Origin of the sequence: Paenibacillus elgii NBRC 100335, assembly GCF_004000865.1 — a bacterium.
In the GTDB taxonomy this organism is placed as follows: domain Bacteria; phylum Bacillota; class Bacilli; order Paenibacillales; family NBRC-103111; genus Paenibacillus_G; species Paenibacillus_G elgii.
In genome coordinates this window covers 112,429-167,334 of record NZ_BIMB01000009.1, presented here as the reverse complement: position 1 = coordinate 167,334, position 54,906 = coordinate 112,429, and the positions used below count along the sequence as shown (strand labels likewise).

Sequence of the window (54,906 nt, the reverse complement as noted above, 5' to 3'; positions counted from 1 at the left end):
TGGTCAATTCGGGGTTAGCGCTGGTCGGACCTTTCGTGCTGCTTACGACAACGACGATCGGACTCGTGGGGATGGCGGATAAGCTGTCGGCGGGCAAAATGCTATGGGTGCTTGTCGGCGTAAGCTGTATTTTTATTGGAATCTTAAAAAAGTAATCGGTCATAGTTCAGTAGATTGCATCATACATATGATTGTAAAAGATGGACAGCTTGGGAGGGATAGCCATGATCCAGTCGCTGCTGCCGTTCTTCTCTGCCGATATGCAGCAGATCCTAGCAACTCTACCAACCCGCATTGCCGCCGAGCTGCAAGAAATCCGGATTCGCGAAGAGAGGCCTCTGGAAGTCGTCTGGGCCTCGGGCTGCGGCTTCGTATCGGACAAGGGCGGCTTATGCGCCGATCCCGGGCAAGCCTACCGGCCGACGCGCCGGGACTGTGCGGAGCTGCTGGAGCAGCTGACGCAGCATTCGATGTACACGTTCGAGGAGGAGCTGAAGCGGGGATTCATTACCGTTTCCGGCGGACACCGGATCGGCCTCGCCGGACGAACCGTCCTGGAGCAGGGAAAAGTAAAGTACATCAAGGATGTCAGCGGCTTCAATGTCCGGCTGGCGCGGGAATGGAAAAATGCCGCCAAGCCGGTCCTTCCCTATCTGCTCGAGCCGGGCGGCGAGCGGGTGTACCGTACGCTGATCGTCTCGCCTCCGCAGCAGGGGAAGACGACGCTGGTCCGCGATCTGGCCCGATTGCTGGGCACGGGAGGAGCGGACAACGGCTTACGCCGGTCCTTCAAGATCGGTATCGTCGACGAACGGTCCGAGATTGCCGCTTGCGTCAAAGGGGTGCCCCGCTTCGATGTCGGGTACCGGACGGACGTGCTGGACGGCTGCCCGAAGGCGGAAGGCATGATGATGATGATCCGCTCCATGTCGCCGGAGGTGCTGATTGCCGATGAGATCGGCCGGGCCGAGGACGCGCTTGCGATTCACGAAGCGCTGCACGCAGGCGTCGGCGTCATCGCTACGGCCCACGGCCGGGACGCCGCGGAGCTCAGGCGCCGTCCGATCCTGCGCGAGCTGCTCGAAGACGGCGTGTTCGACCGCTTTGTTGTACTGGCCAGACCGCCGGGAGCGGGCCCGGAAACGGCCGTCTGTGATAAGCAGGGCAAACGGCTGGACGACAAACTCGCATGGAGAGGGGGGCTGACCTGATGAAACGAACCCGTGAAGAGGATGAGGATGAGGAGCCCGCATGCTGAAGCTGCTTGGCGCCATGCTGATTTTGCTGGCAGGCACGCTGTTTGGCTTTTACCAAGCTTCCCAATTGTCGCGCCGACCGAGGCAAATCGCCGATCTGATCCGCATGCTGCAGCGGCTCGAAACGGAAATCGTCTACGGCTTCACACCGCTGCCGGACGCGCTCCGGCGCGCCGCAAGAGCGGATGACTCCCCGGCGGGCGCTTTGTTTGCGGCCGCAGCGGAGGAACTCGGCAAGCCCGGCGGCCGTTCCGTACAGGCCGTCTGGGAACAGGCGGTAAGCCGGGGATGGAAAACGACATCGATGAAAGCGGCGGAGCGGGACATTTTGCTACAGCTTGGCTCTACACTGGGGCTGACGGACCGCGATGACCAGGTGAAGCACCTGAGGCTCACCGTCAGCAGCTTGCAAGGGGAAGCGGACATTGCGCGGGACGAGCGGGAGCGGTACGAGCGGATGTGGAAAAGCCTCGGCCTGCTGATGGGCGCGTTAGTCGTCATTTTAATGTATTAGAAGCAGAGCCAGGCTTAAGGGTGAGGTGCCGCCAATGAACGTGGACGTAAACGCGATATTCCAGATCGCCGGCATCGGCATCATTATCGCAATGATTCATACCGTGCTGAAGCAGATGGGCAAAGAAGATATGGCGCATTGGGTCACCGTGATCGGCTTCGTCGTCGTGCTGTTTATGGTGGTCCGGCTGCTGGACAGCTTGTTTAAAGAGATCAAGACGATTTTTCTCTTCCAATAAAAGCAGGTGAAGCCCGTGGAAATCATTCAAATCGTAGGGCTCGGGTTGGTGACGACCGTTCTGGTGCTGATCATCAAGGAACAAAAGCCGATGTTCGCCTTCCTGCTGACGGCCTTCACCGGCATTACGATCTTTCTGTTTCTGATCGGCAAAATAACCGCCGTGATCGGAGTGCTGGAGGAGCTGGCCAACAAGGCGAACATCAACCTGATTTTTCTAAAAACGATTCTGAAAATTATCGGCATCGCCTACATTGCCGAATTCGGCGCCCAGATCGTCCGGGATGCCGGCCAGGAAGCGATCGCCTCCAAAATCGAGCTGTCCGGCAAAGTTCTCATTATGGTGATGGCCATTCCGATCGTCTCGGCCATCATCGAAACGGTCGTCAAGCTGCTTCCCGCATAGCTCCGGAGATGGGCAGCTCGGCATGAAAAAGCGGGTGGAGGCGAAGCGATGAGGCGGCGCTGGATGCAAGAGTTACGACATTCGTGCGGGAGATTGGCTGCCTGCACCGCGCTCCGGCTTAGACTGCTGCTAGGCGTGGCGTTCCTCACGGCGCTCCTGCTGGACGGAGGCGCGGGCTGCTGCGGCACCGCATATGCCGCCGTACCGGCGGAAGAGTTGATCCGGGAGCAAGCGCAGCGGCTGCCGCTCGATCAGGTCGAGCAATTCTGGAGCCGGCTGACCCGGCAGTACGGCGGATATTTTCCGGACAGCCGGGCCCCGAGCTTCATGGAGCTGCTGCTCGGAGCCAAGGATTTCGGCCTCGGCTCGGTTTTCTCGGGACTGTTCAAATATTTGTTTCACGAGCTTCTCTATAATGGCAAGCTGCTTGTTTCCATCGTCATTCTTACCGTGTTCAGCATGCTGCTGGAAACGCTGCAAAGCTCCTTCGAGAAAAATAACGTCAGCAAAATCGCCTACGCCATTTCGTTTCTGGTCCTGATGATTATGGCGGTCAACAGCTTCAGCGTCGCGATCGGCTATGCGAAATCGGCGATCACGGATATGATCCACTTCATGATCGCCGTCGTGCCGCTGCTGCTTACGCTGCTCGCCTCCATGGGCAACGTGGTGACGGTCACCGTCATGCACCCGCTGATCGTATTCATGATCCACGCCGTCGGGACGGCAATCTACTTCATCGTATTTCCGCTGCTGTTTTTCTCGGCGGTGCTGCATATTGTCAGCTCGCTGTCGGATAAATACAAGGTGACTCAGCTTGCGAATTTGCTGCGGAATGTCAGTGTCGGGTGCCTTGGAGTTTTCGTCACGGTATTTTTGGGGGTCGTTTCGGTACAAGGCATCGGCAGCGCCGCGGCGGATGGGGTGACGATCCGAACGGCCAAGTACATTGCCGGCAACTTCGTGCCGGTGGTCGGGAGGTTGTTCTCGGACGCCTCGGAGACCGTGATCGGTGCTTCGCTGCTGGTGAAAAATGCGGTAGGGCTGGCGGGGGTTGTCATTCTTCTGGTGCTCTGCGCCTTCCCGGCGCTCAAAATATTGGCGCTTGCCTTCATCTATAATGTGTCGGCTGCGGTGATGCAGCCCTTGGGAGATAACCCGATGATTACGTGCCTGGAAACGATTGGGAAAAGCTTAATTTTCGTATTTGCGGCGCTCGCCGTCGTCGGGTTGATGTTTTTCCTGGCGATCACCATTGTGATTGCCGCCGGCAACGTGTCCGTCATGATGCGCTGAATCGCGCCCCGCGAAGGAGAGGATGACGATTGGACTTCCTGAGCGGGTGGCTCAAGTCGATCGTCATGGTCATCTTGCTCGCCACCTTCGTCGACCTGCTGCTGCCGAACCAGTCGATGCAGCGCTACGTCAAAACCGTGATTGGTCTATTCCTGCTGCTTACGCTGCTGCAGCCGCTTTTCTCGCTGGTTGGCCAACGGTCGCAATTGGATGAGCGGGTCAAGGACGCGCTGTTCAAAAGCGGAGCGGCGAGGCCGGAACGGATGGCGGACGGGGCAAGCGGAGAGGTCGAATCGCTGCCTGTTACCCTGCAGCGGGCCGAAGCGTTGAAAGCCAAGCAGCAGGAGCAATCGCGCAAGCTGGTGGAGGCGCAGGCTGCCGATCTGATGAAGCGAAGCATCGAGCGGAAGGCTGGGGTGAAAGTGCGAAGCATTCAGGTGGAGACGGCATCCGATAGCGAAGGCCAGCTTGTCATCCGCAGCGTCTCCCTCGCCTTGGAACCGCAATCGCCGGCCACGTCCGTTACGGATACGACTTCAAGGCAGGGTACAGGAATCGAGCCGGTCAAACCGGTGGAGCCCGTTGCAGGTGTCGACATCCGCATCGGAGAGCCGCAATCGAGGCCCGTTTCCCGGATAAGCAGCAGGGAATCGGATGAAAATAAGCTATCGCCTGAATGGTTGCAGAAAAAGACGCAAATATTACTGATGTTGGAGCAGGATTGGCAGGTGGGCGAAGAGCAAATCCGGCTGGAACTGGCGGCGGGGAGGTGATGCGGATGGGAGAGATACGGAGAAGGATGCAATCGTGGCTTGGCGGCGGCCCGGGCGGTCCGAAGCGGGCGCAAACGTTTCGATGGGTGCTGCTGCTCGGGCTCGTAGGCGCCGCGCTTATGATTCTGAACTCGTTTATCACCGTGAAGGAGGTGGATCCCATCGGCACGGGACGGGCGTCTCCTCCCGATCAGACCAAGCCGGCCTTCGGTCAGGGAAGCAAAGAGCGAAGCCTATTCAAAGATTATGAGGAAGCGTATGAAACCGAGCTCAGAGACATTTTGACGAAAATTGTTGGAGTTGGCGAAGTGGAAGTGCTGGTGACCATTGAATCGACGGAGGAACTGAACGTCGAGCGCAACACCAAGGAAACGCAGCAAATTACCAATGAGAAAGATCCGCAGGGGGCCACGAGACATATCACCGACGTGACCCGTAACGGCGAAGTTGTGCTTTACGAGATTTCGGGCGGCAAGCAGCCGCTCGTCGTCAAGACGATTAAGCCGAAAATCCGCGGCGTACTCGTCGTCGCCAAGGGCGCGGAAAATCTGACGGTGAAAAAAATGATTACCGAAGCGGTAGAACGCGGGCTGGACGTTCCTGCCCACCGGATATCGATCCAGCCCCGCAAGCAGTAAGCTGTACGGGGCCGGTGCGATACATTCAATTTAAACAAGGATAAACGTTAAGGAGGATATGCAATGAATTCGAAAAGACAAACCATTTGGCTTGTATCCATGCTTAGTTTGATGGTGGTGCTGTCCGCCTACTACTTGTTTACGGAAGACGTGGGCAATGTGGAAGTGACGGGGACGACGCCGAAGGAAATGACGATCAGCGCCGGACAAACGGATGCCAAGCATCCGACAGCGACAGATGCGAACGCCGGTCCGAGAGGCGAGCAAAAGCCTGGGCAAAAACCGGAAGTGAAGCCCGAACAAAAGCCTGAGGTGAAACCGGAGCAAAAACCAGAAATAAAACCAGAGCAAAAGCCGGAGATTAAACCAGAGCAAAAGCCTGAGGTGAAGCCGGAGCAAAAACCGGAAATGAAGCCCGAGCAAAAGCCCGAGATGAAGCCGGAGCAAAAACCGGAAATGAAGCCCGAACAGAAACCTGAGATGAAGCCGGAACAAAAGCCGGAAGGCAAACCGGAGCAAAAGCCAGGCAAGGGCGAAAAACCCAGCAGCACGGGAGCGGAGACGTCGTCGATCGCCGCTCAGCCGGTCTCCAAAAACGAAACAGATGCCAAAGTGCTGCAGCAAGTGCAAGCACAGGCGCAGGCCCAATCGGGGAAAGACTATTTTGTAAACCTCCAGCTCAAGCGCAACGAGGAGATGGCTAAGAAGGCTGAGCAGCTCCTAACGATTATTGCGGACCCGAAACAAACGGCCGAAGCTGCCGTTAAAGCCCAGGAAGAGCTGCGGAAAATCGAAGATATGGAAGCCAAAGTCACGAATCTCGAAGAAAGCTTGACGAAAGATTTCCCGCAGGCTGTTGTAACACAAGATTCCAACAAATGGAAGGTTACCGTCCAAGCAAACAAGCTTGAGAAAAGCCAAGCGCTCAGCATCATCGACAAAACGATCAAAGAATTGAGCGTCGGCCCTGACACCGTATCGGTACAAATGATTCCTTAAGCCGGTTAAGCTTGAAGAGCTTGCTAGTAAGGAGAGTCCGGAAAACCCGGCTCTCCTTTTTTGCGGTATCATTCGACGTTTTTCAACATATTCTTTTCTTATTCGCGGCGGCTTTTTGGGACAGCCGGTGAAGCTGGAATGTTCGCACTATTCCCGAAGCAAGGAAACTCTTTTCTTACCGAAAGATTGTGATATAATAACAACGTCGTTTGTTTTACGGTGTTGACCGCAGCCGTGGGACAAGCCGTCGGTATGCCTGCCGCTTGGCCGGGAGCATGCTGTGGCTTGCGAGCGGCCGTCAACAAGATGCCCAAAGGAGTGAATTCCGTGTTTAAGTTAAGCGAAATTAAAGAATTGATCAAGCTGGTGGATCAAACATCTTTGCAAGAACTTGAGATCGAAAACGAAGGCTCCCGCCTTTTAATCCGTAAACCGAATAAAACCGAGCAAGTCGTCGTCACCGCTGCACAGCCTGCAGCCAGCCTCGTTGCCCAGCAGCCCGTTCCTCAAGCCGTCGTTCAGACATCTGCGGCAGTCAACATACCTGCAGCCGAAGCTCCGGCAGCAATCCCATCCAATTTACATACGATTGTTTCCCCTATGGTCGGCACGTTCTACGAAGCTCCGGCACCGGGAGCGGCGCCGTTCGTTTCCAAGGGCAGCAGCGTGAAGGAAACGACGATCGTCTGCATCATCGAAGCGATGAAGCTGATGAATGAGATCGAAGCCGAAGTCAAAGGCCAGATCGTCGAAGTGCTTGTAGAGAACGGCCAGTTGGTAGAGTACGGCCAACCGTTGTTCCTGGTGAAACCGGAATAATCCGCTAGGAGGAGAACCCATTGAAGTTTCAAAAAGTATTGATCGCCAACCGTGGGGAAATCGCCGTGCGCATTATTCGCGCATGCCGTGAACTCGGAATTTCTACGGTCGCGGTCTACTCGGAAGCGGACCGCGAAGCGCTGCATGTCCGTTTGGCGGACGAAGCCTATTGTATCGGACCGACAGCTTCCAAAGACAGCTATTTGAATTATACGAATCTGATGAGCGTCGCGACGTTGACGGAGACCGACGCGATTCATCCGGGATACGGATTTTTGGCGGAAAACGCCGACTTCGCCGAAATTTGCGAGAGCTGCAACATCACGTTCATCGGTCCTTCGCCGGAAGCGATCAGCAAGATGGGCGACAAAGCCGTCGCGAAGCAGACGATGAAGGAAGCGGGCGTTCCCGTTATCCCCGGCTCCGACGGCCTTGTCGAGGATATGGACGAAGCGATTCGGCTGGGCCGCGAGATCGGCTATCCGATCATTATTAAAGCAACGGCCGGAGGCGGAGGCAAAGGCATTCGTCTGGCCGAAAACGAAGAGATGCTGATTCAGCAAATTACGACCGCCCAGCAGGAGGCGCAAAAAGCTTTCGGCAATGCGGGCGTTTATTTGGAGAAATATTTGACGGGGATGAAGCACGTCGAAATTCAGGTGCTGGCCGACAAGCACGGCAACGTAGTGCATCTGGGCGAGCGCGACTGTTCGGTGCAGCGCCGCCGCCAGAAGCTGGTGGAGGAAGCGCCTTGTCCGATTCTGACCGAGGAAATTCGCGGACAAATGGGCGAAGCGGCTGTTCGCGCAGCCAAAGCCGTCGATTATTCCGGCGCCGGTACGCTCGAGTTTTTGCTCGGACCGGACGGACAGTTTTACTTTATGGAAATGAACACCCGGATTCAGGTAGAGCATCCGGTTACGGAGCTCATCACGGGCATCGATATTATTAAAGAAATGATCCGTGTCGCGGAAGGCGAGCCGCTTTCGTTCACTCAGGACGAGATCCGCATCAACGGCTGGGCGATCGAATGCCGGATTAACGCGGAAGACCCGGAGCGCAACTTTATGCCGTCCGCAGGTCAAATCAAATTTTATTTGCCGCCAGGCGGCTTTGGCGTCCGTGTCGACAGCGCCGCATACCCGGGCTACACGATTCCGCCTCATTACGATTCGATGATTGCGAAGCTGATCGTGTGGGGAGAGGACCGCAACGATGCGATTCAGCGAATGAAGCGCGCTTTGGCCGAATTTACGATCGAAGGCATTCATTCAACGATTCCATTCCATCTGAAGCTGTTGGAGCATAAAAAGTTTTTGGCCGGCGACTTCGATATCAAGTTTTTGGAAGAGCATGACGTGAACGATCCGGACTCTTAAGCAGCCGTTGACTTCGTTGTCATATTTATGAGGGAATGGTATAGTATACAATAAGTCTAGGTGTGGGCAAGCCAAATGTTTAGGAGGTCCTGACCATGAGTACACTGGCAGCGGATTATGAGAAGACCGAGATGGGCACGATTCAGATCGCTCCGGAGGTGATCGAGATCATCGCCGGTATGGCAACCGTGGAAGTGCCCGGCGTTGCAGGCATGAGCGGCGGATTTGCCGGAGATATCGCCGAGTTTCTCGGACGCAAAAATATGTCCAAAGGCGTAAAAGTCGAAGTGGGTCAGCGTGAAGCGGCGATTGATGTGTCTGTCATCATCGAATTCGGCACACGAATTCCGGAGGTCGCAAGCGCGGTTCAGCATAATGTCAAGCAGGCCATCGAATCGATGACCGGACTTAGTGTCGTTCAAGTGAACGTTCACATTCATGACGTTATTTTCAAAGGTGCGGAGAAAGTCGAAGAGCCGGAAACGCCCGCACAGCGCGTAAAATAATTAATAAATACCCCGGTTGAACCCCCATCCTTCACCGTTTGGGGGTTTCCTCCATCTTAGGAAGGAGTCAGGATTCGTGGTAAAAGTTCTCGACAGACTGCTGCTCTTTATTTTCAGCTTGGCCGTATTGATCGCAACATTAATTCTGCTGTGCGCTGCATTCGGCCTGATTTCCTTCGACAAAGCGGGCAACTTCGCTCACGACGTCTATTTCGATTTAAAAACGGCGATTATTTTCATCATCTCCACAGCGGTGGCCGCTCTGTTAAGCGTTCGCTTCCTGTATTTGTCCGTAAGGCGCGGCAAATCTTCGTCGCCATCGATCGATCAGCGGACCGAATTCGGGGACATCCGCATTTCGCTCGATACGGTGGAGAATTTGTCGTTGAAAGCGGCAGGCCGGACGCGCGGGGTTCAAGATTTGCGCGCCCGTGTCAAAGTGAATCAATCCGGACTTGAAATCGTCATTCGCGCCATCGTGGACGGCGAAAATTCCATTCCGGCGATGACCGAAGAGATGCAGGCGAATGTGAAGCGGCATATTGAGGAAATTACCGGGATTCCCGTAGCCTTCGTTACGGTATTTATCGCGAATATTCAACAATCGTCCCCGACCTTCAAAAGTCGAGTGGAATAGAGGTGAGCCCCCGGATGTGGATGCGAATTTGGGAGCAGCTGTGGGAACAGCACAGGGGTAAGACGATCGGCGTTCTGGCCGGGAGCGCCCTTGGCCTCATTTATTTGTTCTTCGGCTTCTGGCGTATGTTAATCTTTATCCTGATCGTATATACTGGATACTACATAGGGAAAAGGTTGGACCGGAACGAGCCGGTGTTTCCCGCAGAAGACACTTGGCGCCGGCTAATGGACAAATGGAGACTGTTCCGCTAAAATCCTTGGATGACGCCCAAGGATTTTTTTCGGTTAATAACAAGTTATAAGTCTTCAACTTAAGACACGGAAGACACAGCCGGTTTATTCCGGTGAAGCAAGTGCAAACCCACAGGAGGATTTGATCGGATGAGACGAAGATTGGCAAGGGAGCTTGCGGTGCAAAGCTTATATCAGATCGAAATGAACGAAGCGACAGCGGCCGATGCCATCGCGCACGTCATCGAAGAAGCGCGGACGGAGGACGAGGCGCAGCTGACGCGGGAGCGCGATCAGATTGTGCCTCATGAGGTGCTTGAGCTCGTGGAAGGCACGATGCAGCACAAGCGGCAAATCGACGGCCTGCTTTCCGATTATTTGAAGGGCTGGCAGATGGACAGGCTGTCCAAGGTAGACCGGGAAATTATGCGGCTGGCCACGTACGAAATGGTGTTTCGGGAAGATGTGCCGCCGAAGGTTGTCGTGAACGAAGCGATCGAAATGGCCAAAAATTTCGGCACGGAGGAATCGGGAAAGTTCGTCAACGGTGTGCTTGGCAAAATGATCAAAGACCTGGAGACGATCCGCAGCCGTTCGTCCGAAGCGTAAAAGCGACCTAGCGAAAGGGGAAAACAAGCATGTCCGCGCAAATCATTAACGGCAAAGAAATCGTCAGCGCTTACCGCGCCGATATTAAGCAGCAAGTCGAGCAGTTGAAGCAGCAAGGGGTACAGCCAGGACTTGCGGTGGTCATCGTCGGAGACGACCCGGCCTCGCACGTCTACGTGCGCAATAAAGCGAAAGCCTGTGAAGAAGCGGGCATGCATTCCGAAGTGTACAAGCTTCCGGAACATACGCCGGAAGCCGATGTGCTGGCTCTTATCTCCAAACTGAACGGCGATAACGCGATTCACGGCATTCTTGTCCAGTCGCCGCTGCCGGGACATATCTCGGAGGAACGGGTAGTCGAAGCGATCGCGGTCGAGAAGGACGTCGACTGCTTCCACCCGGTTAATGTGGGCAACCTGATGATCGGCAAGGAAGGCCCCGCTCCCTGCACGCCAGCGGGCGTCATTGAGATTCTCAAGAAAATCGGCGTTGAAATCGCCGGCAAGCATGCCGTCGTGATCGGCCGCAGCAACATCGTCGGCAAGCCGATGGCCATTCTGCTGCTTCGCGAGAATGCGACTGTTACGGTGTGTCACTCGCGCACGAAAAATATGGAAGAAATTACGCGGCAGGCGGATATTTTGATCGCGGCGGTCGGCAAGGCGAAGATGATCAACCGTAACCACATCAAGCCGGGAGCCGTTGTCGTCGACGTGGGCATCAACCGGCTCGATACCGGCAAGCTGGCGGGAGACGTCGATTTTGACGACGTTCTGGAGACGGCGAGCTATGTAACGCCGGTGCCGGGCTGCGTCGGTCCGATGACGATCACAATCCTGCTTCGTAATACGCTTGAAGCGGCACAGCGTGCAGCTTCTGCAACCAACTAGCGGTAACGGGCGTAGTTATGAAGGAAAAACAAATTTTATCGATCAAAGAGCTGAATCGATACATTAAAATGCTGCTTGAGGGCACGGACCGGCTGCAGGACGTTTGGGTGCGGGGTGAGATTTCTAATTTTACCCATCATTCCAGCGGACATATGTATTTTACGTTAAAAGATGCAGACAGCCGGTTAAAAAGCATTATGTTCGCCTCCTACAACCAGCGGCTTCCGTTCCTTCCCCGGGAAGGGACGAAGGTGATCGCCTGCGGGAATATCTCGGTATACGAACGGGACGGGCAGTATCAATTCTATGTCACGCAAATGCAGCCGGACGGCATCGGAAGCTTGTATCTGGCATTCGAGCAGTTGAAGAAAAAGCTGGAATCCGAAGGTCTGTTCGCTCCGGCGATAAAGAAGCCGATTCCGCGCTTTCCGCGCGCGATCGGGGTCATTACGTCGCCGACGGGCGCGGCGGTCCGCGATATTATTATCACCTTGCAGCGCCGTCATCCGACCGTGCCCATCCTACTGTATCCGGCGCTTGTGCAGGGGAAGCAGGCGGCTCCTTCGATTGTGAGAGCGATCGAGGAAATGAACGCCAGGGATGAAGTCGATGTGTTAATCGTCGGCCGCGGCGGCGGATCGCTTGAGGAGCTATGGGCCTTCAACGAAGAGGTCGTGGCCCGGGCGATCTTTGCTTCGAGACTGCCGATCATTTCGGCGGTCGGCCATGAAACGGATTTCACAATCGCGGATTTCGTTGCTGACCTGCGTGCTCCGACGCCGACGGCAGCTGCCGAGCTGGCCGTTCCGCATCATCAGGAGCTGAAGCAGCAGATCGGCTACTTGCGCCAGCAATTGTACGGCGGATTAACTCAGCAGCTGGAGCGAAGCAAAGAGCGATTGAAGCGGCTCCAGCGGTCGCCATACCTTACGAATCCCCGCAGGCAGCTGCTTTTGCAGCCAGCGGAACGTCTCGACCGCATGCGCGAGCAGCTCGACTACAAGATGCGCAGCCGCCTGACGAAAAGTCATGAGCGGCTGATGAAGGCCGACCGGCAGCTCGCTTCGTTTAATCCGAAGGAGCAGGTTGTCTACTCCCGGAAGCGGCTGGACTCGTCCGCCCGTTTGCTTCGCCAGACGATGCAGGCGGTATTGAGGCGCAAGCAGCAGGAGCTCGTATCGTCCATGCGCCAGCTGGATGCGCTCAGCCCGCTCAAGATCATGCAGCGGGGGTACGGCCTCGTATACGACGAGAAAGAGAAACAGCTCGTGAAATCGATCCAGCAGGTACAAATTGGGGATGTTTTGAAGCTGCGCCTGATGGACGGACGGATCGATTGTCATGTTTGGTCGATGGAGGAGAAGGCGGAGGAGAAGACGGAGGAGAAAAGCGATGTCAAATCAGGAAGCGACACCTAGCTTCGAACAGGCGATGGACCAGCTTGAGCGCATTGTGGCACAGCTCGAAAGCGGAGATATTCCGCTTGAGAAGGCGATCGAGCTGTTTCAAGAGGGCATGAAGCTGTCTCAATTGTGCGGGCAGAAGCTGGAACAGGTGGAACGCAAAATCGAAATTTTGCTTGAAGAAGAGGGCGGTCTGACGAAAAAGCCGTTTCAGCCGCAGGAAACCGATAAAGGGGATAACCGATGAACGAGTCATCCGGCATCCGAGATTACATTCGAGATATGGCTTCGCTCATAGAGCGGGAGCTGCAGCAGTCGATTCCGTCGTCGTGGGCGATTCCCGCCCCGCTTCGCGAATCGATGATGTACTCCTTGATGGCCGGCGGCAAGCGGCTGCGGCCGATTCTGGTGCTGGCAGCGGCAGAATCGCTAGGCGGCAGCCCGGAAGCGGCCGTTCCCGCAGCGTTGGCCGTGGAGATGATCCACACGTATTCGCTTATTCATGACGATCTTCCCGCTATGGACAACGACGATTTTCGCCGGGGCAAACCGACGAATCATAAGGTTTACGGCGAAGCCATGGCGATTCTGGCCGGGGACGCCTTGCTGACGCATGCGTTCTATTCGGTCGTTCAATCTGCAAGGAAGCATAACATTCCGGCCGATCGCGTGATCGACATCGTCGAAGAGCTATCCCGGCTTTCCGGAGCCCCCGGCATGGTCGGCGGTCAAGCGGCGGACATGCTGGGAGAGCAGGGAGTCACGAAGCTGGAAGAGCTGGAGTACATCCATCTGCACAAGACGAGCGACTTGATCGTCTTCTCCTTGAAAGCCGGCGGCCGGATCGCAGGAGCGACGGAAGCCCAGCTTGCCGCATTGGAGCGGTTCGGCACATGTATCGGGCTGGCTTTTCAAATTCAGGACGACGTGCTCGATCTGATCGGGGACGAAAGCAAGCTCGGCAAGCCCGTCCAGAGCGACGTCAAGCAGCAGAAAGTGACCTACCCTTATTTTATCGGGATTGAAGCATCGATTGCGAAGGCCGGGGAGCTGACGCGCGAGGCGAAGCAGGCGATCTTGGCGGCGGATTTCCCGCGCCCGGAGCGGTTGCTGGAGCTTGCGGATTATTTAATGAAGCGCGACCATTAGCGCTTGGACCGGTTCTGCCGCCCGTAGTGCGGCTGCTTTCGCACCGGTCCCGTTTGAGCGCGTGACGGTCCTGTGCTATAATGGCATCGTATTCAAACACATTACATAGCCTATGCAATGAAGCAGATCGTTACCGACTTTACCTGCCATTCGTTAGGCATACTCCAACTATGGAAAGCGAGGGAACAAGCGTGCTGCTCGATCACATTCATCAGCCTGAGGACTTGAAACGTCTGACTGTGGAACAGCTGGAGCAAGTGGCTGCGGAAACGAGACATTTCCTTGTCGAGAAGCTTTCGGTCACCGGCGGTCACCTCGCGCCCAACCTTGGCGTTGTCGAGTTAACGATTGCTATGCACTATTTGTTCGACAGTCCGAAGGATAAATTTATTTTCGATGTCGGTCATCAGTCGTATGTTCACAAGATTCTGACCGGTCGAAAAGACAAGTTCGATACATTGCGCAAATATAAAGGCCTGTGCGGCTTCGTGAAGCGTTCCGAAAGCGAGCATGACGTCTGGGAGGCCGGCCACAGCAGCACTTCGCTGTCTGCAGCGATGGGGATGGCTGTCGCTCGCGATTTGAAGGGCGAGAAGAACCGGATCGTTGCCATGATCGGGGACGGAGCGCTTACCGGCGGTATGGCTCTGGAGGCTCTGAACCATATCGGCCACGAGAAGCGGAAGCTGATGGTCATTCTGAACGACAACGAAATGTCCATCGCCCCCAACGTCGGAGCACTTAGCCATTATTTGGCGCGCATTCGTTCGGACCGGCACTATGTGAAGGCCAAGGAAGAATTCGAGCACCTGATCAAAAAGATTCCGGCCATCGGCGGCACCTTGGCGAAGACGGCGGAACGGGTGAAGGATTCGTTCAAATATTTGGTTGTTCCCGGCGTCTGGTTCGAAGAGCTCGGTCTTACGTACCTGGGACCTGTGGACGGCCACAACTTGCCGCTGCTGCTTGAAACCATGAAGCAAGCGGATAAAGTAAACGGGCCTGTCCTTGTGCATGTAATCACAACCAAAGGCAAGGGCTATTCGCCGGCCGAGGCGGATTCCCATAAATGGCACGGCATCAGCCCGTACAAAATCGAATCCGGCCAAGTCCTGAAGACGGTCGGCCCTCCGATGTATACGGAAGTGTTTGGAAGCACGTTGATTGAGCTGGCGAAGCAGGACGAGCGAATTGTGGCGATTACCCCGGCAATGCCCGGCGGTTCGGGTCTGCTCGGCTTTGCCAAGGAATTTCCCGGCCGGATGTTTGACGTAGGGATTGCGGAGCAGCATGCCGCTACGTTTTCCGCCGGTCTGGCCGAGGAAGGGTTGAAGCCGGTGTTCGCCGTTTACTCGACCTTCCTGCAGCGCGCTTACGACCAGGTCGTACACGATATTTGCCGCGCTAACCTGAACGTTGTGTTCGCCATCGACCGTGCGGGCTTTGTCGGTCCGGACGGCGAGACGCATCAAGGGGTATACGATATGGCATACTTGCGCAGCATTCCGAATATGGTGCTGATGATGCCGAAGGACGAGAATGAGCTGCGGCATATGATGAAGACGGCTTTCGAGTATAACGAAGGTCCGATTGCTTACCGTTATCCGCGGGAAAGCGGGCTCGGGGTGCCGATGGACGAGACGCTCCAGCCGATTCCGATCGGCACTTGGGAAGTGCTCCGTCCGGGAAGCGATGCGGCGATTCTGGCCGTCGGCCCGATGATTCCGCTTGCTCTGGAAGCGGCCGAGGCGATGAGCAAGGAAGGCGTACAAGTTCGCGTCATTAACGCGCGGTTTATCAAGCCGATGGACGAGGCGATGCTTCTTCAGTTGGCGAAAGAAGACATCCCGATTCTGACCCTGGAGGAAGGGGCAGAGCTCGGAGGCTTCGGCAGCGGTGTGCTGGAGCATTACTCGCAGCACAATGTATACGGCCTGCGAATCAAAATTATCGGCGTGCCGGATTATTTCGTCGAGCACGGCTCCGTCAAGGAACAGCGTAAAGAGGTCGGATTCACAGCCGAGCGGCTCGTATCGGAACTGCAGGCGCTCGTTCCGCGCAGACGGCAGCGGGCCTAACAATATGAGGTAGGAGCAATTCATGGCTGCGGACAAAGCGGAAAAAGAACGACTCGATGTCCTGCTCGTCGAGCAGGGTTATTATGAAACAAGAGAAAAGGCCAAGGCGGCCATTATGGCCGGATTGGTGCTGGTAGACGACGTTCCGGTCGACAAGGCCGGAACGAAGATTGCCCGCACGTCCCGGCTGATTGTCAAGGGTGCGGTGCATCCTTACGTCAGCCGCGGCGGGCTGAAGCTGGAGAAGGCGCTCAACGTGTTCGGTATCGACCTGAGTGGCGTTACGATGCTGGACATCGGCGCCTCGACCGGCGGATTTACCGATTGCGCGCTGCAGAACGGGGCGGTTCACGTCTATGCGGTCGATGTCGGTTACAACCAGCTGGATTGGTCGCTGCGCAAGGACCCCAGAGTCAGCGTGATGGAGCGGACCAATTTTCGCTACATGCAGCCGGGCGACTTGCAGGGACCGGAGCCGGCATTTGCCTCGATCGACGTTTCCTTCATTTCTTTAAAACTTATTTTGCCGCCGCTGAAACAGCTGCTTGCACCGCAAGGGCAAGTCGTTGCCTTGATTAAGCCGCAATTCGAGGCGGGCCGGGAGAAAGTAGGTAAATCCGGCGTCGTCCGCGACCCCCGAGTCCATCAAGAGGTGTTGGAAGACATCCTCCGGTTTGCCCAGGATATTGGTTACGCGATTAGAGGATTGACTTACTCTCCGATCAAGGGCGGCGAGGGTAACATTGAATTTTTAGTACATCTTCTCCATACGGACGAGCCTGGGTTGTCCGGTCCCGAACTGGACCGGTTGATCCGAGAGGTCACCCAAGAGTCGCAAAGCATGCAGAGCTCATCTTGACGGATGAGTTTTTTTGCCTTTATACAGGAATTTGGATACGGTTTCTCGAATATTCCTTCGAGGTGATTCCATGCAAAGCGGGGACGGCTTGATCGTGTTTTTGGTGGCGCTGGCACTAGGGGCATGGGGGTATTTTTACGCCCGGAGCAAGCTGAAGGAAGCCGTGGAGGACGAGCCTCCGTTCGAATTTCTCGCCGACGCGGAGGTGTCGGAGGATGAAGCGACGGAGCTTCTCGAGGCGCGCGGTTACTCGGTCCTTAGCGGTAAGAAACGCATTCCTGTACACATCAAAGTCAACCGCAGCGAAACGCTTCAAAGCCGGCTGTTCGTCGATTACACCGCGGAGAAAAACGGCCGGTATTACATTGTCAAGACAGCAAAAGAGCGTAAACCGATGGAGAGGACCGGAAGCGGCGTCCGCGACCATCTGCTCGTGTATCAACTGTTATACCCGAAAACGGCAGGAGTCGTATATGTAAATGTGCCTGAACAAACGGTGGACTGCTATGTGTTCGAACTGCAAGCTGAAGATGACGACGATACCGAGACCCCATAACCAGGGAGGAAGCCATGAAGGGCCAACGACATGTTAGAATACGAGAAATCATCACCAACAACGAAATCGAAACGCAGGACGAGCTCGTCGAGCAGCTTCGCAAAGCGGGCTTCCATGTCACGCAGGCGACCATTTCCAGAGATATCAAAGAAATGCATCTGATCAAAGTGCCGTTAGACGACGGAAGGTACAAATATTCCATGCCGGCCGATCAGCGCTACAATCCGCTGCAGCGTTTGCGGCGGGCGCTCAACGATCATTTTGTGCATATTGACCATACCGAAAATCTCGTCGTGATCAAAAGCTTGCCGGGGACGGCCAATGCGATTGCGGCGCTCATTGACAGTCTGGAATGGAACGAGATTATGGGAACGATCAGCGGCGACGACACGATTCTGATCATTTGCCGAACCAAGGATCACAGCTCACATATCGTTAATCAAGTCTTGGGAATGCTCAGTTAATGTCAGAGAGGTGTAGCTTATGCTGCTGGAACTATCCATTCGCCATCTGGCGGTTATCGAACATGTTGAATTGCATTGCAAAACCGGATTCCACGTGTTGACGGGGGAAACGGGGGCGGGCAAATCGATCATCATCGACGCGCTCGGTCTGATTGCCGGGGGCCGAAGCTCTTCGGATCTGGTTCGCTACGGAAGTGACAAAGCATCGATCGAAGCGTTGTATCAGATCGGGAAGGATCATCCCGTTTGGAATATTTTGTCCGGCGTGGGAATAGAAGCCGACCCGGAGGAGCATCTTATTATTCGCAGAGAAATTACGGCTCAAGGTAAAAGCACCAGCCGCGTGAACGGACAATTGGTCAACCGCGCTGTGCTTAGGGAAATCGGCGATTATCTGGTCAATATTCACGGACAGCACGAGCATCAATCGTTGTTCCGGGTAGAGGAGCATATCCGGTGGCTTGACATGTTCGGCGAGCCGCAGATTTTGCCAGCCAAGCTTGCTTATCAGGAAGCGTACGATGTATACCAGGGAATCCGCAAGCAGCTTAAGGAGCTGCAGGAAACGAGCAAGCAAGCGCTGCAAATGATGGATTTGTACCGGTTTCAGGTGGAGGAAATCCGTACAGCCAAGCTGAAAGCGGGAGAAGACGAGGCGCTGGCCGATGAGAAGCGAAAGCTGGTCAATGCGGAACGGCTGTTCCAGAACGCCTCCGACGCTTACGATCTATTGTATGGGGGAAGCAAGGGACTGGATGCCGTCGGCCGTGCCGTCCAGAAGCTTCAGGATATCGCCGCACTCGATCCCGCCAAGCTTCAGTCGCTGTTGGAGCAGGTGCAAGGGGCCTTCTACCAGTTGGAAGACGCGGCTTACCAAGTTCGCGATTACCGTGATGAAGTGGAGTTCAACCCTTCCAGACTCGATTTTATCGAGCAAAGGCTGGATACGATCTCATCGCTTCGCAGAAAATATGGAGAATCCGTTTCGGATATCCTTGCATATGTTGAAAAGATTGAAAAGGAACTGGACCTGATCGAGAACAAGGACGAAAAGCTTCAGCAGCTGCAAAAAGAAGAAGCGGTGGCCCTCGAACAGGTACAGCGGCTGGCTTCGGTTCTGACCGAGCAGCGTATGATTGTAGCGGACAAGCTCGCGGCGGAAATTGTGGCGGAGCTCCGCGAGCTGCAGATGGAACGGACGCAGTTCCGGGTCCATTTTGCCGTGGATGTGGAAAAGAAGCTGACGCGCGAAGGCGCAGATCAAGTCGAGTTTCTCATTTCGGCGAATCCCGGGGAACCGATGCGTGCGCTCAGCAAAATCGCTTCGGGTGGGGAAATCTCCCGCGTCATGCTGGCGCTTAAATCCATTTTTGCCCGGGTGGACAGTATCCCGGTAATGGTCTTCGACGAAGTGGATACCGGGGTAAGCGGTCGCGCGGCACAGGCGATAGCCGAGAAAATGTCCAGACTATCCCGGAGCTGTCAAATCTTCTCCATTACGCATCTGCCGCAGGTCGCCTGCATGGCGGACGTGCATTACCGCATTCATAAAACGACGGATGGAGACCGCACTTATACGAATATTGACGACTTAAATACGGAAGAACGTATTCACGAGCTGGCCCGTATGCTGGGAGGCGTCGAAGTGACCGACAAAACGCTCCAGCACGCGCAGGAAATGATCGCGCTTGCCGATAACATGAAAGCGAAAATGAGCTAGCCAAGGGATCATTTTGGAGTTATAAAAGAAAAGGGCGGGGGTTACCTTAAAGGTACACAAACGGCGGTGCAGCCAGCTTTGAAGCCGGAAGTCGCATGCCGCGTGCCGCTAAGCAAAGGAAGCAAGGGAGCGTGAGCGAATTGGGTTCCAACCATAGAAAAAGATTGATTGGATTACTGCTCGTCCTCTTCGTTTGTTTGGGTAGCCTCACCACCCCTTTCCGCAGTTTTGCCTCATTCCCCGAGGAGCTCCGGCTTTTTACCGGACAGCAAACCCAACTGAAGCTGGCGATGCCGGTCAGCGCGCAAGTAACGGTCAACCATCCGGAAGTGCTGAAGGTCAACGGCTCGGCAAGGCACTCATTCCAAGTGGATCTTCATCATCCTATCGCCCTTGAATCTTATCAAGCCGGACAAGCTGAAATGAAGCTGAAGCTATTCGGTAAAATTCCTTTCAAGACGGTGAAAGTCAATGTCGTCCCTGACTTAAAAGTGATTCCCGGCGGCCAGACGATCGGCGTGAAGCTGAAATCGGCCGGAATTATGATCGTCGGGCATCATTTGGTTGCGATCGCGGATGACCGCAAAACGTCTCCGGGCGAAGAGGCCAAGGTGCAGCTCGGCGATCTCATTGTCAAAATGAATGGCAAAACCGTAAGCGACGTGAGCCGGGTAGCGGATCTCGTCAAAGCGGCGGGCGAGGACAAGAGGCCGATTATGCTGACGATCCGCCGCGGAAACGAAACGCTCGATATTCCGATCAATCCTGCGTACGATATCGTGGACAAGGCGTACAGGCTTGGGCTGTATATTCGCGATTCGGCCGCCGGGGTCGGAACGTTGACCTTCTATGCCCCGGATCAACGCGTATACGGAGCGCTGGGCCACGTCATTACCGATATGGACACCCAAGTGCCGATCATGGTAGGCAACGGAGAGATCGTGCATTCGAACGTCACTTCGATATCGAAGAGCCAGAACGGCGAGCCGGGGGAGAAGCGCGCCCAGTTCTCCAAGGAAAGCAGGGCCATTGGCAATATTGAGAAAAATACGCAGTTCGGCATTTTCGGTAAAATGTTTGATACGCCGGGGCATAGCTACAGCGACAAGGCACTCCCCGTCGCCTTCGCCGAAGAGGTGAAGGAAGGTCCTGCGCAAATTTATACGGTGGTCAACGGTCAGAAGGTCGAGAAATTCGATATCGAGGTCGTTCATGTGGCGAAGCAGGAATATCCGGCGACCAAAGGGATGGTAATCAAAATTACCGACTCCCGCTTGTTGGACAAGACTGGAGGTATCGTGCAAGGCATGAGCGGAAGCCCGATTATCCAGAACGGAAAAGTGATCGGAGCGGTCACTCACGTCTTCGTCAATGACCCGACAAGCGGCTACGGATGCTTTATCGAATGGATGCTGCAGGATGCAGGCATCATGCTTCGTCCTTCCAATACGGAAACAACGGAACCGAAGGCCAGTTGATGGCCTTCGGTTTTTTTGTGTGAAGTACGTAAATCTTTGCTCCGTTTCGAATCGTTTATGTACGAAGTGTGGTTATTTTTAGTTAGTAGATACGTTATGTAGCATTTAATCACTCTTTGTCGAATGATGTATAACGGTGGAGTAAATTATTAATTATAAAATAAAAATCCGAAAAAATCCAGAAAAATAATATTCGACAGAAGGAATTTTAAAGTGCATGTCGAAATTGTATAGCAGGTAAATAATGCTAAAGCGAATTGCCGCAAATAAGGAGGCGCTTACCGTTGCAAACCATTGAAGTTCTTTTAGCAGACGACAACCGAGAGTTTACTAATCTTCTTTCCGAATTCATCGATGATCAGGCCGATATGCAAGTGACCGGCGTTGCTTACAATGGAAATGATGTGCTTCGTCTAATCGAGCAAGGCCCCCGAGTGCCGGACGTATTGATTTTGGACATTATTATGCCCCATTTAGATGGTCTCGGCGTGCTCGAGAAGCTGCGGGAGATGGATTTGAATCCGCAGCCGAAAATCATCATGCTCACCGCTTTCGGTCAAGAAAACATTACCCAAAAAGCTGTCCAGCTCGGCGCCTCGTATTACATTTTGAAACCGTTCGATATGGAAATTTTGACGAACCGGATTCGGCAGTTGATCGGCACAAGCCCAACTGTGCCTGTGTCCTCTTCGTCGTCGCAGAAAGCGAACGTCGTTCAATTGCCGAAAGGCAAAAATCTGGATGCCAACATCACAACCATTATTCACGAGATCGGCGTGCCCGCTCACATTAAAGGCTACCAATATTTGCGTGAAGCAATCACGATGGTATATAACAACATCGAAATTCTCGGGGCGATTACGAAGACGCTGTATCCGGCGATTGCCGAAAAGTACAAAACAACGCCGAGCCGCGTCGAACGGGCAATCCGCCATGCGATCGAAGTCGCTTGGACACGCGGCAACATCGACAGCATCTCGCATTTGTTCGGCTATACGATCAATATCAGCAAAGCGAAGCCGACGAATAGCGAATTTATCGCGATGGTGGCAGATAAGCTGCGGATTGAGCATAAGGTGTCGTGAAATAAGTAAGCTTTCCTACGTCGGGCCCTAACGGGCTCGGCGTTTTAATTTTTCGAGGAATCAATAGAAGCAAGTAACCATTATGAAAGGAGGAAAGTTGTAAAAACAAAAGACGGCAGCTTTTCGGTGCTTTAGTCCGATTGGTTGCCGTCTTTTTCTATTACCAGAAACTCGTTAATGTCGTCAATGTTAAGAGCATCTGCTAATTTCGAAAGATGAATGAGACTTATTTGTTCACGAACATTGCGAGACATTTCGCTTATTGCAGATTGTCTAACTCCCGATAATTCAGAAAGCTGTATCTGTGTTAATCCTCGTTGTTCCATAATTTCTTTTATTCTTAAACGAACTCTTCGCAACTATTAATCACCTACCTATAAAGCTATTATAACTTATCCCAAAATTTACGTAAATAAAGCATTGACATTATACGTAATAACGTTTAAGCTGATAGACATATAATACGTTTATACGTTTATGGGTTTAACTTCGCTCGAAAAATTCAAACAAAAGGGGCTACATGCCGTGTTAAAGAGAATCAAGCTCGTCATTGATTCGGGCAACGGTGACTTCGAAATCGTTGACGCTTTTCTGACGCCCGATAAGAACCATGCCTATTTTGTTTCCGATGGTATCGTCAACTATACGATGGCCGCTCGCACACAAGTTGAACGTGTCTATGTGGAATGTCACGTGGCGATCAAGCTGGGTGAAACTGCACGCGGCGAGGTCGCCATTTACGATTTACACGAAAAACTAAACGCAATGACGGCCTACCAACTATTGAATTTCCATGTCATTCATAATGTGAGCGATATTGTATTGGTTCGCGAAGACTAAAAATCACCGTTTTTTATCCCACAAATGCAAGCAAGCCAGCCGCGGACGGATATCCGAAGGGCTGGCTTTTTTCTTCAAATGCACGGATTAAGGGCGAATGTCGCACTTGTTCTTGATGAACCGGATCTGATTCTCCAGCCGGTTAGCCGTTTGCTGGGACTGTTCATCCAGCTCGGTGTTTTGCATCCCGACCAGTTGCTGCTGCAGCTCTTGAAGATCGCCGCCTGCATTGGAGCAGTCGTAATTGCTTTCGAGATTGTCAACCATTTCAAGAAGCACCTCCGCTAAGTGAGTTCAAGCTTAGTATGGAACGTGCTTATCCAAGTATACGGCTGACGTCAGGCAATTATAGGATCGACTGCGTGATGGGCAGCATGGCTTTATTTTCGGCGTTATTGTCGGAATACAAATCGTGTGCCCAATCAAGCCAGCCTTCGGGCAAACGCTTCATGATGGAGGAGCGGAGTTCCGAACTGGAGCAGGCCAACTCGTAAATGAGCTGCTCGTAAGTATGGAGTACGGAATCAAAATCCAGACCGATATCGTCCATCAGCAATTCCTTCAATGCGCTTTCATTGTCACTGAAGTCTCGGTAAACCAAGCCATCATAAATTTCCGTAATCAGACCATTCTGAACACGAACAATTTTTTGACATGTTTTTTGCATTGAATCTACTCCTTACCCTAGGATAAAACTAATTATACCATACGATAAAATCGATTTTTGTAGAATATTGTAAATGGTTTCGTTATTTTTTGATTTTTTTTGGACACGAAATCGTTCTTTTTGCATATGCCTTTGGAACGAGGGGAAGCTAAACCAAGGAAAACCGGAAGGAGGCGCCGCGATGCATCAAGCGGACAGCTTGCAAAAAGTCGACTCTTATAAGGTCGGTGTCGGCCACATGAAAGAGCTTATGCCGACGATGGTGGAAGCATACCATCATTTTACAGCCGCTTGTTTTGCCCCCGGAGCACTGGATGAAAAGCAAAAGCAGTTGATTGCCCTTGGCATCGGCTTGTTTGCAAATAACGAGGTGTGTACGCTGTACCACGTTCAAGAAGCGTTAGCTAAGGGAGCATCCCGGCAAGAAATTCTCGAGGCGACGGCGGTGGCGTCGGCAGTGGCTAGCGGACATGTGATGTCTCAAGGGGTAACGAGGGTGGAGCGGGCGCTGGATTCCTTGACGTGATTGGGGATGAAGCTATGAGATGGAGATCGAAAACGGGACTTTTGCCCGTCACCGGCACAACGGAAAGCGACCGAAGCACTAAACGGCTGCTTCAACGATTGGGACCGGGGCGAATCGCCGTGCTGGCGCACGATGATTTGGACGAGCTTGCCGTGCGCGGCCTGCTCAAGGCCCGGGTGTCCGCCGTTGTTAACACGGGCCGGACGATGACCGGGACGATTGCCTCGCGGGCGGTTTTGGAGCTTCTGGAGGCCGGTACGCCGCTTGTGGAGACGTCTCCGGATGCCTTTGAGGTGCTGCAGACCTCCCGGACCGTTACCGTGACCGACCACGGGATCGATATAGGGACGTCATGGGTGCCTTGCCGCCGGTTTACGCGGCAAAGCTGGCTGGCCGGATACCGGGCTGCACAAGCCTCCGAGCCGAAGCAGCTCGCTAGGTTTATCGAGAATACACTGAAATACGCGGCCGAGGAAAAAGAGCAGCTGCTCGAACCGTTTCCGCCCGTTTCGCTGCGGACAGAGCTGCCCGGAAGGCATGCGCTCGTGGTGGTGAGGGGAAGCGGGTACCGGGAAGATTTTGCCGCTCTGAAACGTTACATACGGAGAGCCCGTCCGGTGCTGATTGGTGTGGACGGAGGGGCAGATGCCATCCTCGAAGAGGGGTACAATCCCGACATCATTATAGGGGACATGGACAGCGTATCGGATCTTGCTTTATTCAGCGGGGCCGAGCTGATCGTACATAGCTATCGGAACGGAGCGTCTCCGGGCATGGACCGTCTTCGGAGGCTCGGGCTTACAGCGAGTTCGCTGCCGACGGGAGGTACGAGTGAGGATGCGGCGCTCCTGCTGGCTTACGAGCAAGGCTGTGAGCAGATTGTTACCGTTGGGCTGCACAGCCATATGCAGGATTTTATGGAAAAAGGACGCAAAGGCATGGGCAGTACATGGCTGGTGCGGATGAAAATCGGGAGCAGGCTGGTCGATGCACGGGGGATTAGCCGCGTATACCCGGCAACCAAACGACGTAAGCCGGCAAGCTCGGGGGCAGCATGGTTATCTTTTGTCCGTTTTTTGCATTGAGAGAAGGGAGAGAACGCCAATGGCTCCTCTTATATCCGTCATTATTCCTGCGTGGAACGAGTCCCGGCTGCTGGCTTCGACGCTGGAAGCGGTCTCGAAGGCGCACGCTTCAGCGGCATTTTCATTCGATATGCAGCTCATCGTGGTGGATGACGGAAGCCGCGACGGTACGGGAGACGTCGCTTGCGCGTGGGCTGACGTCGTATTGCGTTTTCCCGTAAATTCCGGCAAAGGAGCGGCGATGTATGCGGGCTGGCAAGCGGCATCAGGGGAGATTGTCGTATTTCTGGATGCCGATCTCGGCAGCACCGCCGAAAAGTTCCCCCTGCTTCTTGAGCCTGTGCTGCGGGGGGAGGCGGATTTGACCGTGGCGAAGCTTCCGCCGGCAAGCATCCCGGGAGGCTTCGGGCTGGTCAGAGGCTTGGCCGGACGAGGCGTCCGTCTGCTAAGCGGCTACGACTCGGGAGCCCCGTTATCCGGGCAACGTGCGATGCGAAGTGAGGTACTGCGGCGCTGCGAAAGGAAGTACCAAGGCTTCGGCGCCGAGGTCGGCATGATGGTCGATGCCGTCAGGCTAGGCTTTCGGATCGTCGAGCTGGAAGTTCCTTTCCGGCACCGGGAGACCGGGCGGACTTGGCAGGGCTGGCTCCATCGCGGCAAGCAGCTCTGTGAGGTCGGACTTACCTTGTGGCATTGCTGGCGGAAGCCGGCATGCTGAACGTGACCGACTGGGTGTGGGAATGGGCGGTTCCGTCTGGCTTGCTGATCGCTGCAGGAGCCGTTTTACTGCCGGGAACGATTCGTTTTTTGCAGGAGCACGGGCTTTCGGAAACGAACTACCGGGGACGTCTTGTTCCGACGGCCGGAGGCGTGCTTCTGTGGCTGCTGCTACTGCTGTGGTATCTGTACGAGGTGTGCGTAGTGCCTTCCTCTTGGCCCAATACGGACCGATGGGTGTTGGCGGTCACGATGGTCTGTTTTGCGGGACTGCTGGACGATCTGCTCGGGGAGCGGGAAGTCAAAGGGCTGCGCAATCATTGGAAAATTTGGATCGGGCAGCGGAGGATAACGACCGGGATCGTCAAAGCGGGGACGACCTTGGTGGCCGGAATGCTTATCCTGCTGTCGGAAACGGCACATCTTCGAAGCGAGGCCGGGACAACCCTTGCCTGGGATAGCCGTATGCTGTGGTTGTTGCCCTTCAAGCTGCTTCTTATTCTGCTTGCCACCAATGCGGTGAATCTGCTTGACGTCCGGCCCGGACGGGCCTTGAAGGGCTTTTTTGTTTCGCTGCTTTTGCTCGTATGGCTTGCCTCTTGGAAGGAGAGCGGAACGGAAGCCAGCTGGAAGGTTTGGCGCTTGCTGGTTCCGCTTACGATTGGGGCGGGGATGTTCGCAGGCGCGGATCTGCGAGGCAAGGTTATGCTCGGCGATTCCGGAGCCAATGTGCTAGGGTTTGCGCTCGGCGTCGGGTTCGTGATGCTGACACCGGTTTCGGTGCAGGCTGCCGTATTGACGGCGCTCGCCGCTTTGCACGCGATTACCTGGCGGCGGTCGCTGAGCGTCATCATCGAACGTCACGCGCTGCTCCGCTGGCTGGATCAAGCTGGCCGCGGACGCGGCTGAACAACGACAAAAAAGGGACAGGCTGCGGATTGCTGGCCTATCCCTTTTTGCGTTTCTTGCGAAAACGCGGCGCGACATAATTGCGTTTGCGGTCACGGAAAAAAATCCATCCCCCAATAAAAGCGACTCCTGCGGCAAACAGCACTAGTCCCAGCGCAAATTTCCACCAGAGGAAGCCGACCGCCGGATCGAATTGGGCGAACCAGGCGTCCTTCATTGCCAAAAATCCGTAAGTTGCCATGAGTCCGGGCACGACCAGCAGCAGCATGGCGATGAAACGAGAAATAACGGCCATCATGCTTGGCTCCTTCTATTGCTTCAAAATCGTCAATCTCTACGTTATCATAAATTTATCAAGAATTCATGTCATTTCACAAATTGGACTATATTTCTGCCGCAGAATAGAGTTACAATAAGAGAATCTTAAGATTCAGGAGGAATCATGGATGACGCATACTTTTGATATGGTTGTTCTTGGCGGAGGCATCGGCGGTTATACGGCGGCCATTCGGGCCGCTCAGCTTGGAAAAAACGTGGCCATTGTTGAGCAGGATAAGCTCGGAGGAACTTGTCTGCACCGCGGCTGCATTCCAAGCAAGGCGCTGCTGCGAAGCGCGGAAGTATTCGCCCTCATGAAAGACAGCGACAAATTCGGCATCGGAGCCGAGGCGGTCACCCTAGATTTCTCTAAAGTCGCAAGCCGCAAAGACGCGGTGGTCGAGCAACTATACAGCGGGCTGCAATTTTTGATGAAAAAACATAAAATTACCGTATTCCAGGGGAAGGGCAGATTAATCGGTCCTTCCATCTTTTCGCCGCGAAGCGGTACGGTATCCGTCGAGCAAGGCGAGGACGATATCTTGACGCTGGTGCCGGAGAAGGTGGTTATCGCGACGGGCTCCCGTCCGAGAAGCCTGCCAGGCCTGGAAACCGACGGCGTAACGATCCTGAACAGCGACGAGGCGCTGCGTCTGGAGAAGCTGCCGGCTTCGGCGGTCATTATTGGCGGCGGCGTTATCGGCGTCGAATGGGCTTCGCTGCTCAGCGATTTTGGCGTGCAGGTGACCGTCGTGGAATTTGCGCCCAGACTGCTTCCAAGCGAGGATGAAGACGTATCGCGCGAGCTGGAGCGGCTGCTGAAAAAACGTGGGGTTAGCGTCCGTACAGGCACTAAAGTGATCACGGAATCCATCCGCAAGCATGAGGGCGGCGTGACGCTAAATGTGGAGCATCGCGAGGAACAAGCCGAGCTATCGGCCGAAATCGCGCTCGTGTGCGTAGGGCGTCAAGCCAACGTCGAAGGCATCGGCTTGGAAAATACCGATGTCAAGGTCGAAGGCGGCTTCATCCGCGTCAACGATTCGATGCAGACGGCTGAGCTGCACATTTATGCGGTCGGGGACTGCATCGGCGGTCTTCAGCTTGCGCACGCGGCCGCCCATGAAGGGTTGACTGCGGCCGAGCATGCCTGGGACCAGCAGCCGCACAAGGTAGAGCCGCATCGGGTGCCGCGGTGCGTCTATTCCCGTCCGGAGACGGCAAGCATCGGCTGGACAGAGCGGGAAGCCAAGGAACAGGGACGCGACGTCAAGGTGTCCAAGGTTCATTTCCGGGCGCTGGGGAAAGCGATCGTGCTCGGGGAGACCGACGGATTTATCAAAGTGGTAGCCGATAAAGAAACGAACGATTTGCTCGGCGTCCATATGATCGGACCGCACGTGACTGATTATATTTCCGAGGCGGCGTTGGCTCAGCTTCTTGATGCGACCCCATGGGAAATCGGGCAGACGATTCATCCGCATCCGACCCTTTCCGAGCTGCTGGGCGAGGCGATGCTTGCTGTAGACGGGCGGTCCATCAATACGTAATTTGCTGCCGGAAGGCCGGAGGACGCCTCTTTATTTAATAAAATTGTATTCGTAAACCAAACGGTTTATAATATAGTTATAGTGTCTGGTATTAGCACCAGGTATTAAACATTTTCTCGCTTTAACAAAAGGAGGCGTCTATAAACTCCATGTCCATCGGTCAAATAACAAAACACCGGCAGCTAGGATTGACGGACGGTCAGGCTCTGGAAATGTATACATACATGCTGAAAGCCCGCATGTTTGACGAGCGGTGCTTCCTGCTGCAGCGTTCGGGCAAAATCGCGTTTCACGTGTCCGGAATCGGCCAGGAAACGGCGCAAGTCGCCGCAGCCTTCGCGCTTTCACGCGGGGAGGACTACTTTTTACCGTATTACCGGGATTACGGCTTCGTGCTTTCGGTCGGCATGACGTTAAAAGAACTGATGCTGTCCGTCTTCGCCAAGGCGGAGGACCCGAACAGCGGCGGACGTCAAATGCCGGGCCATTTCAGCCATAAAAAGCTGAATATCGTGACCGGCTCTTCTCCGGTAACGACCCAAGTGCCTCACGCGGTCGGATTTGCGCTCGCAGCCAAGCTGAAACGCAAAAGCTTCGTGGCGTTCGCGACCTTCGGCGACGGATCGAGCAACCAGGGGGATTTCCACGAAGGCTGCAACTTTGCGGGCGTTCACAAGCTTCCGGTTATTTTTATGTGTGAAAATAACCAGTACGCGATCTCCATCCCGCTGAGCAAGCAGGTGGGCGGCAGTATCGCCGAGCGCGCCCATGGATACGGCTTCCCGGGCGTTAAGGTAGACGGCCGGGATCCGCTTGAAGTGTACCGCGTCGTGAAGGAAGCGCGCGAGCGCGCTCTGCGCGGCGAAGGACCGACCTTGATCGAAGCGGTCATGTACCGGATCCCTCCGCATTCGACGTCCGACAACGATTTGCTCTACCGCACCCCGGAGGAAGTGGAAGAGAACCGTGCGAAGGACGGCCTGCCGCGGTTCAAGCAGTATCTGATCGACTGCGGCCTCTGGAGCGAAACGCAGGACGCCGAGCTTGCGGCGGCTATCAAGCGGGAATTGGTCGAAGCGACGAATTACGCGGACGATGCGCCATTTCCGAAGCCGGAAGATACACTCAAGCATGTGTACGCGGAACAGAGGGAGGGCTAATTCGTGGCGGTCATTACGTATTTGGAAGCGATTCGCACAGCAATGAAGGAAGAGCTGGAGCGGGACGAGAACGTGTTCGTCCTGGGCGAGGACGTCGGCAAGGGCGGCGTCATGAATGCGACAAAAGGGCTGAAGGAGCAGTTCGGGGAAGAGCGGATTATGGATACGCCGCTCGCCGAATCGGCGATTGCAGGCGTAGCGATCGGCGCCGCGATGTACGGGATGAAGCCGGTGGCGGAAATGCAGTACGCGGACTTTATTTTTCCGGCAACGAACCAGATCATCAGCGAGGCGGCCCGCATCCGGTACCGTTCGAACAACGACTGGAGCTGTCCTGTCGTGATCCGCGCTCCGTACGGGGCGACTGGCGGCGGCGCGCTGTATCATTCCCAATGTCCGGAATCCGTCTTTTTCGGCACGCCGGGGCTTGTCATTGTCGCCCCATCGGACCCGTACGATGCGAAAGGGCTATTGAAGGCCGCGATCCGCAATCCGGACCCGGTGCTTTACTTCGAGCATAAGAAATGCTACTTGTCTGTCACGGGCGAAGTGCCCGAGGACGATTATATCGTGCCGATCGGCGAAGCTGCCGTGAAGCGGGAAGGCTCCGACATCACCGTCATCACGTACGGCATCACCGTGCAATATGCGCTGCGTGCGGCGGAAGAGCTGGCCAAAGAAGGCATTCAGGCTCATGTGCTCGATCTGAGAACGCTGCAGCCTTTGGATACGGAAGCGATTCTCAAAGCGGCAGCCAAAACCGGCAAAGTGCTGATCATCCACGAGGATAACAAGACCGGAGGCGTCGGGGCGGAAGTGTCTGCGATCATTGCCGAAGAGCTGCTGTTCGAGCTGGACGCGCCGATTATGAGGCTCTGCACGCCGGACGTTCCGGCCGTCGGAATGAACCCGCCGATGGAGAAGTTTTTCCTTCTCAATACGGATAAGATCATGGAAGCCATGCGGAAGCTGGCTTTGTTCTAGGAGGACCGTTACATGAACGATCAAGCGACGAAAGGAACCGGCGTCAAGGTTCCTCATCTGGCCGAGAGTTTGGTATCGGCGACGATCGGTAAATGGCTTAAGCAACCGGGCGATTATATCGAACAGTACGACGTGCTGTGCGAACTGATCACTGACAAGGTGACGGTAGAGATGCCGTCACCGATCGAAGGCCGGCTCGTTAAGTTGCTGGCGGAAGAAGGATATACGGCTGCGGTCGGAGAAGATATTTGTTTGATCGAGGAGCCGAATCAGGCAGGCGGCGCAGCGGAAGCCGTTGCTCAGCCGCAGCGCGCTCAAGGCGGACAAGCCCGTCGTGAAGCTCAAGCTGCTGCTGGCGGTGAAGCGGGCATGAGTGGCCGTTATTCGCCTGCGGTACTCAAGCTTGCCGCAGAACACGGGATCGCGCTGTCGGAAGTGAAGGGAACGGGCCTCGGCGGCCGCATTACGCGCAAAGACGTGGAAGCTTACGTCGCGAGCGGTAAGACCGCAGCGGTCGAAGAGGGAAAACCGGTGGCCGCCGTCAATGCGGAAGCCGCTGCGGAAGCAGCGACCGCCGGCGTATTCCTTCCGGTGCCGCCGAAGGGACCGGTTCGTTCGACCGGCATCCATTTGTCGGAAAACCCGCCGCTGCCGAAAATCGAAGTGGAAGGTCAGTCGCTTGATGGCCGGGGCGAGTATTTGATCGACGTGACGCCGATTCGCAACACGATTGCCAGCCGTATGCGTCAGAGCGTAACGGAAATTCCGCATGCCTGGACGATGATCGAGGTGGACGTGACAAACCTTGTGCTGCTGCGGAACAAGGTGAAGGGCGAATTCATGAAACAGGAAGGGATCAACATTACATATCTGGCCTTCCTGCTCAAAGCGGTCGTCGGCGCGATCAAGGATTATCCGATCATGAACTCGGTCTGGGCGGTTGACAAAATTATCGTCAAGCGGGACATCAACCTTGCGCTGGCTGTGGGTACCGAGGACTTCGTCGTCACTCCGGTCATCCAGAAGGCCGACCAAATGAATATTGCCGGCCTCGCCCGGGAGATCGATTCTTTAACCCGGAAAGCAAGAGCCGGCAAGCTGACGCTCAGCGATATGCAAGGCGGGACGTTTACCGTGAACAATACGGGCTCGTTCGGATCGATTTTGTCGTATCCGATCATCAACTACCCGCAAGCCGCCATTTTGACCTTCGAATCGATCGTGAAAAAGCCGGTCGTCATTCAGGACATGATTGCCGTCCGTTCGATGGTCAACCTGTGCTTATCTTTGGACCACCGCATTTTGGACGGGGTCATCTGCGGACGCTTCCTGCAGCGGGTGAAAGAGAACCTGGAAGCGTACAATCAGGACACGAAGCTGTACTAAAGGTCGGCGGCGGACGGGTGGCTTGTCCTTAACCCGTCGCCCTCCGGCCAGCTAGAAGAAATTGCTGACGGTAAACAACAGCGTGGATAATAGCATCGAGACGATCATCGCGTAGACGACGATTTTGAAAATCAATTTATTTCGCAACGATTTCAGCTCCTTATCAAGGGAATACTATCCCTATAATAACCCAAACGGCCTAATGGAGGAAAGCTATGATTCAGCAAAAGCGATTGGTAGACGAATTTATCGAGTTGGTTCAAATCGACAGCGAAACGAAACACGAGCAGGAAATCAGCCGCGTGCTGAAGGCAAAATTCACTGAGCTGGGCTTGAAGGTGGAAGAGGACGATTCCGCGGCGAAAACCGGCCACGGCTCGGGCAATCTCATCTGCACGCTGCCGGCGACTTCCGCGAAGCCTCTACCGAAGCTGTTCTTCACTTCGCATATGGATACGGTTACCCCGGGGAAAGGCGTTAAGCCGCAGATCGGCGAAGACGGTTACATCCGCAGCGACGGAACGACGATTCTCGGGGCGGACGACAAAGCGGGCCTTGCCGCCATGTTCGAAGCGATTCGCGTCTTGAAAGAGAACAACATCGAGCACGGGCAGATTCAGTTTATTATTACGGCGGGCGAGGAATCCGGCTTGAAGGGCTCCCGCGCGATGGAAGCCAAATGGGTCGATGCGGATCTCGGCTTCGCGCTGGACTCGAACGGCACTATCGGAGATATCGCCGTAGCCGCTCCGACACAGGCGAAGGTGTACATCACGTTCTGGGGCCGCTCGGCTCATGCGGGCGTGAATCCCGAAGCGGGCGTGAGCGCGATTACCGTTGCGAGTAAAGCGATTGCGCGCATGCCGCTAGGCCGCATCGACAAAGAAACGACCGCGAACATCGGACGGTTCGAAGGCGGCGTGGAAGGCGCGACGAACATCGTCGTCGAGCGGGTAACGCTTGAAGGCGAGGCGCGCAGCATCACGCAGGCCAAAATGTACGAGCAGGTCGAGAAAATGCGTCAAGCGTGCGAGGAAGCGGCGGAGGAAATGGGCGCGAAGCTTGATTTCAAAAGCGAAGTCATCTATCCGGCGTTTATGTACGACGAGTCCGCTCCGGTCGTGAAGCTTGCGATGAACGCGCTGACGAAGGTCGGCTGCACGCCGCGCACCTTCCATTCCGGCGGGGGCAGCGACGCCAATATGTTCAACGGCATGGGCGTTCCGACCGTCAATTTGGCTGTCGGCTATCTGGACATTCACACGACGAAAGAACGGATCGCGATCTCGGACCTTGTCAAAACGGCCGAAGCGGTCGTCTCGATCGTCAATGAAGTTGCCAAGGCATAATGCTTGGCCTTCCGGCATAAAGTAATAACATACAGGTTGTTTAATCGCTGCTTATCTCTTTCGGGTAAGCGGCGATTTTTTTGTGTGAGTTAAACCGGGAGGAAACGGAATATGAGGATTCAGTGGGAAACGGCTGTCGTCACGGAAACGGTAGGGGAACCTTTGTTCCCGAACGGTCTGCAAGAGGTCCGGGTGCGGCTTGGAAACGGGGAAACGGCGGCTGCGCTGCATGATCTTGCCTTAGGGACACGGCTTCAGCCGGGGGACGAGGTGCTGCTGAATACGACTGCCGTTCGTTTAGGGCTCGGGACGGGCGGCGTGCATTTTGTTCATGCGAAACTTGGCAGGTTGGACGAGAGCTTCGACGGCCCGGATGTTCCAGTAGAGTGGGAGCCGGAGACGTCGGATAGGCTTCGGTTCTTCGGGCCGCAGGAAGGGCACATGATGAAGCTGCGGTACACGTCTTTGCAGCGGGCCGTGCTCTCGGTCGAGGAGCAGTCAAGTCCACATCACGCTCTGTTTGCCGAATCGCGCACGATCGACGGGATGCCGGTGCTGATCGGCGAGCTTCACAGCATGCTGCCTGCCGCCGTCTGCTGGCTCCGCGAGCTTGCGCGCGAGGCGGGAGCGCCGGCACTGCGCATCGCTTATGTCATGACCGACGGGGGCGCCCTTCCTATGGCGATAAGCGGACACGTAAGGCGGCTCCGCCAGCTTGGCTGGCTGGTCGGGACGGTCACGTACGGCCACGCCTACGGCGGCGACGTCGAAGCCGTCAACAAATACACGGCGCTCCTTGCCGCGAAGCATGTGCTGGAAGCGGACATCGCCATTGTCTGCATGGGCCCCGGCATCGTAGGCACCGGCACGCCATACGGCTTCAGCGGCATCGAGGCGGGCGAGCTTGTAGGCGCGGTGCATGCCCTTGGTGGCGCGCCTGTGGCGATGGCCCGCATCAGCTTCGCCGATCCGCGGCCGCAGCACTGCGGGCTCAGCCGCCATAGCGCGGTGGCGATAGGCCAAGCCGCGCTCGCGCCGGCTTTCGTCCCGCTGCCGGTGCTGCCCGCCGAAGCGGAAACCACGCTGCTGCGCGAGCAAGTCCGGCAGAGCGGGCTCGCCCGGCGTCACCGGCTGCGGTGGGAGACGCCTCCGCCCTTGGAGCATATGGCGGCCGCGCTGGAAGCGTACGGGCAGCCGATTACTTCCATGGGGCGGTCCTTGCAGGACGACCCTGCGTTTTTTGCGGCCATTTGTACGGCGGCAGGAGCGGCATACCGACTCCTTCGGAACGAGGGTCCGGATAAACCGTAGCCGCTCTGCCGGTCTGCGTCCCGTCCAGAAATGCCGCAAGCGGCACATCGGGCGAGACACGGTCCAGCGCCATTTTCAAATAGTTGCGGATTTCCCAGCCTTTACCTACCAGACGAAGCTGTCCTGCATTGACATATGTTTTCATAGAGTACCCCTCCTGCTTCGATAGGTTCATATAATCCACCTTATGCGGGAGACGACACGATTATGTCCTTAGTCGGGCGGCCAGCGGCCGCCGGATGTGGTATAATGGGCTTTGGTCTTATTCTAACAATACCCGTAAAGAGAAGAGAGGAATCTTCCATGCCGCATAAGACGCATAAAAAATTCGAAGAAGTGACCGTCTCCACCCAGCCGATTTTTCAAGGTAAAATTATTTCGTTGCAAGTGGACACCGTAAAGCTGCCGAATGGCGCGGAAGCGACCCGCGAGATCGTTAAGCATCCCGGTGCGGTCGCGGTTCTGGCCCTTACCCCGGATGACCGGATGATCGTCGTCGAGCAATACCGCAAGCCGCTGGAGAAAAGCCAGGTGGAAATTCCGGCAGGGAAGCTGGACGCCGGCGAGAATCCGCTGGATGCCGCCAAGCGCGAGCTTGAGGAGGAAACCGGCTATACCGCAGGCTCGATCCGCCATATCAGCTCTTTCTATACATCGCCCGGCTTCGCCGACGAAATTCTTCATTTGTATGCTGCCGAGCAGCTGATGAAGGGACAAGCCAACCCCGACGAAGACGAATTCCTCGAAATCGAAGAGCTTACGCTGGAGCAGGCGCAAGCATACATCCGGGAGCAGCGGATCAGCGACGCCAAAACAATCATGGCCGTTTACGCCTGGCAGCTGTACAAGCTTACCGGCTCGTTCCCGACATGAGCACGAACGCGTACTACGCTGACCTGCATATCCACATCGGGCGAACGGAAGCGGGCGAAGCGGTCAAAATCAGCGCCGCGAACAACCTGACGTTCTACAACATCGCGCAGGAAGCGTCAGAGCGCAAAGGGATCGACATGATCGGCATCATCGACTGCCATTCCCCGGGCGTGCAGCGGGAAATGCTGCATTATTTGGAAACGGGCGAGATGGAAGAACTGGAAGGCGGAGGCATTCGCTTCCACCGGACGACCGTCCTGCTGGGCTGCGAGATCGAGGTGCGCGACCCCGGATTAGGGACGGCCCATTTGCTCGCATATTTGCCTAAGCTAAGCGACATGCAGAGCTTCACAGAGTGGCTGCGCAAGCATATGAAAAATGTGCAGCTCAGCTCGCAGCGCATCTATGTCACGGCCCGGGAGCTTCAGCGGGAAGTTATTGCGCGCGGAGGCATCCTGATTCCGGCCCATATTTTTACCCCGCATAAAAGCGTCTACGGCAGCTGTTCGACGCGAATGGAGTATTTACTCGACTTGGACGGGATCGCGGCCGTAGAGCTCGGTCTCAGCGCCGACACCGTCATGGCCGGATATATTAGCGAGCTGGACCGCTATACGTTTCTGACCAACTCCGATGCCCATTCGCTCCCGAAGATCGGGCGCGAATACAATAAGCTGGCGCTCAAGGCGCCGACCTTCGAGGAGCTGCGGAAAGCTTTGTCGCAGGAGGACGGACGCCGCGTGCTTGCCAATTACGGACTTAATCCGCGGCTCGGCAAATACCACCGCACGTACTGCGGCGATTGCAGCTCGATTCTCGACGAGCAGGGCCAGACCGCTGTGGAGCGCTGCTTGTACTGCGGCAGCCCAAGGATTGTCCGCGGCGTTATGGACCGGATTTTGAGTCTGGCGGACCGGGAGGAGCCTCGGGTTGCCCCGGACCGGCCGCCTTATTGTTACCAAGTGCCGCTGGAGTACATTCCGGGCCTCGGGCCGAAAACGTTCAACCGTCTCATCGAGCGGTTCGGCTCCGAAATGAACCTGCTGCACCGTGTATCGTTCGAAGAGCTCGCGGATGCGGCAGGTGAAACGATTGCCGGTTATATTATGGAAGCGCGCGAGGGTACGCTGCGGCTCGATACGGGCGGCGGCGGCAAATACGGCAAAGTATCCGCACGGCAAGAATAGCGCGATATACGGACAGAGTCATAAACCTGTGCGCCCCCTCATATTCTGTATTATTCGGACAAGGGGGGGCGCGCCGGCATGATGCGGAACCGTACGCTGGAACAGTATATGAAGGAGCATTTGTCGTTCTATTTATTCGTAGGCGTGGTTTTCGTCACGGGCGTCGTTTTCGGTGCGGTGATGGTGAACGCCCTGTCGCTGGAGCAAAAGCAGGAGCTGAGCCGCTATTTGGGCAGCTTTTTTTCGTCCGTCCATCAAGGCGGACTGGAAGGCGACGTGACGGGTTCGTTCAAGGATTCGTTTTCCATGCATATCAAATGGTTTTTAATTATTTGGGTGCTGGGCCTGTCCGTCATCGGCCTGCCGCTCATCCTTATTCTGGATTTTTTGAAGGGCGTGCTGGTCGGCTTCACCGTCGGCTATCTGGTCGGCACCTTATCCTGGAAGGGGCTGCTGTTTGCGCTCGTTTCGGTCGTGCCGCCGAACCTGGTGGTCATCCCTTTGCTGCTCGTATGCAGCGTCACGGCGATGGCTTTCACGATTCATCTGGTCAAAAACCGGTTTATCAGCCGCAAAGGCGCTCTATACGAGCCTTTTATGCGCTTTTCGGGCGTCATTCTGACCTCCGGGGTGCTGCTGCTTGGCGTGTCGGTATTCGAGGCTTACGTCTCGCCTGTCATGATGAAATGGGTAACGCCTATGCTTGTAACGATGTCCGGGTCTTAAAAGGTTTGACTTTCCCTAAGTCCTCCTCCTATAATGTAAGCATGAAGATAGCTTAAGCTTACGAGAAAGGTTTTGCTTCGGCGCAAAACCCGTGGGGGAGAAGCATGGAATCTCGCATCGAAAAAATCAAACAACAGCTGCAATCGCAAGGCTACAAGCTGACGCCTCAACGGGAAGCGACCGTCAGGGTTTTGCTGGAGAACGAAGAGGATCATCTGAGCGCGGAAGACGTTTTTATGCTCGTCAAAGATAAAGCGCCAGAAATCGGCCTTGCCACCGTCTATCGTACGTTGGAATTGCTCAGCGAGCTGCATGTCCTCGAGAAAATGAATTTCGGCGATGGCGTAGCCCGCTACGACTTGCGCAACGACAGCTCTCATCACCATCATCATCACCTCATCTGTGTGCAGTGCGGTGCCGTTGACGAAATTATGGAAGACTGGCTGGGCGCGCTGGAAGAACGGCTGGAGCGGGAATACCGGTTTCAGGTGCTCGACCACCGGCTCGATTTTCAGGGCATTTGTCACCGCTGCCGCGACAAGAACAAAACGTAAACACGAAACCTTCGGCTTGACGCTAGATCAAGTATGAAGGTTTTTTGCATTTTGTCACATATTCGCACCGAAAAGGCAAACGCTATACCATATCATACGCTTTGATGGAAAAACGGGAACAGGAGGCATGAAGCGATGATCATCGGGATACCGAAGGAAATCAAAAACAACGAAAACCGCGTCGCCTTAACCCCCGGCGGCGCAGCGGTTCTGAGACAAGCCGGGCATAGCGTTATTGTAGAAGCCGGGGCCGGTGCGGGCAGCGGATTTTCCGACGACGAGTACGCCAAGGAGGGCGCTCAGTTGCTTCCTTCGGCTGACGAGGTTTGGGGTAAGGCGGAGATGATTATGAAGGTGAAGGAGCCGCTTCCTGCGGAATTCGGCTACTTCCGCGAAGGGCTGACTCTGTTTACCTATCTCCATTTGGCGGCCGAGCCGAAGCTGACCGAGGCGCTCGTGCAGCATAAAGTAACCGCCATCGCGTATGAAACGATTCAGCTTCCGAGCGGGGGACTGCCGCTGCTAACTCCGATGAGCGAAGTGGCCGGACGCATGTCCGTTCAGGTCGGCGCGCAGTTTCTAGAGAAAAATTACGGTGGGCGCGGCATTTTGCTCGGCGGCGTACCCGGCGTGCCTCCGGCGGACGTGATCATTTTGGGCGGAGGCATCGTCGGAACGAACGCAGCGAAAATGGCGCTCGGACTCGGCGCCAACGTCGTCGTCATCGAACGCAGCGCGGAACGGCTCCGGTATTTGGACGACGTGTTCCACGGCCGCATCCGCACGTTGATGTCCAACCCCTACAACATCGCCAATGCGGTACAAAAGGCGGATCTGCTGATCGGGGCCGTCCTTATTCCCGGAGCAAAAGCGCCGAAGCTCGTTAGCGAGGACATGGTCCGTCAGATGAAGCCGGGAGCCGTGATCGTGGATGTGGCCGTAGATCAGGGCGGATCGATCGCGACGGTGGATCGCGTGACAACGCACAGCGCGCCGACGTACGAGAAGCACGGCGTCCTTCATTATGCGGTCGCCAACATGCCGGGAGCCGTTCCGCGGACCTCTACGCTGGCGCTCACGAATGTGACCATCGGCTACGCCCTGGAATTGGCCGGCAAAGGGGTGATCCGTGCGCTCTACGGCAATCCGCCGCTGAAGCTCGGCGTGAACACCTTTCAGGGCCATGTCACGTATCCCGCGGTAGCCGAAGCCGTCGGCCTGCCATATACGGGCTTAGATTCGCTGCTGCCGATCAGTTGACAAAGGCAGCGGGCATGCCGGCGGTACGGTTTCGTCCTGTCCACCGTCCGAGTACGTATATTTTGGTTGGTTCGGTCATAGTGTACTCTTAGAACCTGTCTGAACTCCCGAGGTCCGGCGCCAAGCCGGCGGCAGGGAGCAGGGGAGGAGGGGACAAGCCGTGATTGTTCATGTTCGGGTGCGAAAATGGCTCGGCCGCTTTCGTTTCGCGCTCTTGTTCGTGGTGTTTACGTTCGCGCTGTATCACATGCTGCTAGCCGTCACGCGATGGCTGGAGCCGGAGCCGAAGTACAAGGAGCCCGCAGGCCGCGCCGTCAAAGCGTTTCAGAACGATCGGGTGGCAGCGGCTTCGGACAAGATCACGATGAGCGAACGGCTGAAGCTTTTTTACCGGATCGGCGAATAAAAAAGCTTCCTGATTCGGAAGGAATATTGATCCTTTATGTGGAATTGTTTTAAAAGCGCCGATGCAAGACATAAAAGGGGATCAATTGCGCATGAAACAGGAACTCAACTCGTTTATCCGTTTTTTGGCGGAGGATCGGGGCCTTGCTCAGAATACGCTGGACTCGTACCGACGCGATTTGTCTCAGTATATAGATTATTTGGAAAGCTCCGGCATCTCATCGCTGGGCGACAGCGGGAAGCTGAACATTTCCGGCTATATGCTGGACCTGAAGCAGCGGGGGAGGGCTACCGCCACGCTTTCCCGGAGTATGGTTTCCATCCGTGCCTTTTACCAATTTCTCGTGAAGGAGCGTCTCATGGACAGCGATCCGTCGCTGCATATGGAGACACCGAGACTCGAGAAACGGATTCCGAAGGTGCTGTCGGTTCAAGAGGTGGGCAAGCTGCTCCAAGCCCCCCTGACAACGACGCCCAACGGAATGCGGGATAAAGCGATGCTGGAGGTGCTGTACGCGACGGGAATCCGGGTATCGGAGCTCATTTCGCTTGACGTGGACAGCGTCAATCCGAGTATGGGCTTTATCCGTTGTGTCGGCAAAGGCAAAGAACGGATCGTACCGCTCGGGAGAATCGCTTCGGAGTACGTGGAGGCTTATACCCAAACGATGCGTCCGAGGCTGCTCAAGCCGTCCAAGGCCGAGGAGGCGCTGTTTGTCAGCCATTTGGGGACCCGGATGACACGTCAGGGCTTCTGGAAAATCATTAAACGTTACGCTGCGGAATCCGACATTCGGATGGAAATCACGCCGCACACGCTTCGGCATTCGTTTGCCGCGCACCTGCTGGAGAACGGAGCCGACCTCCGGTCCGTACAGGAAATGCTCGGTCATGCGGACATCTCGACGACGCAGATCTATACGCAAGTCACCCGGAGCAAAATGAAGGAGGTTTACGATCGGACCCATCCGCGGGCCAAAATCGAATAGTCTTCCGGCGAGCCCGTTCCTCTGCGCCTGAGAGACCGGGTTTTTCGTATTGCGGCTTTTGCAAACCATGTCCGCTTTTGCGATAATAACGGTAGGCTTGTCGAAAAGACTGACCTGCGAGGATGGCATTGCCTCACCATGCCAAGTTTAGGAGGGACATCCATGAAATTTAAACGAGTATGCTTGATTGTGCTGGATAGCGTAGGGATCGGCGAGCTGCCGGATGCCGCGCGTTTTAACGATACCGGAGCCCATACGCTCGGCCATATCGCAGAGCGTGTGCCGTCGCTGCACGTGCCTCATATGCAGCAGCTAGGTCTCGGAAATATCGCCGGCCTGCAGGGCGTTGATCCGGTTGAACGCCCGGGCGGATATTACGGCAAAATGGCCGAAGTATCGGTCGGCAAAGATACGATGACCGGACACTGGGAAATTATGGGGCTTAATGTGACCGTTCCGTTCAATGTATTCCCGGACGGCTTCCCGCCGGAGCTGATCGCTCGTTTCGAGCAGGAAACCGGGCGCAAGGTCATTGGTAACAAGCCGGCCTCCGGAACGGAAATATTGGATGAGCTGGGCGAGGAGCAGATGAAGGCCGGGGCCTGGATCGTCTATACTTCGGCGGACAGCGTGTTCCAGCTTGCGGCGCACGAAGAGATTATTCCGCTGGAGGAGCTGTACCGCGCCTGCGAGATTGCCCGCAAGCTGACGCTCGAAGATCCGTATACGGTCGGTCGCGTCATTGCGCGTCCTTATGTCGGAACGCCCGGCGCGTTCAAACGCACGCCGAACCGTCACGATTATGCGGTGAAGCCGCCGGCTCCGACGGTCATGAACCAGCTGAAGGATGCGGGACTCGATTGCATCGCCGTCGGGAAGATCAACGATATTTTTGACGGCGAAGGCGTGACCAAAGCGCTCCCGACCAAAAGCAATCTCGACGGGATTCAGAAGACGATTGATGCGATGGGAGAATCGTTCCAAGGACTGCTGTTTACGAACCTCGTCGATTTCGACTCGCTGTACGGTCACCGTAGAGATCCAGAAGGGTATGCCAAGGCGCTGAACGAATTCGACGAATGGCTGCCCAAGCTGATGGAACGGGTCAGTAAGGACGACCTGTTGATTCTGACTGCCGATCACGGGAACGATCCGATTCATCACGGGACGGACCATACCCGCGAGTATGTGCCGCTTCTGGTGTACAGCCCGGCGTTTGAAACGACAGGGACGGTCGGAGTCCGCAGCACGTTTGCGGATCTCGGCGCGACGGTTGCCGCAAACTTCGGCGTGAAGGGAACAGGCAACGGCACCAGCTTTTTGAACGAGTTGAAATAACAAGTACATATTGCCGGGGAGGACGAAACGAATGAGCGATCAAACGACGCTGTTGAAGAACATTAAGGAAGCCGCGGAATATATCCGCGGGAAATATCCGGAGAAGCCGGAAATCAGCCTGATCCTGGGCTCCGGTCTCGGCGTGCTGGCCGATTTGGTGGAAGGCGGAGTAACGATTCCGTATGAAGACATTCCGCATTTTCCGGTATCTACGGTGGAAGGCCATGCCGGCGAGCTGCTGCTCGGTAAAGTGGAAGGCAAGCACGTGCTGATGATGAAAGGCCGTTTTCATATGTATGAAGGATACGGCGTCGAAACGGTATCGTTTCCGGTCCGTGTCATGAAGGAGCTCGGCGTGGAAAAGCTGCTGGTGACCAATGCTGCTGGCGGCATCAACACGTCGTACGAGGTCGGGGATCTGATGCTGATCCGCGATCATATTAACTTTACGTTCCGCAACCCGCTCATTGGACCGAATCACAGCGATCTGGGCGTTCGTTTCCCGGACATGTCCGAAGCGTACAGCCGCCGTCTTCGCGAGGCAGCGAAGGAGGTAGCGGCAGAGCAAGGGCTGAAGCTGCAGGAGGGGGTATACCTTGGACTGCTCGGACCGTCGTACGAAACGCCGGCGGAAATCCGCATGATGCGGACGCTCGGCGGCGACGCCGTGGGCATGTCCACCGTGCCGGAAGTGCTTGTTGCGCGGCATGCGGGCATTGAAGTGCTCGGTTTTTCGTGCATCAGCAATATGGCGGCGGGCATTCTGGATCAGCCGTTGTCCCATGCAGAGGTTATGGAAACGACGGAGCGCGCGAAGCCGAAATTTCTTAAGCTGGTGCTCGGAATCATCTCGCGAATCTAGAACGTCATGGTGATGGAACGGCGTCCGCCTTTAAGCGACTGCCGAATTCGATTCGAAAGAGGGAGAAGAGATGGAACCGAACTACGTTGAACATATTCAAGAAGCGGCTCAATGGATCAGCGACCGCATCGACCGAAGATCTTTAGATATGGGCTTGGTGCTTGGCTCCGGCCTGGGCGATATGGCCGCTCAGGTGGAGGATGCCATCGCCATTCCTTACGATAGAATTCCGCATTTTCCGGTATCTACGGTGGAAGGCCATGCCGGGCAATTTGTCATCGGCAAGCTCGAAGGCAAAAATGTTATCGTCATGCAGGGCCGCTTTCATTATTACGAAGGCTACTCCATGAAAAAAGTCGTCTTCCCGATTTACGTCATGAAGCAGCTCGGTGTTCGATCGCTTGTCATTACGAACGCGGCGGGCGGAATGAACCGCGGCTTTCAGGCGGGCGATTTGATGCTGATCTCCGACCAGCTCAACCTGACGGGAGATAATCCGCTCATCGGAATCAATCATCCGGAGCTCGGTCCCCGTTTTCCGGATATGTCGCAGGCGTATACGCCGCAATTCCGTGAGCTGGCCAAGCGGATTGCTGCCCAAATGGGACAGGAGCGCGGCGAAGCGATCCGCTTACAGGAGGGCGTATACTCAGGCATTAGCGGTCCGAATTACTTGCCTCCGGCCGAGCTGACCATGCTTGCGAACCTCGGCGGCGACGCGGTAGGCATGTCTACGGTAGGAGAAGTGATCGCAGCAAGCCATGCCGGCCTTAAAGTGCTCGGTATCTCCTGCATCACCGACATGGCGATCGGCGAAGAGCTGGAGCCGCTCACGCATGAGCAGGTAGTGGCGGTAGCGAACCGTACAAAACCGATTTTCATCGAGCTGGTACGCCGTTTTGTCCGTGAGGTATAGAGTTAGAGAAGGTTTTAAAGAGGGCCACCTTAGCAAGTAGTGGTGGTTAAAAACGGATTTAGATACGACGACTACTTTCTGTCGATTTAATAAATCGAGAGGGAGTGGTCTTTTTTGTTAAATGGCTTGATCCTTACGTAACGTAATGATGTATAGTGAGGGTACCGGTAAAAAGCTAGCAACCAAGACAGGGGATGATCATGCTTCAGAATAGCAAGTTAGAGAACTTGCTAATATGGCAGGACTGTCGGTTCGAACATTGCGATTTTATGATCAAATCGGTTTGTTTTCACCATAGAGCCATTTCGATTCCGGATATCGTCTCTACACCAAAACGGACATTTCGTGTCTTTTGTACACGCTGATAACCTGCAGGAAACGACCAAATGGTATGGGGATTCGTCGCCAAAAACTCGGAGCCCGACTGCATCGACGACAATCGTCTAAACTATTTTCCGAGAGCATTCTACAATAAACTGCAGTTGGATTTGCGTACGAATCCGATTCCCGCCATTGAATCGCGCGATCTGGCTGCCGCATTGGATCATGTCCGTTCCAAGGGAGCCATCGCAGACAACGGGCTCGAGTCCAGACAAGGCGTTCAGTTCTTCACGTTTCAGGACCCGGATGGAAACGGATTAATGGTCGTTCAGAAGGTAATTCCCAAATCATAGGAGGCAAAGGTAATGAAAAAAGTAATTTCGAAAGACGGAACAGCCATTGCGTTTGATAAATCCGGGCATGGACCGGCGATCATCCTGGTATGCGCTGCATTTCAAACTCGTTCGGATCCGATGATGTCGCAGCTCACTTCGCTTCTGTCACCCCACTTTACCGTGTTCAACTACGATCGTCGGGGTCGAGGGGATAGTGGCGACACGGCGCCGTACGCTGTTGAGCGCGAAGTGGAAGATATCGAAGCTCTCATTAACGAGGCTGGCGGATCGGCATTCGTATTCGGGATGTCTTCCGGTGGAGTTCTTGCCCTCGAAGCGGCTCGCAAGCTTGCTATCGCGAAGCTCGCATTGTACGAGCCCCCTTTCGTCGTTGACAATACGCGTCCTCCGCTGCCGAAGAATTACTTAGTGCAGCTCAAAGAGCTGATAACGTCGGGCCGCCGAGGCGACGCAGTCGAGTATTTCTTGACGAAGGCAGCAGGCGTTCCTGCCGATTTCGTTGCTCCGATACGAAGCGCGCCATTCTGGCCGGCGATGGAAAATGTAGCGCACACGTTGGTCTATGATGGCACCATCATGGGTGACACCATGTCGGGGAACCCATTGCCAGCCGAGCGGTGGTCTCCCGTCTCGATCCCTACGCTCGTGGTGGGTGGAGGGGCAAGTCCTGAGTACCAGCAAAATGCGGTGAAAGCGCTCGTGGACAGACTCCCCAATGCAAAGTGCCACATCCTGGAAGGTCAGGAGCATAATGTGGCTCCGGACTTCCTCGCTCCCGTTTTGACTGATTTTTTCTCCATGTAAATTAAAGGAGACTATATCGGTAGTCGTTAACTAAATTTCGGAACTAACTCATAAAACCCTTGATTCTCCTCGGCATCTCCTGCATCACCGACATGGCGACGATAGGCGAAGAGCTGGAGCCGCTTACGCATGAGCAGGTAGTGGCGGTAGCGAACCGTACAAAACCGATTTTCATCGAGCTGGTACGCCGTTTTGTGAAAGAAGCGCAGGCTTAACTCCTGATTAAACGAACTAAAGAACCGCTTTTCTTCGATTTTCACGGGGGGGAAGCGGTTTTTTAGCTTAAAAAAGGAACATGAAAGGCTTGACAGAAGCTGGCGTAATATGATAAATTGTAAACAATTAAATTGTGTACAATTTAAATTTAGATTCTTCAATTCGCATGAAAACCAAATCAAACAATAATGGAGGAGTTATTATGTCTATCTATTCATTCCAAGCGAACAATATTCGAGGCCAGGAAGTCAGTCTGGAGCAATATGAGGGCAAGGTGGTGCTGATCGTCAATACGGCCAGCAAATGCGGCTTCACCTCGCAGTATGCCGATCTGCAAAAGCTGTACGAAAAATACCGTGACCAAGGGCTGGTCATTCTAGGCTTCCCTTGCAATCAATTCGGAGAGCAGGAGCCGGGGAGCAGTGAAGACGTCCATACCTTCTGCCAGTTGAACTACGGGGTCTCGTTTCCATTGTTTGAGAAAGTGGACGTCCGCGGCTCGGAGAAGCATCCGCTGTTTGCATATGTGACGGAGCAAGCCCCTTTCGAGGGATTCGATCTCAATCAGTCGGCCGGGAAAACGCTGAATGCTTTTCTGCAGGAGAAGCAGCCTGAGCTGCTGCCCGGCGACGACATTAAATGGAACTTCACCAAGTTTCTCGTCAACCGCGAAGGCGAGGTCGTTAAGCGCTTTGAATCTACAGTTGACCCGCTCGATCTCGAACCGGCAGTCGAAGCATTACTATAACGGTACGATGAATAAATCCCTGAGAGCCTTCACTTCTAGGCTTTCGGGGATTTTTTCATTTTTTGCTCAAAGACGATTGACAAAGGAGTTACTTGGATATATAGTTAGTTACATGAGTAATTAACCAGTTTGGTGGTGAACAAATGACCTTAATAGACGACAGCCGTCCGATTTTTGTTCAGATCGCCGAACGGATTGAAAATGACATCATCGAAGGCGGCATGCCCGAAGAATCGCAGGTTCCTTCGACGAATCAATTCGCGGCATTTTATCAGATCAACCCGGCGACGGCGGCCAAGGGAGTCAATCTGTTGGTGGACCAAGGGATATTGTACAAGAAGCGGGGGATAGGCATGTTTGTAGCGACCGGCGCGCGCGCTCAATTGATGGAGAAGCGAAGAGAGCAGTTTTTTGAGCAATATGTGGTGACGATGATCCGGGAAGCCGAGAAGCTCGGCATTACATCGGAGCAGCTGATGGATATGATCCGGAGAGGGGATGGAGGCAAATGAATCCGATCGTCGAAGTGACTCGGTTGACGAAGTCGTACGGCAATGTGAAGGCGGTGGATGGCATCAACTTTTCCATAGAGCCGAACAAAATTTACGGGCTTCTTGGGAGAAACGGAGCAGGCAAGACGACGGTCATGCATATGATCACCGCTCAAATTTTTCCTACCAGTGGAGAAATTGAAGTGTTCGGTGAAAAACCGTACGAGAACAATAGCGTACTAAGCAAAATGTGCTTTATTAAAGAAAGTCAAAAGTACCCGGACAACTTCCAGGTCATCGATGTGCTGGAGGTGGCGGAATCGTTGTTTCCGCAGTGGGACCGGGGGTTCGCCTATGAGCTGATCGAGACGTTCGGGCTTCCGCTGAAAAGGAAAATGAAGAAGCTGTCCCGAGGTATGCTGTCCGCCGCAGGAATCGTTGTCGGTCTTGCCAGCCGAGCGCCGCTTACGATATTCGACGAGCCGTATTTGGGCCTCGATGCGGTAGCGAGAGGGTTATTCTACGAAAAGCTGCTTGAGGATTACTCGGCTCATCCGAGAACCGTCATTTTGTCGACGCACTTGATCGATGAAGTCAGCCGACTTCTGGAGCATGTGATTATGATCGATGGCGGCAAGCTGATTTTGAATGAGGATACGGAGGCGCTTCGAGGGCGGGCGTTTACCGTCATAGGAACGGCCCGTACCGTGGAAAAATTCATTCGAGCCCGGGAAATCATCCATCAGGAAGCGTTCGGCGGACTGATTTCGGCGACGGTAATGGATGAGCTGAGCGAGAAAGAGCGGAAGGAAGGGGAAGCGCTTGGGCTCGAATTCTCCCCCGTTTCCTTACAGCAGTTAGTCGTCCATTTAACGAAGCATACATCGGATAGAAAGGCGGGAAGTGCTCTATGAACCGCGTTGCGAGCGTAACAAAAATGCATTTGAGAGATAAGCTCTCCTGGATATACATGCCTTGGATCATTCTCTTACTCAATCTCATCTTACATCTTACCATCCGGTTTTCGATTGGCGGGAAAGACGGAATGTATACCGGCGGCATTACTTCCCTTTACGTATATATGCTTGTTATCGGGATGGTCGCTCTGCCACAAACGTTCGTCTTTGCACTTGGCATGGGTGTCCGGAGAACAGATTATTTTGCCGGAACGGCTATGAACTTCGCTCTGATCAGCTTGAGTACATCCATCCTGATACTGCTTTTCTCCCTGCTTGAAGGCTGGAGCGGCGGCTGGGGAGTGGGGCTCCACTTCTTCCGTATGCCCTATTGGGGCGACGGTACGGCGATTGGACAAGTGACGAGAAACTTCGTGCTGCTGCTGCATCTGTTCTTTCTTGGATTTGCTATTTCGAGCGTCCAGCGGCGATATGGCTGGTTCGGTATGATCGCGTTTTCGGGTGTTATCACAGCGGTTGTCACTGTCCTCGTTATTTCTTTAAACTATTACCAATGGTGGGGCGTTTTGTTTCAATGGATAGCGGGGATAACCATATCCGAATGGGCAGGCTGGTTGTTTGCACTAATCGTCGTCTATGCGCTTGCGTCGTATGCCATGCTTCGCAAGGCGACTGTATGATGAACTCAGATGGTAAAATATTGTTATAACGAAGCGGTTTGTTGCTTTGTCCCTCTGTGCTGCGGTATCATGTTTTTAACGAATCGCTTCGGGAGGAAACGGAATGGAAGCAACGATCGACGATTTTCATAAGCTGGACCTGCGGATCGGAACGGTGATGGCCGCCGAGCCTTTTCCGGAAGCGCGGGTTCCGGCCATCAAGCTGCAGATCGATTTCGGAGAGCTCGGAATCAAGCGCTCCAGCGCCCAGATTACGAAGCGGTATGTGCCGGAAGAACTTATCGGCAGACAGGTTGTTGCGGTTGTTAATTTTCCGCCCAGACGTATTGCCGGTTATGTATCCGAGGTGCTGGTGCTCGGCGGGGTGCCGGAGCAGGGGGATGTCATTTTGCTCGTACCGGATCAGACGGCTCCGAACGGGACGCCGATCGCATAGTTATGCAAAAAGTACTCCACCTTCCTTGGAAGCGGGAGTACTTTTTTTGTCGCGGCTCGTTATTTCGATTTCTTCGCGCCTTTGTCGCTGGTACGGGTCGTTGTGTTCTGATTCCCGTGGCCTTGCTGCTTGTCGGACATGTGCGGCACCTCCTGTTCCTTGCTTCTCGGATGAATGTGTCCTTTATAGTATGACAAGTCGCGATGGGGTTATTCAGACATATGACTTTAGGGGCAGATCCAAAAAAGTTGGGGCGTCCCTCTATTCGGGCAATAGCTATTGTGCTACAATTGGGCATATGGAACTACTTTCGGTAATTCGTTAGAACCATATCTAACAAAACGGAAGCAGGAAAAAGAGGGGCGTGCCCGCCATGACGATGCTTAAAGTAGCCAACTGCCCGAACTGCGGAAAGGTATTTCAAAAAAACTTGCGCAATCTATGTCAGGATTGTATCGACCAGGTTCACGGCGATTTCGACCGCTGCGAAGCTTATTTGCGCGGCAATCGGAAGGCAAGTACCGAAGAACTGAGCAAGGGAACGGGAGTCTCCGCTAAGCGAATTGCCGAATTCATCGTATCGAACCGGCTGCCGGTCGCTTATTATCCCGGATTAACTTACCCGTGCAACAGCTGCGGCTCGCCGATCAGACAGCATCACTTATGCAGCTCATGCCGGATTCGAATCGTGAACGATATCCAAAAGATGAACCAGCAGGAAACGAAGCGGAAAGAGCGGGGCATCGGCTTCCAAATTCGCGACCGACTCAGCCGTTAAATCCAATTTTGTAAATGCTCTGCCGCTATGGCGGAGTTTTTTTGCTGATGGAGGAAATTCGCGTATTTTGGCTGAAACGTTATCTCATGCTAAGAGTGAGTGCCGTGGAAATGACGATCAAAATTTGTTCACAAATTTTTCACGGGAATGGCATGAAAGGGCATGTGTAAAGTCGCTCGTATTTTGTACAATAAGACTATACGTCTTTACGGCCGAACAGTAAGGGGGGGATTATCTATGCAAAAGTGGGCTATGTTTTCATTGTTCATCATCGCCTGTCTCCTCGGTGCGGGCGTTTTATTCCAGAACATCTCTGCACGTCAGGCAGAAATGGCGAAAGAGGAAACGGCGGGTCCTTCGATCAAGTTCGTAGCGACGAACTATCAGTTCGATAAGCCGGAATACACGGCGAAAGCCGGTGAGAAAATGACCGTTTCCCTGATGAACAAGGAAGGGCTTCATGCGCTTGAAATCGTTGGCACCAATGTGAAGCTGGACAACAACACCAAGTCGATGGATGTTACGTTCGACAAACCGGGTACGTATGAAGTGCACTGCGTGCTGCCTTGCGGTCCGGGTCATGCGGATATGAAAACGAAGATCGTCGTATCCTAAAAAAGCAATATCCCGTTTTACATGTGCCAAGGAAGTCTCGGGAGCGTCTCCCGGGGCTTTCTTTTCTTTTTGCCGCGAAGGGAATATAATACGGGGGAGACTACGTGACAGGGGAGTTGGCCTGGATGAGAACGGTTGATATCATACATAGCAAACGGGACGGCAAGGAGCTGTCCTCTGAAGAAATCGCTTTTTTGGTTGAAGGCTACACGAAAGGGGAAATTCCGGATTACCAGATGTCCGCTTGGGCGATGGCGGTCTATTTTAACGGCATGTCCGCGCGGGAAACGGCGGATCTAACGCTGGCGATGGCGCGTTCGGGGGATCAGGTCGATCTAAGCTCCATTCACGGCATCAAGGTCGATAAGCACAGCACAGGCGGTGTCGGGGATACGACGACGCTCATCGTAGGGCCGTTGGTGGCGGCGGCCGGTATCCCTGTGGCGAAAATGTCCGGCCGGGGCCTTGGCCATACAGGCGGGACGATCGATAAGCTGGAAGCGATTCCGGGTTTTGCCGTCGAGCGGACAACGGAGCAATTTTTGGCGCAGGTGCGGGAGATCGGGCTTGCGGTAGTCGGCCAAACTGGCAACCTGACGCCGGCGGACAAGAAGCTGTACGGCTTGCGCGACGTGACGGCGACGGTGGAATCGATTCCTTTGATTGCCAGCTCGATCATGAGCAAAAAAATCGCTTCCGGCGCGGACGCCATCGTCCTCGATGTCAAAACCGGACGCGGCGCGTTTATGAAATCGTTGGACGATTCCATCAAGCTGGCTCAAGCGATGGTCGATATCGGAACGGAGGTCGGCCGGGAGACGGTTGCGGTGATTACGAACATGGATGAGCCGCTCGGTCCTTCGATCGGCAACTCGCTTGAGGTGCTGGAGGCGATCGATACGCTCAGCGGCCGGGGGCCGGCCGAGCTGACGGAGATTTGTCTCGAACTGGCGGCGCACATGGTGCGCCTTGGAGGCAAAGCGGACGGCGAAGCCGAAGCGAAGGAGCTCGTCACCCGCTTGCTTGACAACGGCGAGGCGCTCGCGAAGCTGAAGCAGTTCATTGCCGCGCAGGGAGGCGACGCCTATGTTGCGGAAGATCCCGCCCGGCTTCCCCAAGCCGCCCACCGTGTGGACGTACCGGCGCCGGAAGAAGGCTATGTAGCTGCGATCGATGCGGAAGCGCTAGGGATTACCGCCATGCTGCTTGGTGCGGGCCGCGCGACCAAAGAAGACAAGATCGACCTGGCCGTGGGCATCAAGCTGTTCAAGCGTGTCGGCGATCCGGTGAAAAAAGGCGAGCCGCTTGCCGAGCTGTATATCAACCGCGAGGATTCGGCAGAAACGGCGGAAATGATGCAGCGGACGGCTGCCGCTTTCAAGATCGCTTCGGCGCCTGCCGAAAAGTTGAAGTTGATTTATGCCGTTATCACGAAGGACGGTATTCGCAAGTTGTAATAAGCTGGTCACGATACTTGAAAGCCCGGGATTTTGGTCCCGGGCTTCTTTGCGTGCATGCCAAACGATGGGAGTAAGCATACTAAAGACGACAATCATTCACAGGGAGGTTGCAACAACGATGAATCACGTTAAAGTATGGGTCCGAGCCTCGCTCGTGCTTGGCTGCGTCGCCGTCCTGGCAGCTGGCTGCACGAACAGGCAGCAGGCGCGTATGCAGCAGCAGGCTGCCCAACCCCAGCAGCAGACCCAGACGCATTACACACATCAGGGAACGAATCAGGGGGTTCAGCCGTATCAAACCACCGCCAGAAAAATCGATATTGCCGATGCGGCAGCACACAAAATTGTTTCCGAGGTGCCGGAAGTCCATTCGGCGAATGTGCTTGTTACCGACCGTACCGCTTATGTGGCGTCCGTGCTGAAACCCAACCAGACGCTGACGCAGGATGTCGAAAATCGCATCGCCGGGAAAATCCGGGCGACGGATGCGAACGTACAGCGCGTCTATGTATCTGTCAATCCGGATTTTGTCGGACGCGTCAACACGTATATAGCGGATGTGCGAGCCGGACGTCCGGTCGGCGGATTCGTGCAAGGGTTTGCGGATTTGGTACGCCGCGTGTTTCCGACCGCACATTAGAGCCGCATCCTCCAGCGTGAATGTGAATGCCAGCCGGGGATCGGGCCTGCTTCCCGGTTGTTTGTTTTCCTGTTTTGGAATATTTTGTGCCAGATTTGTCAACACTGAATACCAGTACCTACAATCGAGCTCCGACAGGAGGGGAGAATAGGGTTATGATCAGCAAAGTGATCAAGTGGTCGATTTGCATCCAGCTTCTGCTGCTGGTCGCGCTGCCGTCCGCGATGGCGGAGGAAGCGAAAAGAGCGCAGCCGGTTGAGCTGGCTCCAAATGCCGTATCTTCCGTGATCATCGACGCGGATTCCGGCACGGTCATTCACGACAAAAACAAAGATGCCAGGCTTCCCCCCGCCAGCATCACGAAAATTATGACGATGCTGCTTATTATGGAAGCACTGGACCAAGGAAAACTTAAGCTGGACGAGAAAGTGCGGACAAGCGAATACGCCGCTTCCATGGGCGGCTCGCAGATTTTTCTGGAAGTCGGCGAGGAAATGACGGTGCGTGATATGCTGAAAGGCATCGCCATGGCCTCCGGCAACGACGCATCGGTAGCGATGGCGGAGAAAATTGCAGGTACGGAACAAGCATTCGTGCGAATGATGAACGAACGTGCCGCGCAGCTGGGGATGAAAAATACCCATTTTGTCAATCCGAACGGACTGCCTGCCGAAAATCATTACTCTTCCGCTTACGATATTGCGCTGATGTCCAAAGAATTGCTTAAGCACGAAGCGATTACCCAGTATACCGGCTTGTACCAAGACTATTTGCGCAAGGAATCGCCGAAGCCGTTTTGGCTTGTCAATACGAATAAGCTCGTGCGCTTTTATTCGGGGGCGGACGGCTTGAAAACCGGTTATACGAGTGAAGCGAAATTTTGCCTGTCGGCAACGGCGAAGCGTGACAATCTGCGCGTCATCTCCGTGGTCATGGGCGAACCGGATACGAAAACGCGCAATGCGGAAGTCACGCGGATGTTCGATTATGCGTTCTCGCAATATACGAATCTTCCGATCTACAAGACCGGCGATTCGCTTGGCGAATTGAGAATCGGCAAGGGCGAGGTGCCGGTCGTCCCGTTAACGGCGACACATCCTTACAGCTTGCTGCTCAAAAAAGGGGAAGCGGCCGACGGAATCCGCCACGAAGTCCAACTGCGGACGGATTTGAAAGCGCCGATTACCGCCGGGGATTCGATCGGGAAAATCATCGTATACAAAGGCGATCAGGTATTGACCGAATTCGCGCTGGAATCGCCCGTAAATGTGAAAAAAGCCGGGTGGTGGACCTTGACGAAGCGAACGGCGAAACGGATGTTTTTCTTGGATTGACGAATAGCTGCCGGCCTGACATACACAGCATGATCCCCGCAGACACAGCTTACGCCGCCGCGGGGATTTTGCGCTATTCCGCTGCGCTTTCTGTCGCTTTTGTTCTAGTTATAGCGCATTTCTTCTAGTTTTGTCGGGGGGCAGGAAAAGGATTCCTTCACGTAGAAAAGAGTGTGCATGAACGGGAAGGAGTGAGCAGCTTGAGTCTGCAAATCGAACTCGAACATTATCGCCAAACGCTGATCGTCAGGCTTCAGGGAGAGCTGGACCATCATACGGCGGACACAGTCAAAACGCGGATGGAAGAGGCGGTCATGCGCGGAAACGTCAACCACATCATCATGAGCTTCAAGGAGCTAACCTTCATGGACAGCTCCGGCCTCGGCGTCATATTGGGCCGCTACAAGCAGATTACGGCGCGCGGCGGCAAAATGGTCGTCTGCGACCTGAATCCCGCCGTACACCGGCTTCTTGAAATGTCGGGGCTGTTCAAAATTTTATCGATTCAGGATAACGAGAGTAAAGCGCTGCAAAGTCTGGAGGTCGCCCTATGAGTGAACGAAACTTTATGACGCTGAAGTTTGCGAGCCGCTCCGAGAACGAATCGTTCGCCCGCGTAACCGTCGCCGCTTTCGTATCGCAGCTGGACCCGACGCTGGATGAGCTGACGGATATCAAGACGGTCGTGTCCGAAGCGGTAACGAACTCCATCATTCACGGCTATGACAACCGCCCGGACGGGATTGTAACGATTACGGCCGAGCTCGAAGGAGACACGGTCTTTATTACCGTGACGGACGAAGGAGCGGGGATCGAGGATCTGGATCTGGCCAAGCAGCCGCTTTATACGTCGAAGCCGGAGCTGGAGCGCTCTGGCATGGGCTTCACGATTATGGAAAATTTCATGGATGCGATCGAAGTGACGACAGCCTTAGGCACAGGCACCACGATTAAAATGAAGAAGCGAATCGAATCGAAAAAAGCTCTTTTCAATTAGGGGTCTGATCTCATGGATGTAGATTTGAAGCACGCCTCACACAGCTATTTGGACGATAGCGAAGTCAAACGATTGATCGCGCTCAGCCAGTCCGGTGACACCGTGGCCAGAGATACGCTGGTGCAATGCAACATCCGTCTGGTCTGGTCGGTTGTGCAGCGGTTTCTTAACCGGGGCTACGAGGCCGAGGACTTGTTTCAGATCGGCTGCATCGGAC

Annotated in this window: 68 protein-coding genes and 2 pseudogenes (2 of these 70 cut by a window edge); 64 read left to right on the top strand and 6 right to left on the bottom strand. The window is 54.8% G+C overall.

Going from position 1 to position 54,906, the window contains the following annotated elements; all coding sequences use genetic code 11:
• From PEL01S_RS09710 to spo0A, 26 genes are all read left to right on the top strand, one after another.
• Positions 1-155, top strand: the 3' portion of a protein-coding gene (locus PEL01S_RS09710) for a YqhV family protein (protein ID WP_036690123.1). The gene continues 118 nt to the left of window position 1, outside the view; 155 of the gene's 273 nt are visible here — the last part of the coding sequence; its start codon lies beyond the left edge, outside the window; it ends in the stop codon at positions 153-155.
• Positions 156-224: 69 nt separating this feature from the next.
• Positions 225-1,211, top strand: a complete 987-nt coding sequence (spoIIIAA, locus tag PEL01S_RS09705) for a stage III sporulation protein AA (protein ID WP_127460147.1) — start codon at positions 225-227, stop codon at positions 1,209-1,211.
• 40 nt (positions 1,212-1,251) lie between these two features.
• Complete coding sequence (gene spoIIIAB, locus PEL01S_RS09700; protein WP_036690129.1) at positions 1,252-1,770, top strand: stage III sporulation protein SpoIIIAB; 519 nt, start codon at positions 1,252-1,254, stop codon at positions 1,768-1,770.
• Between the two features lie 34 nt (positions 1,771-1,804).
• Complete coding sequence (gene spoIIIAC / locus PEL01S_RS09695; RefSeq protein WP_010499062.1) at positions 1,805-2,008, top strand: stage III sporulation protein AC; 204 nt, start codon at positions 1,805-1,807, stop codon at positions 2,006-2,008.
• Positions 2,009-2,023: 15 nt separating this feature from the next.
• The gene (gene spoIIIAD, locus PEL01S_RS09690) at positions 2,024-2,413 is read left to right on the top strand and encodes a stage III sporulation protein AD (protein WP_010499064.1); all 390 of its coding nucleotides are present in this window, start codon (positions 2,024-2,026) and stop codon (positions 2,411-2,413) included.
• 63 nt (positions 2,414-2,476) lie between these two features.
• Positions 2,477-3,709 (top strand): stage III sporulation protein AE, encoded by a 1,233-nt coding sequence (gene spoIIIAE / locus PEL01S_RS09685; protein WP_063186076.1) that lies wholly within the window; start codon positions 2,477-2,479, stop codon positions 3,707-3,709.
• A 29-nt stretch (positions 3,710-3,738) separates the two neighbouring features.
• Positions 3,739-4,482, top strand: coding sequence for a stage III sporulation protein AF (spoIIIAF, locus tag PEL01S_RS09680; protein WP_127460146.1), 744 nt, complete (start codon positions 3,739-3,741; stop codon positions 4,480-4,482).
• 5 nt (positions 4,483-4,487) lie between these two features.
• Positions 4,488-5,120 (top strand): stage III sporulation protein AG, encoded by a 633-nt coding sequence (gene spoIIIAG / locus PEL01S_RS09675; protein ID WP_063185951.1) that lies wholly within the window; start codon positions 4,488-4,490, stop codon positions 5,118-5,120.
• A gap of 63 nt (positions 5,121-5,183) precedes the next feature.
• Positions 5,184-6,119 (top strand): SpoIIIAH-like family protein, encoded by a 936-nt coding sequence (locus tag PEL01S_RS09670; protein ID WP_127460145.1) that lies wholly within the window; start codon positions 5,184-5,186, stop codon positions 6,117-6,119.
• 327 nt (positions 6,120-6,446) lie between these two features.
• Positions 6,447-6,938, top strand: coding sequence for an acetyl-CoA carboxylase biotin carboxyl carrier protein (accB, locus tag PEL01S_RS09665; RefSeq protein ID WP_127460144.1), 492 nt, complete (start codon positions 6,447-6,449; stop codon positions 6,936-6,938).
• A gap of 20 nt (positions 6,939-6,958) precedes the next feature.
• Positions 6,959-8,317 carry an acetyl-CoA carboxylase biotin carboxylase subunit gene (gene accC / locus PEL01S_RS09660; RefSeq protein WP_127460143.1) on the top strand — a complete coding sequence of 453 codons (1,359 nt, stop codon included), beginning with the start codon at positions 6,959-6,961 and terminating at the stop codon, positions 8,315-8,317.
• A gap of 95 nt (positions 8,318-8,412) precedes the next feature.
• A complete protein-coding gene (locus tag PEL01S_RS09655) occupies positions 8,413-8,823 on the top strand; it encodes an Asp23/Gls24 family envelope stress response protein (protein WP_063185946.1) in 411 nt (136 codons plus the stop codon).
• A 76-nt stretch (positions 8,824-8,899) separates the two neighbouring features.
• A complete protein-coding gene (amaP, locus tag PEL01S_RS09650; RefSeq protein ID WP_127460142.1) occupies positions 8,900-9,460 on the top strand; it encodes an alkaline shock response membrane anchor protein AmaP in 561 nt (186 codons plus the stop codon).
• A gap of 14 nt (positions 9,461-9,474) precedes the next feature.
• Positions 9,475-9,714: a DUF2273 domain-containing protein gene (locus PEL01S_RS09645; protein ID WP_054976928.1), complete on the top strand. Its 240-nt coding sequence runs from the start codon at positions 9,475-9,477 to the stop codon at positions 9,712-9,714.
• A gap of 129 nt (positions 9,715-9,843) precedes the next feature.
• Positions 9,844-10,302 (top strand): transcription antitermination factor NusB, encoded by a 459-nt coding sequence (gene nusB, locus PEL01S_RS09640; RefSeq protein ID WP_127460141.1) that lies wholly within the window; start codon positions 9,844-9,846, stop codon positions 10,300-10,302.
• A 29-nt stretch (positions 10,303-10,331) separates the two neighbouring features.
• Positions 10,332-11,192 (top strand): bifunctional methylenetetrahydrofolate dehydrogenase/methenyltetrahydrofolate cyclohydrolase FolD, encoded by an 861-nt coding sequence (gene folD / locus PEL01S_RS09635; RefSeq protein ID WP_127460140.1) that lies wholly within the window; start codon positions 10,332-10,334, stop codon positions 11,190-11,192.
• 17 nt (positions 11,193-11,209) lie between these two features.
• Complete coding sequence (gene xseA, locus PEL01S_RS09630; RefSeq protein WP_127460139.1) at positions 11,210-12,610, top strand: exodeoxyribonuclease VII large subunit; 1,401 nt, start codon at positions 11,210-11,212, stop codon at positions 12,608-12,610.
• Positions 12,585-12,842 carry an exodeoxyribonuclease VII small subunit gene (xseB, locus tag PEL01S_RS09625; protein ID WP_010499089.1) on the top strand — a complete coding sequence of 86 codons (258 nt, stop codon included), beginning with the start codon at positions 12,585-12,587 and terminating at the stop codon, positions 12,840-12,842. The genes xseA and xseB overlap by 26 nt, the downstream gene beginning before the upstream one ends.
• Positions 12,839-13,744, top strand: a complete 906-nt coding sequence (locus PEL01S_RS09620) for a polyprenyl synthetase family protein (RefSeq protein ID WP_127460138.1) — start codon at positions 12,839-12,841, stop codon at positions 13,742-13,744. Before xseB ends, PEL01S_RS09620 begins: the two co-directional genes overlap by 4 nt.
• 170 nt (positions 13,745-13,914) lie before the next feature.
• Positions 13,915-15,822: a 1-deoxy-D-xylulose-5-phosphate synthase gene (gene dxs, locus PEL01S_RS09615; RefSeq protein WP_174806922.1), complete on the top strand. Its 1,908-nt coding sequence runs from the start codon at positions 13,915-13,917 to the stop codon at positions 15,820-15,822.
• Positions 15,823-15,844: 22 nt separating this feature from the next.
• Positions 15,845-16,681: a TlyA family RNA methyltransferase gene (locus tag PEL01S_RS09610; protein WP_063185932.1), complete on the top strand. Its 837-nt coding sequence runs from the start codon at positions 15,845-15,847 to the stop codon at positions 16,679-16,681.
• A gap of 70 nt (positions 16,682-16,751) precedes the next feature.
• A complete protein-coding gene (locus PEL01S_RS09605; protein WP_127460137.1) occupies positions 16,752-17,237 on the top strand; it encodes a hypothetical protein in 486 nt (161 codons plus the stop codon).
• A gap of 14 nt (positions 17,238-17,251) precedes the next feature.
• Entirely contained in the window at positions 17,252-17,701 is a 450-nt protein-coding gene (gene ahrC, locus PEL01S_RS09600) for a transcriptional regulator AhrC/ArgR (protein WP_036690275.1), read from the top strand.
• Between the two features lie 19 nt (positions 17,702-17,720).
• Positions 17,721-19,421, top strand: coding sequence for a DNA repair protein RecN (recN, locus tag PEL01S_RS09595; protein WP_127460136.1), 1,701 nt, complete (start codon positions 17,721-17,723; stop codon positions 19,419-19,421).
• 140 nt (positions 19,422-19,561) lie between these two features.
• Complete coding sequence (spoIVB, locus tag PEL01S_RS09590; protein ID WP_239551207.1) at positions 19,562-20,899, top strand: SpoIVB peptidase; 1,338 nt, start codon at positions 19,562-19,564, stop codon at positions 20,897-20,899.
• 284 nt (positions 20,900-21,183) lie between these two features.
• Complete coding sequence (spo0A, locus tag PEL01S_RS09585; RefSeq protein ID WP_063185925.1) at positions 21,184-21,984, top strand: sporulation transcription factor Spo0A; 801 nt, start codon at positions 21,184-21,186, stop codon at positions 21,982-21,984.
• 131 nt (positions 21,985-22,115) lie between these two features.
• Here spo0A and PEL01S_RS09580 read toward each other — a convergent pair whose 3' ends face one another.
• A complete protein-coding gene (locus PEL01S_RS09580) occupies positions 22,116-22,343 on the bottom strand; it encodes a helix-turn-helix domain-containing protein (protein WP_082867162.1) in 228 nt (75 codons plus the stop codon).
• 166 nt (positions 22,344-22,509) lie between these two features.
• Here PEL01S_RS09580 and PEL01S_RS09575 point away from each other — a divergent pair, with 166 nt between their 5' ends.
• The gene (locus PEL01S_RS09575; RefSeq protein ID WP_063185923.1) at positions 22,510-22,824 is read left to right on the top strand and encodes a hypothetical protein; all 315 of its coding nucleotides are present in this window, start codon (positions 22,510-22,512) and stop codon (positions 22,822-22,824) included.
• 87 nt (positions 22,825-22,911) lie between these two features.
• Here the strand turns inward: PEL01S_RS09575 and PEL01S_RS09570 are convergent, their stop codons facing one another.
• Complete coding sequence (locus PEL01S_RS09570) at positions 22,912-23,091, bottom strand: DUF2524 domain-containing protein (protein WP_127460134.1); 180 nt, start codon at positions 23,089-23,091, stop codon at positions 22,912-22,914.
• A 79-nt stretch (positions 23,092-23,170) separates the two neighbouring features.
• The gene (locus tag PEL01S_RS09565) at positions 23,171-23,491 is read right to left on the bottom strand and encodes a hypothetical protein (RefSeq protein WP_036690293.1); all 321 of its coding nucleotides are present in this window, start codon (positions 23,489-23,491) and stop codon (positions 23,171-23,173) included.
• 181 nt (positions 23,492-23,672) lie between these two features.
• Here PEL01S_RS09565 and PEL01S_RS09560 point away from each other — a divergent pair, with 181 nt between their 5' ends.
• From PEL01S_RS09560 to PEL01S_RS09545, 4 genes are read left to right on the top strand one after another with little or no spacing between them, the layout of a single operon-like run.
• Complete coding sequence (locus PEL01S_RS09560; RefSeq protein WP_127460133.1) at positions 23,673-24,017, top strand: carboxymuconolactone decarboxylase family protein; 345 nt, start codon at positions 23,673-23,675, stop codon at positions 24,015-24,017.
• A gap of 14 nt (positions 24,018-24,031) precedes the next feature.
• Positions 24,032-25,102 carry a putative cytokinetic ring protein SteA gene (gene steA, locus PEL01S_RS09555; RefSeq protein ID WP_239551197.1) on the top strand — a complete coding sequence of 357 codons (1,071 nt, stop codon included), beginning with the start codon at positions 24,032-24,034 and terminating at the stop codon, positions 25,100-25,102.
• 19 nt (positions 25,103-25,121) lie between these two features.
• Complete coding sequence (locus tag PEL01S_RS09550) at positions 25,122-25,820, top strand: glycosyltransferase family 2 protein (protein WP_127460132.1); 699 nt, start codon at positions 25,122-25,124, stop codon at positions 25,818-25,820.
• The gene (locus PEL01S_RS09545) at positions 25,790-26,728 is read left to right on the top strand and encodes a hypothetical protein (RefSeq protein WP_127460131.1); all 939 of its coding nucleotides are present in this window, start codon (positions 25,790-25,792) and stop codon (positions 26,726-26,728) included. The genes PEL01S_RS09550 and PEL01S_RS09545 overlap by 31 nt, the downstream gene beginning before the upstream one ends.
• Before the next feature lie 37 nt (positions 26,729-26,765).
• On the opposite strand, the gene PEL01S_RS09540 is transcribed toward PEL01S_RS09545, so the two are convergent.
• The gene (locus PEL01S_RS09540; protein WP_063185914.1) at positions 26,766-27,026 is read right to left on the bottom strand and encodes a DUF2627 domain-containing protein; all 261 of its coding nucleotides are present in this window, start codon (positions 27,024-27,026) and stop codon (positions 26,766-26,768) included.
• Positions 27,027-27,174: 148 nt separating this feature from the next.
• Between PEL01S_RS09540 and lpdA the strand changes: the two genes are divergently transcribed.
• The 4 genes from lpdA to PEL01S_RS09520 all read left to right on the top strand — a co-directional run bounded on the left by lpdA (position 27,175) and on the right by PEL01S_RS09520 (position 32,126).
• On the top strand, positions 27,175-28,596 hold the full coding sequence (lpdA, locus tag PEL01S_RS09535) for a dihydrolipoyl dehydrogenase (protein WP_127460130.1): 1,422 nt from the start codon (positions 27,175-27,177) through the stop codon (positions 28,594-28,596).
• 149 nt (positions 28,597-28,745) lie between these two features.
• Entirely contained in the window at positions 28,746-29,756 is a 1,011-nt protein-coding gene (locus tag PEL01S_RS09530) for a thiamine pyrophosphate-dependent dehydrogenase E1 component subunit alpha (RefSeq protein ID WP_127460129.1), read from the top strand.
• Between the two features lie 3 nt (positions 29,757-29,759).
• Positions 29,760-30,740: an alpha-ketoacid dehydrogenase subunit beta gene (locus PEL01S_RS09525; protein WP_127460128.1), complete on the top strand. Its 981-nt coding sequence runs from the start codon at positions 29,760-29,762 to the stop codon at positions 30,738-30,740.
• A gap of 12 nt (positions 30,741-30,752) precedes the next feature.
• The gene (locus tag PEL01S_RS09520) at positions 30,753-32,126 is read left to right on the top strand and encodes a dihydrolipoamide acetyltransferase family protein (RefSeq protein ID WP_063185903.1); all 1,374 of its coding nucleotides are present in this window, start codon (positions 30,753-30,755) and stop codon (positions 32,124-32,126) included.
• A gap of 51 nt (positions 32,127-32,177) precedes the next feature.
• Here the strand turns inward: PEL01S_RS09520 and prli42 are convergent, their stop codons facing one another.
• A complete protein-coding gene (gene prli42 / locus PEL01S_RS34435; protein WP_010499124.1) occupies positions 32,178-32,273 on the bottom strand; it encodes a stressosome-associated protein Prli42 in 96 nt (31 codons plus the stop codon).
• A 68-nt stretch (positions 32,274-32,341) separates the two neighbouring features.
• Between prli42 and PEL01S_RS09515 the strand changes: the two genes are divergently transcribed.
• Both PEL01S_RS09515 and PEL01S_RS09510 read left to right on the top strand, forming a co-directional pair.
• Complete coding sequence (locus PEL01S_RS09515) at positions 32,342-33,475, top strand: M20/M25/M40 family metallo-hydrolase (protein ID WP_063185901.1); 1,134 nt, start codon at positions 32,342-32,344, stop codon at positions 33,473-33,475.
• A gap of 111 nt (positions 33,476-33,586) precedes the next feature.
• Entirely contained in the window at positions 33,587-34,786 is a 1,200-nt protein-coding gene (locus tag PEL01S_RS09510; RefSeq protein WP_127460127.1) for a DUF3866 family protein, read from the top strand.
• Here PEL01S_RS09510 and mciZ read toward each other — a convergent pair.
• Complete coding sequence (mciZ, locus tag PEL01S_RS09505) at positions 34,674-34,931, bottom strand: Z-ring formation inhibitor MciZ (RefSeq protein ID WP_127460126.1); 258 nt, start codon at positions 34,929-34,931, stop codon at positions 34,674-34,676. The genes PEL01S_RS09510 and mciZ overlap by 113 nt on opposite strands.
• Positions 34,932-35,089: 158 nt before the next feature.
• Between mciZ and PEL01S_RS09500 the strand changes: the two genes are divergently transcribed.
• The 27 genes and pseudogenes from PEL01S_RS09500 to sigF form a co-directional block, all read left to right on the top strand.
• Positions 35,090-35,659 carry an NUDIX hydrolase gene (locus tag PEL01S_RS09500; protein ID WP_127460125.1) on the top strand — a complete coding sequence of 190 codons (570 nt, stop codon included), beginning with the start codon at positions 35,090-35,092 and terminating at the stop codon, positions 35,657-35,659.
• Complete coding sequence (locus tag PEL01S_RS09495; protein WP_127460124.1) at positions 35,656-36,846, top strand: endonuclease Q family protein; 1,191 nt, start codon at positions 35,656-35,658, stop codon at positions 36,844-36,846. Before PEL01S_RS09500 ends, PEL01S_RS09495 begins: the two co-directional genes overlap by 4 nt.
• 78 nt (positions 36,847-36,924) lie before the next feature.
• A complete protein-coding gene (spoIIM, locus tag PEL01S_RS09490; protein WP_063185897.1) occupies positions 36,925-37,572 on the top strand; it encodes a stage II sporulation protein M in 648 nt (215 codons plus the stop codon).
• Positions 37,573-37,676: 104 nt separating this feature from the next.
• A complete protein-coding gene (fur, locus tag PEL01S_RS09485) occupies positions 37,677-38,126 on the top strand; it encodes a ferric iron uptake transcriptional regulator (RefSeq protein ID WP_010499013.1) in 450 nt (149 codons plus the stop codon).
• A gap of 135 nt (positions 38,127-38,261) precedes the next feature.
• Positions 38,262-39,386 carry an alanine dehydrogenase gene (gene ald, locus PEL01S_RS09480; protein ID WP_063185896.1) on the top strand — a complete coding sequence of 375 codons (1,125 nt, stop codon included), beginning with the start codon at positions 38,262-38,264 and terminating at the stop codon, positions 39,384-39,386.
• Positions 39,387-39,546: 160 nt separating this feature from the next.
• Complete coding sequence (locus PEL01S_RS09475; RefSeq protein ID WP_063185895.1) at positions 39,547-39,792, top strand: DUF4227 family protein; 246 nt, start codon at positions 39,547-39,549, stop codon at positions 39,790-39,792.
• Positions 39,793-39,883: 91 nt separating this feature from the next.
• Positions 39,884-40,780, top strand: a complete 897-nt coding sequence (gene xerD, locus PEL01S_RS09470; protein WP_127460123.1) for a site-specific tyrosine recombinase XerD — start codon at positions 39,884-39,886, stop codon at positions 40,778-40,780.
• Between the two features lie 162 nt (positions 40,781-40,942).
• The gene (deoB, locus tag PEL01S_RS09465; protein WP_127460122.1) at positions 40,943-42,118 is read left to right on the top strand and encodes a phosphopentomutase; all 1,176 of its coding nucleotides are present in this window, start codon (positions 40,943-40,945) and stop codon (positions 42,116-42,118) included.
• Between the two features lie 31 nt (positions 42,119-42,149).
• Positions 42,150-42,980: a purine-nucleoside phosphorylase gene (locus PEL01S_RS09460; protein WP_063185891.1), complete on the top strand. Its 831-nt coding sequence runs from the start codon at positions 42,150-42,152 to the stop codon at positions 42,978-42,980.
• A 70-nt stretch (positions 42,981-43,050) separates the two neighbouring features.
• Positions 43,051-43,896, top strand: coding sequence for a purine-nucleoside phosphorylase (locus PEL01S_RS09455; protein WP_127460121.1), 846 nt, complete (start codon positions 43,051-43,053; stop codon positions 43,894-43,896).
• Positions 43,897-44,110: 214 nt separating this feature from the next.
• A pseudogene (locus PEL01S_RS35680) lies at positions 44,111-44,191 on the top strand (MerR family DNA-binding transcriptional regulator); the annotation flags it as partial.
• 91 nt (positions 44,192-44,282) lie between these two features.
• Complete coding sequence (locus PEL01S_RS09445; protein ID WP_127460120.1) at positions 44,283-44,570, top strand: VOC family protein; 288 nt, start codon at positions 44,283-44,285, stop codon at positions 44,568-44,570.
• Positions 44,571-44,582: 12 nt separating this feature from the next.
• Positions 44,583-45,377: an alpha/beta fold hydrolase gene (locus tag PEL01S_RS09440; RefSeq protein ID WP_127460119.1), complete on the top strand. Its 795-nt coding sequence runs from the start codon at positions 44,583-44,585 to the stop codon at positions 45,375-45,377.
• Positions 45,378-45,436: 59 nt separating this feature from the next.
• Positions 45,437-45,592 (top strand): annotated as a pseudogene (locus PEL01S_RS09435) (purine-nucleoside phosphorylase); the annotation flags it as partial.
• Positions 45,593-45,795: 203 nt separating this feature from the next.
• A complete protein-coding gene (locus tag PEL01S_RS09430; protein WP_127460118.1) occupies positions 45,796-46,341 on the top strand; it encodes a glutathione peroxidase in 546 nt (181 codons plus the stop codon).
• A 143-nt stretch (positions 46,342-46,484) separates the two neighbouring features.
• Positions 46,485-46,853 (top strand): GntR family transcriptional regulator, encoded by a 369-nt coding sequence (locus PEL01S_RS09425; protein WP_054976409.1) that lies wholly within the window; start codon positions 46,485-46,487, stop codon positions 46,851-46,853.
• Positions 46,850-47,746 (top strand): ABC transporter ATP-binding protein, encoded by an 897-nt coding sequence (locus PEL01S_RS09420; protein ID WP_127460117.1) that lies wholly within the window; start codon positions 46,850-46,852, stop codon positions 47,744-47,746. Before PEL01S_RS09425 ends, PEL01S_RS09420 begins: the two co-directional genes overlap by 4 nt.
• On the top strand, positions 47,743-48,429 hold the full coding sequence (locus tag PEL01S_RS09415; RefSeq protein WP_127460116.1) for a hypothetical protein: 687 nt from the start codon (positions 47,743-47,745) through the stop codon (positions 48,427-48,429). The genes PEL01S_RS09420 and PEL01S_RS09415 overlap by 4 nt, the downstream gene beginning before the upstream one ends.
• A 103-nt stretch (positions 48,430-48,532) precedes the next feature.
• The gene (gene csaA / locus PEL01S_RS09410) at positions 48,533-48,865 is read left to right on the top strand and encodes a chaperone CsaA (protein ID WP_127460115.1); all 333 of its coding nucleotides are present in this window, start codon (positions 48,533-48,535) and stop codon (positions 48,863-48,865) included.
• Between the two features lie 373 nt (positions 48,866-49,238).
• The gene (locus PEL01S_RS09405; protein WP_127460114.1) at positions 49,239-49,643 is read left to right on the top strand and encodes a flagellar protein; all 405 of its coding nucleotides are present in this window, start codon (positions 49,239-49,241) and stop codon (positions 49,641-49,643) included.
• 237 nt (positions 49,644-49,880) lie between these two features.
• The gene (locus PEL01S_RS09400; RefSeq protein ID WP_010498993.1) at positions 49,881-50,258 is read left to right on the top strand and encodes a cupredoxin domain-containing protein; all 378 of its coding nucleotides are present in this window, start codon (positions 49,881-49,883) and stop codon (positions 50,256-50,258) included.
• Positions 50,259-50,383: 125 nt separating this feature from the next.
• Positions 50,384-51,715 carry a pyrimidine-nucleoside phosphorylase gene (locus PEL01S_RS09395; RefSeq protein WP_127460113.1) on the top strand — a complete coding sequence of 444 codons (1,332 nt, stop codon included), beginning with the start codon at positions 50,384-50,386 and terminating at the stop codon, positions 51,713-51,715.
• Between the two features lie 121 nt (positions 51,716-51,836).
• Positions 51,837-52,358, top strand: a complete 522-nt coding sequence (locus PEL01S_RS09390) for a YhcN/YlaJ family sporulation lipoprotein (RefSeq protein ID WP_163767726.1) — start codon at positions 51,837-51,839, stop codon at positions 52,356-52,358.
• A 155-nt stretch (positions 52,359-52,513) separates the two neighbouring features.
• Entirely contained in the window at positions 52,514-53,692 is a 1,179-nt protein-coding gene (locus PEL01S_RS09385) for a D-alanyl-D-alanine carboxypeptidase family protein (RefSeq protein ID WP_127460111.1), read from the top strand.
• 200 nt (positions 53,693-53,892) lie between these two features.
• Positions 53,893-54,246, top strand: a complete 354-nt coding sequence (gene spoIIAA / locus PEL01S_RS09380) for an anti-sigma F factor antagonist (protein ID WP_010498989.1) — start codon at positions 53,893-53,895, stop codon at positions 54,244-54,246.
• Positions 54,243-54,689, top strand: a complete 447-nt coding sequence (gene spoIIAB, locus PEL01S_RS09375; RefSeq protein ID WP_127460110.1) for an anti-sigma F factor — start codon at positions 54,243-54,245, stop codon at positions 54,687-54,689. The genes spoIIAA and spoIIAB overlap by 4 nt, the downstream gene beginning before the upstream one ends.
• Positions 54,690-54,701: 12 nt before the next feature.
• Positions 54,702-54,906, top strand: partial view of an RNA polymerase sporulation sigma factor SigF gene (gene sigF / locus PEL01S_RS09370; protein ID WP_063185864.1) — the start only. It continues 551 nt past the right edge of the window; only the first 205 of its 756 coding nucleotides appear in the window; the start codon lies at positions 54,702-54,704; its stop codon lies off the right edge, out of view.

Excerpts from the sequence above, each read along its gene's own strand:
- PEL01S_RS09540 (WP_063185914.1), bottom strand. The coding sequence starts at position 27,026 with ATGATGGCCGTTATTTCTCGTTTCATCGCCATGCTGCTGCTGGTCGTG.
- PEL01S_RS09670 (WP_127460145.1), top strand. The coding sequence starts at position 5,184 with ATGAATTCGAAAAGACAAACCATTTGGCTTGTATCCATGCTTAGTTTG.
- PEL01S_RS09530 (WP_127460129.1), top strand. The coding sequence starts at position 28,746 with ATGTCCATCGGTCAAATAACAAAACACCGGCAGCTAGGATTGACGGAC.
- PEL01S_RS09415 (WP_127460116.1), top strand. The coding sequence starts at position 47,743 with ATGAACCGCGTTGCGAGCGTAACAAAAATGCATTTGAGAGATAAGCTC.
- PEL01S_RS09425 (WP_054976409.1), top strand. The coding sequence starts at position 46,485 with ATGACCTTAATAGACGACAGCCGTCCGATTTTTGTTCAGATCGCCGAA.
- PEL01S_RS09570 (WP_127460134.1), bottom strand. The coding sequence starts at position 23,091 with ATGGTTGACAATCTCGAAAGCAATTACGACTGCTCCAATGCAGGCGGC.
- ald (WP_063185896.1), top strand. The coding sequence starts at position 38,262 with ATGATCATCGGGATACCGAAGGAAATCAAAAACAACGAAAACCGCGTC.
- PEL01S_RS09390 (WP_163767726.1), top strand. The coding sequence starts at position 51,837 with ATGAATCACGTTAAAGTATGGGTCCGAGCCTCGCTCGTGCTTGGCTGC.
- PEL01S_RS09420 (WP_127460117.1), top strand. The coding sequence starts at position 46,850 with ATGAATCCGATCGTCGAAGTGACTCGGTTGACGAAGTCGTACGGCAAT.
- spoIIIAB (WP_036690129.1), top strand. The coding sequence starts at position 1,252 with ATGCTGAAGCTGCTTGGCGCCATGCTGATTTTGCTGGCAGGCACGCTG.
- xerD (WP_127460123.1), top strand. The coding sequence starts at position 39,884 with ATGAAACAGGAACTCAACTCGTTTATCCGTTTTTTGGCGGAGGATCGG.
- spoIIIAA (WP_127460147.1), top strand. The coding sequence starts at position 225 with ATGATCCAGTCGCTGCTGCCGTTCTTCTCTGCCGATATGCAGCAGATC.
- lpdA (WP_127460130.1), top strand. The coding sequence starts at position 27,175 with ATGACGCATACTTTTGATATGGTTGTTCTTGGCGGAGGCATCGGCGGT.
- dxs (WP_174806922.1), top strand. The coding sequence starts at position 13,915 with ATGGAAAGCGAGGGAACAAGCGTGCTGCTCGATCACATTCATCAGCCT.
- PEL01S_RS09515 (WP_063185901.1), top strand. The coding sequence starts at position 32,342 with ATGATTCAGCAAAAGCGATTGGTAGACGAATTTATCGAGTTGGTTCAA.
- PEL01S_RS09620 (WP_127460138.1), top strand. The coding sequence starts at position 12,839 with ATGAACGAGTCATCCGGCATCCGAGATTACATTCGAGATATGGCTTCG.
- PEL01S_RS09565 (WP_036690293.1), bottom strand. The coding sequence starts at position 23,491 with ATGCAAAAAACATGTCAAAAAATTGTTCGTGTTCAGAATGGTCTGATT.
- PEL01S_RS09560 (WP_127460133.1), top strand. The coding sequence starts at position 23,673 with ATGCATCAAGCGGACAGCTTGCAAAAAGTCGACTCTTATAAGGTCGGT.
- PEL01S_RS09495 (WP_127460124.1), top strand. The coding sequence starts at position 35,656 with ATGAGCACGAACGCGTACTACGCTGACCTGCATATCCACATCGGGCGA.
- xseB (WP_010499089.1), top strand. The coding sequence starts at position 12,585 with ATGTCAAATCAGGAAGCGACACCTAGCTTCGAACAGGCGATGGACCAG.
- PEL01S_RS09440 (WP_127460119.1), top strand. The coding sequence starts at position 44,583 with ATGAAAAAAGTAATTTCGAAAGACGGAACAGCCATTGCGTTTGATAAA.
- PEL01S_RS09550 (WP_127460132.1), top strand. The coding sequence starts at position 25,122 with ATGGCTCCTCTTATATCCGTCATTATTCCTGCGTGGAACGAGTCCCGG.
- csaA (WP_127460115.1), top strand. The coding sequence starts at position 48,533 with ATGGAAGCAACGATCGACGATTTTCATAAGCTGGACCTGCGGATCGGA.
- spoIIAB (WP_127460110.1), top strand. The coding sequence starts at position 54,243 with ATGAGTGAACGAAACTTTATGACGCTGAAGTTTGCGAGCCGCTCCGAG.
- steA (WP_239551197.1), top strand. The coding sequence starts at position 24,032 with ATGAGATGGAGATCGAAAACGGGACTTTTGCCCGTCACCGGCACAACG.
- PEL01S_RS09500 (WP_127460125.1), top strand. The coding sequence starts at position 35,090 with ATGCCGCATAAGACGCATAAAAAATTCGAAGAAGTGACCGTCTCCACC.
- PEL01S_RS09510 (WP_127460127.1), top strand. The coding sequence starts at position 33,587 with ATGAGGATTCAGTGGGAAACGGCTGTCGTCACGGAAACGGTAGGGGAA.
- nusB (WP_127460141.1), top strand. The coding sequence starts at position 9,844 with ATGAGACGAAGATTGGCAAGGGAGCTTGCGGTGCAAAGCTTATATCAG.
- fur (WP_010499013.1), top strand. The coding sequence starts at position 37,677 with ATGGAATCTCGCATCGAAAAAATCAAACAACAGCTGCAATCGCAAGGC.
- recN (WP_127460136.1), top strand. The coding sequence starts at position 17,721 with ATGCTGCTGGAACTATCCATTCGCCATCTGGCGGTTATCGAACATGTT.
- PEL01S_RS09610 (WP_063185932.1), top strand. The coding sequence starts at position 15,845 with ATGGCTGCGGACAAAGCGGAAAAAGAACGACTCGATGTCCTGCTCGTC.
- PEL01S_RS09395 (WP_127460113.1), top strand. The coding sequence starts at position 50,384 with ATGAGAACGGTTGATATCATACATAGCAAACGGGACGGCAAGGAGCTG.
- folD (WP_127460140.1), top strand. The coding sequence starts at position 10,332 with ATGTCCGCGCAAATCATTAACGGCAAAGAAATCGTCAGCGCTTACCGC.
- PEL01S_RS09605 (WP_127460137.1), top strand. The coding sequence starts at position 16,752 with ATGCAAAGCGGGGACGGCTTGATCGTGTTTTTGGTGGCGCTGGCACTA.
- PEL01S_RS09445 (WP_127460120.1), top strand. The coding sequence starts at position 44,283 with ATGGTATGGGGATTCGTCGCCAAAAACTCGGAGCCCGACTGCATCGAC.
- spoIIIAC (WP_010499062.1), top strand. The coding sequence starts at position 1,805 with ATGAACGTGGACGTAAACGCGATATTCCAGATCGCCGGCATCGGCATC.
- ahrC (WP_036690275.1), top strand. The coding sequence starts at position 17,252 with ATGAAGGGCCAACGACATGTTAGAATACGAGAAATCATCACCAACAAC.
- PEL01S_RS09655 (WP_063185946.1), top strand. The coding sequence starts at position 8,413 with ATGAGTACACTGGCAGCGGATTATGAGAAGACCGAGATGGGCACGATT.
- mciZ (WP_127460126.1), bottom strand. The coding sequence starts at position 34,931 with ATGAAAACATATGTCAATGCAGGACAGCTTCGTCTGGTAGGTAAAGGC.
- PEL01S_RS09405 (WP_127460114.1), top strand. The coding sequence starts at position 49,239 with ATGACGATGCTTAAAGTAGCCAACTGCCCGAACTGCGGAAAGGTATTT.
- PEL01S_RS09520 (WP_063185903.1), top strand. The coding sequence starts at position 30,753 with ATGAACGATCAAGCGACGAAAGGAACCGGCGTCAAGGTTCCTCATCTG.
- PEL01S_RS09460 (WP_063185891.1), top strand. The coding sequence starts at position 42,150 with ATGAGCGATCAAACGACGCTGTTGAAGAACATTAAGGAAGCCGCGGAA.
- PEL01S_RS09430 (WP_127460118.1), top strand. The coding sequence starts at position 45,796 with ATGTCTATCTATTCATTCCAAGCGAACAATATTCGAGGCCAGGAAGTC.
- xseA (WP_127460139.1), top strand. The coding sequence starts at position 11,210 with ATGAAGGAAAAACAAATTTTATCGATCAAAGAGCTGAATCGATACATT.
- spoIIIAG (WP_063185951.1), top strand. The coding sequence starts at position 4,488 with ATGGGAGAGATACGGAGAAGGATGCAATCGTGGCTTGGCGGCGGCCCG.
- deoB (WP_127460122.1), top strand. The coding sequence starts at position 40,943 with ATGAAATTTAAACGAGTATGCTTGATTGTGCTGGATAGCGTAGGGATC.
- spoIIIAE (WP_063186076.1), top strand. The coding sequence starts at position 2,477 with ATGCAAGAGTTACGACATTCGTGCGGGAGATTGGCTGCCTGCACCGCG.
- PEL01S_RS09645 (WP_054976928.1), top strand. The coding sequence starts at position 9,475 with ATGTGGATGCGAATTTGGGAGCAGCTGTGGGAACAGCACAGGGGTAAG.
- spoIIM (WP_063185897.1), top strand. The coding sequence starts at position 36,925 with ATGATGCGGAACCGTACGCTGGAACAGTATATGAAGGAGCATTTGTCG.
- PEL01S_RS09400 (WP_010498993.1), top strand. The coding sequence starts at position 49,881 with ATGCAAAAGTGGGCTATGTTTTCATTGTTCATCATCGCCTGTCTCCTC.
- PEL01S_RS09455 (WP_127460121.1), top strand. The coding sequence starts at position 43,051 with ATGGAACCGAACTACGTTGAACATATTCAAGAAGCGGCTCAATGGATC.
- PEL01S_RS09385 (WP_127460111.1), top strand. The coding sequence starts at position 52,514 with ATGATCAGCAAAGTGATCAAGTGGTCGATTTGCATCCAGCTTCTGCTG.